We start from the raw sequence: 52,993 nt of genomic DNA on the forward strand, positions 1-52,993 counted from the left end.
GCCGGGCTCGTTCCCTTCGCCCGGCTGCTTCACGATCCGGCCTCCGAACGGGGCTTCCTCGACGCCCACCTGCTGGCCCGCCGTTCGTAGGTCCTGCCCGGCGCTACCCGCCAGACGGTCGGCGCACCTCCGGACTGCCAACTCGGCGGACACTCGCTGACACGACGGGAATTGTCAGACAGGCCTTAGGGCCTGTGTGACCTCGTGATCCGCGTAGCTCACGAAACCGCACCGACGCGCAGCACAGTCTGCGTCGAAGTCCCCCGGGCTGAGACGGCGTTGGAAGCGCACTCAGGGCTTTCCACGATGACGGGCAAAGCCCATGATGGCGACATGGCTGCGAGCGATGACCTGCTCTGGGACGCGGACGACAAGAGCTTGCAGACGGTTCCGCGGATCCGCCGCATCGGCGTCACGGCCGGCTGCCTCGGCTTCCTCGGCCTGCTGCTGTGGACGGACTCGGACGCCACATGGGTCCTCTACACAGATGCCGCCTACCTGCTGGGGGAGAGCGCGTACTGGGCGTGGGACCGACGGCGACTGGTCGAGGCGCGCATCGTCCCGGGCGAAACCGACGGCACCACCAGACTCCGCCTCCGCCGCGTCAACGGACAGATCACCGAACACGACTCCCAGCACGTAGCCCGCGTCCTCCTCATCCACGACAACGTCCACGACCTGGCAAAACTCCGCCTGAGGCTGCACGGTCGGCAGCTCCTCTTCGGACGCCCGGGCCGTCCCCCGGACCTCACCCCATGGCGCCTCGCCTGCCCGCAAGCCCAGGTCAGCGACAGAGTCGCCCAATGGGGCATGCCAGGAATCCCCGACTAGGGCCTGCGTAATGTCGTGATCAGGTGGTTGCCTTCAGCCCTGCGATCAGAAGTACGAGGTCGACCGGTTGTGGCATGCGGCATCACGGGAGCCCACAAGTCCCACTCACGGTCGGTGAGTTCAGGACGCGCACCCGGATCCTGATCCGGTAGAGACAGTCCTTAGTACGGGCACGTCTGCTACGGAGCCAGACTGGCCCGGACGACACGGAGTGCGCCCGCTGGGTCCGCAGCGCGAGTGACTGTCCGGCCGATGACGACATGCGAGGCCCCAGCAGTGATCGCCGCGTGCGGTGTTCCGGGGCGCGCATGCTCAGCCGGCGATTCTCCGGACAGCGTGACTCCCGGAGTGATGATCAAGGCATCGGGGCCGAGGGAGCTACGCAAGACCGCGACGTCCTGCGGCGAGGCGATCACACCGTGGCAGCCGGCCTTCTGCGCCAACCGGGCCAGCCGGAGCACCTGCTCGTCCACCGCATCGACGACACCGATGTCGGCGAGATCTGCGTCGGTCATGCTGGTGACCACGGTCAAAGCAAGGATGCGCATGCCGGGGAAGTCGCGGGCGGCCTCGACCGCCGCGGACATGATGCCGATGCCACCCATGCCGTGCACGGTGACCATGGACACGCCCAGCTCCCCCGCGGCGCGCACCGCGCCGGCAACCGAATTCGGGATCTCGAAGAGCTTGAGGTCCAGGAAGACCTCCTTGCCCTGGGCCACGAGACCCTTGATGACGTCCGGCCCCGCTGCGGTGAGCAGCTCCAAGCCGACCTTGTAGACACGGCACTCGTCACCCAGCTGCTCAATAAGGGCATCTGCGGCTGCACGGCTGTCGCAATCCAAGGCGACGATGATCTGGCTGGTCGGATCCACGACGACATTGTGCCGTCGCCCCCAATATGGCCAGTCGCCGGGGCCGTCGACCCGACCCGGTGATCGTTTCCGGTTGCAGCGTCAGCCCTGCCGCACGTCGCCCATCCCGCCCGCAGAAATCGCACGCCGTCTCCAACGGGGCCCCTGCGGGCGGATCCCTGTCCTCGGCAGATGCAGGGCGGTAGCGTGCCCGGTAATGGACGAAGATCAGCGCAGCGCCGCGTGGGCCATCTACCGTGCCCTGCATCACCTGGCCTCCGGAGCGATCTTGGCCATGCCCCTGGACACGATGGTCACGCGGGACCGCATGGTCGCGGGCGACCTCGACCACGCCCTGAGCATCCTGAACCAGGTCGGCCCCACGGCCGCTGAGATCGCGCCCGAGCTTGTCGAGCGAGTCCGTCGGCAGTTGGCAGGCTGGGAAACGGCCGGCCCCGATCGGCTGCCCGAGTTGCTCAATGTCCTGGAGGATCTGTCCAAACTGACGGGTGTGTCTCTGCCGTTGCCGCTTCCGCCGGGCCTGAGCTGACGGTGAGCCTCGGCCCGGCGACGACCGTCTCCCGCATTCGGTCACGGCCGTGACCAACTGGGGAGAGGTCGTCGACGGGACTCACAAGCCGAACCTCGACTGCGCGGATTTCAGTCCAGTGTGAGGACCACGATCCCTTCGGTGAGTTGCATCGTGCCGCTGAGTACCTGTGACATCAGGTTCAGGAAGGCGGCGTCGCCCTTCGTGACCGGGTCCTGGGTGGTGACGGCGACGGTGTAGCCGATGCGTCCGACGATGGACGCGATGGTGCTGAACTCGTCCGTCTCGGCGAGCAACTTGTCGTCCGAGTCGGGGAGCTCTGCGAGTTCGATGAAGTGGTAGATCGTCGGGGCCAGGGCGGCCAGGGCCGTGGCGAGGTCGAAGTAGGCGGTGAGGCCGCGCCAGTCCTTGGCCTGCAGCGGGCCGAGGGGGTAGGTCACGTTCGGCGGGAAGGGCTGTGTGGAGAGCCGCGGCATCAACGCCCCGGCGAGTTTCACGGACATGCGCGTGATCATGATCAGGTCGGAGGTGGCGACCCAACGCGGATCCTTGATCGGCTGAACCGGCACGATCTGGTTGACCACGTAGCCGGCCACGCCCTGGCCCGCACCCCCGATGATCGCCACGACGCCGGACCAGGTCCCCAATTTGCTGCCCGGATCCCGCCATGCCTCGGCGCTGCTCAGGGGGCCGCCGATGAAGCTGGAAGCCGCTGAGACGAGATGCCCGCCGACGTACGCGGCCGGGTCCAGGCCCGGGATGGCCTTCGCCGTGGCGGTGTCCTGCTCTGCGGCGGACAGTTGGGGAGGTGCCACCCCGAACAGGGCGAGCAGCGAGGGGTAGTCGGGCGCGGCGATCAGTGCGGCGGTCTCCTGGTTGTCCGGGAATGGCGCACTGCCCTTGGCGAGCTTGTAGAGCAGGGTGGCCGGGATCGCGCCGACCCAGCAGACGAGGTCGAGGATCGAGAAGTCGGGCACGCCGAAGAAGTTGAGTACGTCCGAGACGACCGGGATGTGCAGCGGTGTGTCCAGCATGCTGAGCAGCAGATCGGCGACCGTGTCGATCACGTCGAACGCGGCGTCCAGGAGCTTGCGGCAGCTGTCGAGGACGGTTTCGCCGAAGATCGCGACGAGCTCGGTCAGGATGTCGGGCAGCGGCGTGCTGGCCACCCGCCCGCCGAGGTCGATCAGTTGCTCCACCGCCCGGTAGAGCGTGTCCCCTTCTTCGCTCAGGATGGTGGCGAGGAGGTCGCCGGGGTCGGGGGTGGTGCCCGAGGGGTCGGGTCCGGAGTTCGTGGTGTTGTCGGAGTTGTTCTGGTAGTGGTACGAGAGCATCGAGGCCGGTGCGCTCTGGTCGGGCGTGGACGCCGTGACCTGTGCCCCGGTGCTCGTCGACACTCCCGCCCACGAAGGGGGTCGGCCCGCCCAGGCGGCGAGGTCTGCTTCCGCGTCGTAGAAGCACTGGTCGAGCTGTGCGCGTACCGTCGGCAACTGGCCGACGGCGTAGGTGAGATACACCTTGGTCATGGTCGTGAGGACTTCTTTGGTGCGGGTGATGTCGCGCCACTCGAAGAGGAACTCCAGGTAGGCGAGGACCTTTTTGATGTCGTCGACGATCATCGAGAGCAGGTGGTACGCGCTCTCGGCGATGGACTCGACGCTGTCAAGGACGGCCTGGAACGTCTGTCCTGCGATACGGACGATCAGTTGCCAGGTAGCGCTCGCGGCGTCCTCGAGGACCTGGATCTCGTCGAGTGTCTCGTCGACGATCGCGTTGCCGACGGCGCGGAGGAGATCACCGATGTTGACGTCGAGCAGCCCGCCCGACGTGCCTCCAGGCCCTTTCCCCTTGCCCCCGGGCCCGTGTCCCTTACCGCCGGGGCGGCGATCCTTCCCTCGGGTTGGATGAGCCGTCTCCCGACGAGAACCGGGCGCGACTCCTGGGCGGCCGGGTACGGCCACGGACGTGGGGGTCGTCTGGGTTCCGTAGGCGTTGCCCAGTGACTGGTTGGCGGTGGCGACCGTCTGCAGATCCGTCCCGCTGGTTCCGGTGGCAACCAGCGGCTGGGTGCTGCCGTCCGGTGAGGTGATTTCCGCGCGGGACAGGGAGTCCGGTGTGGTCAGGGCGGCCGCTTTGCTGAAGGCCTTGTCCATCGGGTTGATGACGACCTTGCTGGTGCCGGCCGTCACGGTGATCTGCGAACCGGCCAGGGTGCCGACCGTTTCCATGATCGTGACGCTGCCGTCGTCGTCGGTCGTCACCAGCACCGGTGTCACCGGACCGGCCGAGTAGTGCAGATAGTTGATGTGCAGGGCGGTGGAGTTGCTGGCCAGGACACCGAGTTCGATGCCCGGGACCGGCTGGCCGTCCTCGTCCGTGACCCGGACACGGGTCGTGTACGTCATGACGTCCCGGGCGGGGGTGTTGGTCTCCGGTGGGTCCAGGGTGATGTCGAGGAGCGTCCACAGGCCGGTGGCCGGCGACTTGACCACCTTGGTCAGTTTGTTCGTGCCGGTGTGGCAGAAGAACGTGTTGGCGTCCATGGCCCGGTCGAGATACGGCGACACCTGCTCGGCGCCGGTGACGATGGGCAGCGGCACACTCCACGGCCCCGCGACCGGGTTGCCGCTCTCGCAGGTGGTGTAGAACACCTGGTCACTGGCGTTGAGTCCCCACACGATCACACCCTTGCCGGTGGTCGGGGCGGCGTAGAGGGACCGTACGCCGGCGAACATCGCGTTGGTGGAGAGCTTCACCGCGACGGAGTTGTCCGCCTGGCCTGCCGAGCCGTCCGCGTTCTTGGCCGGAAGGCAGTACAGCGACTGACCGGCGGTGAGATACAGATCGGACGTGTTGTCCGCGTTGCGGCTGACGGCGATGCAGTCGGGGACGAGGCCGCTGGGCAGAGTGAACCGGCTCGGCTTCGAGGCGCCGCCGTACGGGTTGTAGAGCGGCTGGTAGCTCAGCTGCGGGCGCCCGGAGACCTGCCCCGAGGTGTACAGGCCGTCCACCTGCTGTCCGACCTTGCGGCCCAGCGCGCTGGTGTAGCCCGTGGCCGACAGGTCCATGGCCAAGTCCCCGGGCTGCCAGGCGCGCCCGCCCGGCTTGGCCGTGTCGATGTAGTACCGGTACAGCAGGTCCTGCGTGTCGGCCGGGTCGCGGAGCACGTCGACGACGATGAACTCCTTGTCGGTGGCCTCACTGAGGAACACGTTGACGATCTTCAGATGCGGTATCGGGTGGTCGACGGCGTCGAACGGGTAGGCGGTCCAGGTGGGTTGGTCCTGCCACGAGGTGTCCGCGTCGGGGTTGTTCAGGCTCAGGTAGAGATGGTCGTCGGGGCCTGTGGTCGCGACCATGGCGAGGTGGATCATCGCGGTGGTGCCGTGCGGGCACTGGGCGGTGCCGAAGGTCGCGCAGCGTGCGCCCGAGTTCGCCGCGAAGTCCTGCGCGATCTGTGCGCTGCTGATGTCGCTGCGGGTCCAGCCGCTCTTGGTGCCCGGTGCCTCGCGGGTCAGGTACATCGCGTCGTCCGTACCGATCGAGAAGAGCAGCGATGCGCCGGACTGGGTCTGCAGCGCCTCGAACTTGGCTTCAGCGGCCAGGACCTCGCTTTGGAGGAAGTTCCTCATGAGTTCCGCCGAGTACGTGATCGTGCTTGCGCTGTTGCTCATGGCGCGGCTTCCCCTCCTGGCGTGACGTCTCCTTGCCGGACTCCTTGGGGCGTGGCTCCGCCTCCAGGCGTGGCTCGGCCGACTTGAGCGTGGTGGCGGCTGCGGTCTGGTAGATGACCTCGCCCAGCGCGTTGCTCTTCGGGTCGCGCCGGCAGACGACGAAGGTGCCGTCGTCCTTCATCAGCGCGGCGAACGAGCCGAGTTGGGGCAGTCCCGTGTTGATCGCCCAGTACGGGGTGGCCGGGTTGAGGGGGCTCGGGCCGTTGTAGAGGACGAAGTTCCCGTCGGGCTGCAGCGAGGCGTAGCACGGGATGCCGGTGAACGGCCCGACGATCTTGTCGGTCGCGTTGGCGAAGATCGACCAGTACGGCCGGCTCAGATCGGGTATGCCGTCGGTCGCGTGCAGCAGCACGAAGTTGCCGTCGTCCTGCAGATACGCGGCGAACTGGCCATTCGGTGAGGCCAGATAGCCGTCGTTGGCCAGCCACTGCCCGTCGTTGAGCCGGTCGACGCCGTTCCTGACCTGGCCGGGCAGCAGGGACATGTCCGGCGGGATCCCGTCCGGGTCGGCGTACACGATGTGCGTGACCAGGTCGCCGAGGTCCGCGAAGGCGACCGAGTCGTAGCTGAAGGTCTGCCCGCCGGGGAACACCAGGTACTGGAAGAACGTGAACGGCGCGATGTTGAGCACTGTCGCGACGGTGCCGCCGACCACGGCGGCGGTCGAGGAGTAGAGGCTGTTCGAGCCGCCGATCATGTCGCCCCACCAGTTGGCGATGCTCTGCGAGGCGTTGTTCACCGCGGGGGTGGGGGTGGCCATCACGGCGACGAGCTGACCGTCGTCGGTGACGTCGATGGTGCAGGTGTCGACGCGCTTGATGCTGATGGGGGAGCCGTTCGTCGTCGCTCCCATGCGGCTGACGGCCGCATCGAACCGCTGGTTCTGCTCGACGGTGATCGTGTTGCCGCGGACGCGGACGGTGGCGGTGTAGTACGTGTCCAAGGTGGCGGTTCCGTACCAGCTCGGGTCGCCCGCGTCCTGGTCGTGGCCGTGATACGTGAACTTGAGGATCTGCGTCTCGCCGGAGTTGCCCGTTCTGATCGCCCCGAGGTCGACGGTCGGCTGCCCGCCGGGTGTGACGCTCATGGTGATGTCCGCGTTGCCGGACCACCACTCGATGGAGACGCGGACGTAGGGCTGGTAGCAGTTGGCCATGACGTTGGCGATCATCTGCTGGCGGATCTTCTCCGCCAGCGACGCGCGGTTGATGGCGACGACGCCGTCGTACTCGCGCTTCTCGGTCGCGTCGACCCAGTTCCAGTTGAACGGGTATGGGGCGTTGAGCTTGTGGTCGTCGATGGCGCACAGGTAGTCGAGCGTCGTGATGTCCTGCTGCTCGGCCGTCGGATTCTGCACCGGCGCCCCGTCCGGCCCGACGACCGCGGAGACCTCCCTGCTCATGCTGGTGATCGGCAGCTCGGTCGGCGTCACCGCCTTCGGCTGCTGAATGATCGAGCAGTTGAGAACCGGGTCGCCGATCAATGCGCGCAGCTGGGCCACGTACACGTCGACGAAGTAGTTCTGCAGCATCCAGGCGAGGGGGGTGCCTGCCCATTCCTTGACGTCAGGGATGGCGACCAACGTGGCGGTGCTCAGGTCGAGGAACAGCTGTTGGATGCTGAACGCGCCCTGCACCGTGCTGAGTCGCTGCTTGACCGGCTCGGGCAGGGTGCCGTACTTGGCGGGCGGCACCGTGTCCAGGCGCAGGTCCGCCGCGCACTGGAAGATCCAGAGGCTGTCGCCCGGATACGACTGCGACAGGCTGGACCAACTGCGCACGGAGTTCGAGCCGGTGGCCGGGACGAACCCGACGACGTCCAGCTCGGTGCTGAGCAGGTTGAACCGCACATGGGTGGCGTCGTTGCCGAGCCCGACGATGTCCGGGGTGTCCTCGGGGGCGACCGGCGGCAGCCCGATCTGCAACCGGAACCCGTACAGGAATCCCGCCTTGCTGAGATTGATCAGGTCCTGGTTCTTGTCCGGGCTCTCCCCGTCCGGCACTGCGAACGGATCGGCGCCGGTCTGCTTCTTGAGCAGCTCGTAATCGATGGGCTGTGACGACGTGCCGTCACCGACGTAGCAACAGGTCACCACCGGTGCGGATTGTTCGGACAGGTACAGCTTCATCGTGGAGTTGATGCCGAGCTGCGTGGTGGCGACGACGATGTCGTAGCCGTATCTGGAGGTGTCCAGGATGGATTGGGACGCGCTCATTGCCGTGTGACTCCCTTCCCCTAGGGACGAACCACTCAGGCAAGGAGCACACGCACCATCGCGCGAGTACGGACAGTCGCTCGTTTCCCCCACCTGAACCCGGTCACAGCACATACGTGACGGGCAGTCACGGCGGATGCTAGGTGAGACAGGCCGTACCGGACAGGGAGAAAACCGACGCCATTGGACACTCTCTCCCGTGTAAGGCCGGGTGGTCTCATGGCGTAGACGGTCTGCTGCTCAGGAGCGTGGACGTAGCGCGTCCTGCGCTGTCGCCGGCGGAGTGGGGCGGCCGTGTCAGTCGCCCCCGCATCCGCCGCAACTGCTGCAGGAATCCACGTCGACGCTGTCGGCCCATGAACCTGAACCGGACTGGCTCCGACTGCGGGTGGGGGGCCGGTAGGGAGGCGGCGGTGGCTTCGGTCGCTCCTTGGCGCGGGCTATCGCCTGCCGTGTGTCTTCGGATAATGCCGCGCGTGCCCTGTCCGTCTTGTCCCTGCAGAACGCATCAAGCGCCTTCCAACGGCGCCGCTTCTCCGACGGCCACAGACAGGCAGGCCCCCACTGAACCGCCCAGGCCCCCATGCAGACGTACAGCCACACCGTTCTGTCGGCATCGGGAAAGAACGGCACGGGCGCTTCGGCCATACCGGCGTTGATGCCCATGCCGATGCTGGTCACTATCGTGGTGGCCAGCATCAGGGTCTGGCTTTTGCCCGATGCCGTCATACGCACCTTGGGCGATCTGACCTCGACGAGTTGCCGGAACCGGGTGAAGCGGGCCTGGTCCACGATCTCGTACAGCTTGGTTGTGGTGTTGGCCGGCGTCCTGTGGATCTCCTCGACCAGGGCGCGCAGGGCAGGGTCCGTCTGCTCCCTGCCGCGGCGGGTGGGACGTAACTCGCCGCCGTAGGACGTCTTCACCACGCCGTCGTCGACGAGCATGCAGACCGCGGTCTCCGCGGCTTCGGCCATGCCGCCGAGCAGGAACGAGGCCCGCACCGGGTGAAGTTGGCCGGCGATGAGACGCTGCACGGTCCGGCGCGCATCCCTGTCGCGGAACCGGCAGTACGCCCCGCGCAGCGCGTTGCACGCAGCGAAGATCAGCAGCCAGGAGGCCACGATCCCCTCGCTGTCGGTCAGCCACCAGTCCACCGTTCGCCCCCAGCCTTCGGCGGTGCCTTGGCCGTGCCCAGCGGCGGTCAACCGCGCTGATGTGCCCAGGGTAGCGACGAGGCCCCCTTACGGGCAGGGGTGTGCTTCGGCTTCCGAACCCTCCGCGTCGATCTTCAAGCAGAACGTCCCCTCAGGGCGCGTGGGCGTGGGCTGGCGCTGTGGGGCGAGCGGCGCATCTGCAGATGGGTGGAGAGCAGGGCGGAGAACTCACGGCACGGTTGCGTGTCGAGCTCGCGACGCAAGGTCTCCGCGTAGGCGTCGTGGCAGCGCCGCGCCTCTGTCCAGTTGTTCTCGCCCAGATGTGCCTGGACCAGGGCGAGTTGAGCGCTCTCGCGCAGTGGGTCGGCGCTCACCACGAGCAACGCGGCGTCGATGGCTTCGGCGTGATCTCCGCGCCGTGTCAGACTCCGGCTCTGCGTCTCCAGGGCGTGCAGCAGTCGCTGCCTGAACCGTTCGCGTTCGAGCAGCGCCCAGTCCTCGTACCAACCGGGCAGCAGATCCAGTGCGTCCGGGGTCGACGGCAGCGCGTGCAGGTCGTCGATCGACGCCTGCTCACCTGCTACTCGGGCGGCCCAGGCCACGACCAGATGCAGGTCCACCAGAACCCGCTCGTGGAGGGTCAGGGCGTACTTGTCGACGGCAAGGAGTTCAAGTCCTACCTTGTTCAGCCGCCACAAGGCCGAGCGGAGATTACCGGCCGCCCTGGAGTCGTCGCCGCATGGCCAGAGCGTTCCGGCCGCGTACGAGCGCTGCACGCGGCCGGGATGCAGGGCAACGAAGGCCAAGAGGCGTTTGCTGCCTTCCGGTATCTCGATCCGGCACCCGTCCAGCGAGACGAAGGGCCCTCCGAAAAGATGGAGGACCGGTTGGGCGCCGTGGCATTCGCGATGCAGCAGAACGCGGATGATTTCCGGGAACATCGAGGCCCCCTTCGCGCGGAATGAGAAGACCGGCCCCGCGAACTCAAGCACCCGGTCGTCACCCGGCTGTCACCGCCTCAAGCTACTCGTGGATGCTCCGTTCCGCGGCTGCGAATTCGGTCAGGAACTCGCGGACGGCGGCCACGGCCGCGTCGATCTCGGACACGGTGAGGGTGCGTCCAGTCGACGTCCGGCTGATGTCCGGAACGAGCAGGAGTGTGAGGTGCAGCCCGCTGCGCTGGGCTTCGGCGCGCACTTGGCAGACGCCGGTACGGATAGGGACGTTCCGCGTGCCCATCAGGGGGTCACTCTTGTCTCACCGCAGCCATGGCGATATTCCTTCCGCAGTTCACGCCATGCCCGATTGCCGGGCGCCGCCTTCCCTCGGGCGCAGCTTGAGCTCCACCGCGAGGGTCTCGGCCACCATGTGAGCGCGCAGCCATGCGCACCGCCTCGCGCGTGACTCCTCCTGGCATGTCAAGTACGCCTGGTCCCCGGCTAGTTGGGCGAGCAGCTCTCGCCCGCGAAGCGAACCCGTGAGCGCGCAGCACAGGCACTCCTGGTACTCGTTCACATCGGCGAAGCGGCCCCAGATCGCGTCCGCCGCGTAGGAGACCTGCTTGGCGCGGGCGTAGAGCTTCTTGGCGCTCTCGCGGGGTTCGGCCTTGCCGGCGGTGTCCAGTTCGGCCAGCAGCGCCTGCAGCGCGGCAGCGCGCTTGCGCACCGCTTCCGGCTCCATGACGAGCACGTCGTCGAAGCACTTCTCGACCCGCTCGACCCGCAGGCGCAGCCCTTCGCTCTGGTCCACGGTCCAGGTCTCGTCCTCGAACCTGCAATCGTCGTCGACGCAGCAGCCCTCCTGGTCGGGGCAGTCTTCGAGACAGTCGAGGACTTGCTGGAACGCGCGGTCGAGACAGTCGATCTCGTCCCGGTGGAGCCGGCATCGGATCTCGGCCAGCGCCTCCTCCACCTTGCTCCTGACTTCGGCGACGATCTCGGCGGCTTCGTCGCGTGCCGTGCCGTACTCACCGCGGGCGGTCTCGAACGCGGTACGCCGCTTACCGAGGGCTTCGGACACGGTGGCGAACGCGTCGGATTCCGCCTTCACCGCCCTGGCCCGGCATTGCAGGTCGTCGATGGCGCCGGTGTCGCACTCCATGGAGGGCGGGCACGGGTGCGTCGAGGGGTGCGTCTTGTCCGGCGCCGGATGGTGCTGCGTCGTACCGCTCTGCGTCGTACCGCGCTTTGCCGTACCGGACTGTGTCGGGTCGGTCTGTGTCGTACCGCTCTTCGGCGGCTCGCTCTGCGACGGATCGCTCCGAGTGGGCTGATGAGCGGTGCCGGTGGCCTTGTCCCGTTCCGGGTCGGAGGGCGGCGGCTCCTGTGCGTACCTGGATGCCGGCCACGGGCCGCCCCGCGGCTGTCGGCCGTAACGCGCCTCCTGGTCGCTTTCATGCGGCGTGGTCATCTTCTTGATCCCTCCCGGCAGCGACAACGGACGGTCCGCGGTACCGGGCCCAGGCTTGCCGGGCGTCGTCACGGTCGCGTCGCCGCGAAGGGACGGAGCGGACTACGTGACGGGCGGGTGACGTCCGCGGCGGGACAGTCCACGGCATGAGCAGCTTCCGAGTTCTTGCCGTCGCCAGCGAAGGGCTGCGCCGACTGTTGTGGAACTCGATCGGCGCGGACCCGGTCACCCGCCCTTTGGTGGGCACCGAGGACGCGATCGTGTTTCTCAACCCGACGGCCACGGCGCAGGATTCGGCGCGGCGGCTGTCGTTGTGGCTGTACCACGTGGGCGAGGACGAGCACGTGAAGAACACCCCGGCGGTGCGCCTGAACACCGGTGCCTTCCGGATGACGCCGCTCGCCTTGGACCTCTTTTACCTGCTCACCCCGTTCGCCTCCAGCGGGGAAGCCGACCATCTGCTGCTCGGCAAAGCGATGCAGACGTTCCATGACACGGGAACGGCACGGATCGTCGACGTCACGGCCGACGTCAACGAGGAGCTGCGCATCACCCTGTTCCGCCGTTCGCTCGACGAAATCTCCCAGGTCTGGCAGGCGCTGCGCGAACCGTACCGATTGAGCGTCTGTTACCAGGTGAAGGTCACGCACCTGGATTCCGAGCGCGTCGACGCGTCGGCTCCCGTGGTCGAGGTGACCGGCGCTTGGACACCGCAGACGGAACCGGTGGGTGCCCCGTGAGCGCCGCCCTGGCCGAGGTCCGCCGATACCGCCCCTTGGGCATCTTCGATGTCCGTGACCGTTACCTCGAGCAGCAGCGCGGTGATGGTCTGGCAGCGACGGTCAGGGGGCGGGTGCGGTTCGCGGTCGTCACCGTCGTCACGCCCGAGGGAGCGTCGCGTCCGGCGGGCTGGTCCCTTGTCACGCGGCCGACCCTGTCCGGGCTCGCGGTATTCCAGCGGGACATGGTCGAGGACCGGCCGCCCCGCGTGGTGCACCGGCTCAGCCCCACGGCGACCAGCGTCGAACTGCGGGTCTCCTGCTCCTGGTTCCAGACCCGGGACTTCACGTTCCGGCCGGGCACGGGGCAACGCCACCAGATCGATCTGGAGCCGGCGATCGACTATCCGTTCGCGGGCATCCCCGCCCGGGCCGGCACCGTGGGGCCGGCAATGCTGAGAGGGGCAGTCCGCGACGACACGGGCAGGGGAGTGGCCGGCGCCGTCGTCCAGGTCACGGAGGGCGGCTACCGCTACAGCACTGGCGAGGACGGTGCCTGGGTGGTCACGCTCATGGACGATCTTCCGTGGACGGCAGGCCGGCTCGCGGTCCGGGTCCGCGTCACTCCGCCGCCCGGCTATGGCCCGCCACCGGCCGGACCGAGCGTGGCCGTCACGGCGCTGCGTGGGGCCACGGTGTCCGTTCCCGATATCCGGCTCCGGCTGTCCTGAGGAGATGACATGCCTGAATACCTCGCACCCGGTGTCTACACCGAGGAGATCAACACCGGGCCGGTACCGATCGAGGGCGTCAGCACCAGTACGGCGGGCTTCGTCGGGCTCACCGAGCGTGGACCGACCATGATCCGGATGGTGACCAGCCTGCGCGAGTTCTCCCGGTGGTACGGCGGCCCGGTCGATCCGGACACCGTGTCGTATCTGCCGTTCGCCGCCAGGGGGTTCTTCGACAATGGCGGGCAGCGGCTCTTCGTGGCCCGGGTGACCCGGCCGAACGCGGTCTCCTCGAGCGTGACGCTCGCGACCGGCACCGGCGGTCTGGTGCTCGACGCGATCGGCCCCGGCAACTTGGACGGCCGGCTGTTCGTGAAGGTCCGCGTGGCCAGCCGACGCGACCCGGACGATCCCACCTCGCCCGACCCCACCCGGTTCCGTCTCCAGGTGATCTACTACGCGACCCGGCCGCCGCTGCCGCTGGTCGACCCGTTCGTGCGGGAGGCTCTGCGTGACACCGGCCGGCGGGAGCCCGACGAGTCGGAGGACTGGGACGACCTCTCCGCGAACCCGGGATCGAGCGACTACGTGCTCACGGTCCTGCAGGCGTCGCACCTGGTGACGGCCTCGGTCTCCGGCACACCGGACAGGCCGGCCGACGTCGACTGGACGCCGTTCGCCGGGGGCGCCGATGGCGATGCCATGACGGCGGACCAGTTCCTGGGCACCGAGGTGCCGCCGACCGGTCTCAACGGGCTGCGCCAGATCGACGCGGTCTCCCTGCTCTGCGTACCCGATGAGGTGAACAGTCGCCTGCTGCCCGATGACGGGGCCCGCGACGAGATCCGCGACGCGCTCGTCACACAGTGCGAGGAGCTGGCGGACCGCTTCGCCGTCCTCCAAGTCGACCGTGGGCAGGGCAACGTAGGCAGCATCGATCCGCCGCTGACGACGTCGTACGCCGCCATCTACTACCCCTGGCTGCGGGTGCTCGACTCGCGGACCGGAGACACTCGGCTCGTGCCGCCCGGCGGCCATGTGGTCGGTGTGTACGCGGCCACCGACATCGAGCGCGGGGTGCACAAGGCACCCGCCAACGTCGATCTGCGCGGCATCGTCCGACGGGATCTGCCGGGCGACCGCAAACCGCTCGAGTTCCTGATCAACAAACGGCAGCAGGACCTCCTCAACCCCAAGGGCATCAATGTCTGCCGCGACTTCCGGGCCGATCGCCGCGGGATCCGGGTGTGGGGCGCGCGCACGCTGTCGGCCGACGCGCAGTGGAAGTACGTCAACGTGCGCCGCCTGTTCATCTTCGTCGAGGAGTCCATCGACGAGGGCGTTCAGTGGGTGGTCTTCGAACCGAACAGCAAGCAGACCTGGGACCGGGTGCGGCGCAGTATCTCGAACTTCCTCGTGAGTGTCTGGAAGAGCGGTGCGCTCATGGGCTCCCGACCCGAAGAGGCGTTCTTCGTGCGCTGCGACCGCACCACGATGACCCAGCAGGAGATCGACAACGGCCAACTGGTCTGTTACATCGGCCTCGCCGCGGTGAAGCCCGCCGAGTTCGTCATCCTGCGCTACAGCCAGATGACCGCCGACGCGGAATCGTAGGAGGAGATCCATGCCTGCCACCGGTGCGCGGAACGACCCGTACTCGGCCTTCAACTTCATCGTCGAGATCGACGGTGTGATCGTCGGCGGCTTCGCCGAGGCCGGCGGCCTCACCGCCGAGACCGACATCATCGAGTACCGCAACGGTGACGAGGACATCACCGTTCGTAAACTCCCGGGCAAGGCCAAGTACCCCAACATCACGCTGAAGCGCGGCTTCACCGATTCGCGCGAGCTGTGGGAGTGGCGCAGGCGGGTCATCGAGGGCCGCACCGAGCGCAGGTCGGGCAGCATCCAACTCCTCGACGAAGCACGCCGGCCGGCCCTGACGTGGAACTTCCGCGAGGGATGGCCTTCCAAGTGGGAAGGTCCGGCGCTCAACGCAAAGAACAACGATGTGGCGATCGAGAACCTGGAGATCGCGCACGAAGGGCTGGAGCTGGCATGAGCCCGCCCGGCCGACCCCCGGCCGCCCCGCTCACCCGGGGCAGGATGACCGGCCGTGCCCCGGCGTCTGCGGTCCGTGCCGCACCGGGTGTCGCGGTGGCGTGGCTCGACCCCCTCTTCCGCGAACTCGAGGGCCTGCGCAGCGATATCGCCGGGTTCATCGGCCTCGCCCCGCGCGGGCCCGTCGCGCACGCGCGGCGGCTGGCGAGCGCGAGCGAGTTCGACGAGGTCTACGGCCCGGCCACCGACGGCTTCTGCCTGGCCCATGCGGTGCATGGATTCTTCGACAACGGCGGGGACACCTGCTGGGTCGTACGCGCCGTCGACCAGCACAAGGCCGCGGCCGCGACGGTGGCCGTCGGAAGCGATCCGGTCCTGCACTGCGTGGCCCACAGCCCCGGACAGTGGGGCAACGGAATGTCCGTCGAGGTGCTGCCCAGCGGCCGCGACCGGGTGAGGGTCACCGTGGTGGCGCCCGACGGCCGCAGCGAGCAGTGGCGCGATCTCGATGGCCAGGGCCTGTTGGCGCGCTTCGGTGTCTCCGCGACGTCCGACCGGACCTCCGCCCTCGTCCGCATGGAGTTTCCTGAGGGGACGGCCGTCCCGAGGTCTGCTGCGCGCGGGGTGTTCAGCGGCGGCGACGACGGGCTGGCCACGCTCACCCCCGGCCATCTCGTGGGTGACGACCGCATCAGGCCGGCCGGGCGGAACGGGGCGGCGCTGCTCGACGACATCGATGAGATCACCATGATCGCCGTACCCGATCTGGTTCTGAGCCGGAGCGGTCCGGGCTTCGACCCCGAGGGCATCGCCGACGCCCAGGCGTATCTGGCAGGGGAATGTCACGCACTGCGGCGCACCGCGCTCCTGCACCATCCGGACCCCGACGCGCTCGTGGACGAGGTGGTGCCGTGGCGGGAGGGTCTCAACTCGGCCTTCGCCGCCCTGTACTGGCCGTGGCTGCGGATCGCGGACCCTGCCCGCCCCTCCAGGCTGTTAGCTGTGCCGCCGACCGGACATGTCGCAGGCGTCGTGGCCCGCTCGGACCGTTCGGCAGGACCGCACAAACCCCCGGCAGGCGAGGAGTTGACGGGTGCGCTGGGCATCACCCGGCGTGTCGACGACGAGGACCACGGTCGCGCGAACAGCGCCGGGGTCAACGCGATTCGCGCGGTGGCCGGACGCGGTCTGCGGCTGCTCGGCTGCCGGACGACGAGCGACGAGACCCAGTGGCGGTATCTCAACGTCCGGCGGCTGGTGACGCACATCGAGCGAAGCATCGCCTCGTACGCCGCCTGGGTCGTCTTCGAACCGGACGACGAGGGCCTGCGCGAAGACCTGGAGCGGGTCGTCCGGCAGTACCTCGACGACCTGTGGCGAGCCGGTGTCCTCGACGGCGACACCGCCGAGGGCGCCTACGGGGTGATGGTCGAGGACGTACGCATGGCCGAGGCCGAAGGGCGCCTAGTTGTCGAGATCGGTGTACGGCCGCCGTGGCCCGCGGAGTACGTGATGGTCCGGATCGACGTCACCGAGACCGGAACGGGCGCCGGGACGCGAGGAGGTGAGGGACGTGGCGGCAACGGCTAGCCGGGCCGACCCGTTCCTGGCGTTCCGGTTCGAGGTACGCCTTGACGACCTGCCGGTCGGCGGGTTCTCGGACTGCGGCGGGCTCGCGGTCGAAACCGAGTTCTTCGACTACCCGGCCGGCGGCGTCAACGACCACCTGCTGCGCTTCCCGGGCCGCAGCCGGCAGGTCAACCTGGTCCTCAAACGCGGCATCGTGGACCGCCTGCTGTGGGACTGGCACGCCGACCTGGTCCGTGGTGTCGTGCGCTTCCGCAACGGAACCGTCGTGGTGCGCGACCCGTCGGGAACGATCGCTCAGCTGCGGTTCGAGTTCCGCCGGGCGCTGCCGGTCAAGTGGACCGGCCCCGAACTGTCCGCCGGCGGTGGGCAGGTGGCCGTGGAGTCGCTCGAGATCGCCCATCACGGTCTGGATCGGAGGGCCTGAGGATGCCGCTGCACATCGGCTCGGTCACCGCGGACGTCACCGTCCTCGACGGTGAGCTGCCGCTCAGTGAACGCCAGCTCGGCCAGGTCGCCGAGGCGGTGCTCCGGCTGCTCGCCGCCCGCGAGCGGGACCGCCTGCGACAGCGCGAGTCCACCCTGATCTCCCGCAGCGCGCAGCCGTCTTCACCGGTGAAGGAGGGCTGAGTCATGGCGCTGGTCTCCGCACTTGTCGAGATCCTCGACCGTGACGCCGTCGACCCCGGGCGAGGGCTGACCCGCTTCATCCCGGTCCAGTTCAACCCGACCGAATACACCCTCAGCAAGGGCGCGCAGATTGCCGAGATCGCGATCCCCGGGCTCGACGCACCGGTCCTGCAGTTCATCCGGGGCCAGAGCCGAACCCTGAAAGTGGACCTGTTCTTCGACACTACGCAGAGCGGGATGGACGACGGCGGCGTCGACGTGCGGACCTTGACGAACGGGTTCGCCGAACTGGTCCGCATCCAGCCCAAGACACACGCTCCGCCACGGATCCGGATCACCTGGGGCGCCGGTCTCTCGTTCAAGGCGATCGTCGAAGCGGTCGACCAGAAGTTCACCCTGTTCACGCCGGGCGGAGTGCCGCTGCGGGCCACCTTGAGCGTGGCGATGAGGGAATACCGCACGCTCGAGGAGCAGTTGGCCGAACTCAATCTGCAGTCCACGGACCACACCAGGACCCGGGTCACCGCCGAGCGGGACACTTTGTCGTCGATCGCCTACGAGGAGTACGGCGATCCGCGCGACTGGCGGCTGCTCGCGGACGCCAACCCGGCCATCGACGATCCGACCGCGCCCCCGGTCGGCACCCGGATCGTGGTGCCGGCGGTGCAGGACAGGGCGGCGCCGCGATGACCACGACAGCGCAGCCCGTCACCACCGCCGGAGACTTCTATGTGCCCGCTTTCGAACTGCGGCTGCGTGGCCGTCCGGTGGCCCGCGACGTGGTCCGTGACGTCGTCTCGGTGACCTACAAGGACAACATCGCGGAGATCGACAGCTTCGAAGTCGTGATCAACAACTGGGACTCGGTGGGCAGGACGTTCAAGTACACCGACGACACGTCGTTCGACCCGGGCGCCGAGATCGAACTGCGCATGGGCTATCGAGGGCAGGGCGGGCCGCAGTTGATGACGAGCGGTGAGATCACCGCGCTGCGTCCGGCCTTCCCGTCGGGCGGACAGCCGACGCTGAGCATCAGCGGCCTGAACGTGCTGCATCGGTTCCGTGGCGAGCAGCGCTCGCAGGCCTTCGTCGACAAGACCGACTCTCAGATCGCCAAGGCGGTCGGCCGCACGCTCGGCGTCAAGGTTCGTACCGCACCGCAGCACGAGCCCGTGCACACCTATCTGCTGATGGACAACACGTATCCCCTTGTCTTCCTGATGGACCGCGCACGCGCCAACGGCTACGACCTGGTGGTCGACGAACTGGGCGGGCAGCGGCCGCAGTTGTACTTCGGGCCGTCCACCGAGATCCGGCGGGCCTCCTACGAACTCGTCTACGGCCGCTCGTTGATCGAGTTCCAGCCCGAACTCACCACCGCGGGACAGGTCGGCGAGGTGGTGGTCCGCGGCTGGGACCCGGTCCGCAGGGAGAAGATCGAGTACCGGGCAGGCCAGGGCGAACTCGCCACGGACGGCCTCGGCCGCGGGGTGACCCCGGGCATACGGAGGTCGTACCAGGACCGCAAGGAGATCGTCGCCACCCGGATCGTGGACAGTCCTGCCGAGGCACGGCAGGTGGCCAGGGACACCCTGCAACGGATCGCCCACGGGCTGGTCACCGCGACCGGCTCCACCGTCGGGCTGCCGAAACTGCGGGCCGGGAGCGTCATCGAGATCGCCGGACTCGGCGAGCGCTTCTCCGGGCGGTACTTCGTCACGGAGACCACCCACACGATCGGCGACGCCGGCTACACCACGCAGTTCGGCTGCCGGCGCGAAGAGGTGAAGGGGACCTGAGATGCAGCGCAGCACGCTGGTGACCGCGATCGTGGACGACCTCGACGATCCGTTGGGCCTCGGCCGGATCCGGGTGCGCTTTCCCCTGCTCGACGATCAGGTGTCCAACTGGGCGCGCCTCGTGTCGGCCGGGGCCGGGAACGAACGCGGCGCTTTCTTCCGGCCGGAGTTCGGCGACGAGGTGATCGTCGGTTTCGAGCACGACGACCCGCGTCGGCCGTACGTCCTCGGCGGTGTCTGGAGCGTGCCCGCCCCGCCGCCGCCGGACCAGAAGGCGACCGACAACAACCTGCGGCAGATCGTCACCCGCAGCGGGCACGTCTTGTGCTTCGACGACGGAAAGGGCGCCGAGCGGATACGGCTCGTCGCAGCAGGTGGCGACCAGGAGATCGTGCTCGAGACTGCCAAGGGCCGGATCGAGGTCACCGCGAAGAAGGGCGACATCGTGGTGAAAGCGTCCGCGGGCACGGTCGAGGTGACCAGTTCCGGCAATCTCACCGTCTCGGCGGGCGGAGATCTGTCGATCAAAGCCACCGGCGCCCTGAAGCTCTCCGGCTCCACCGTCGACATCAACTAGGGGGCCCGCGATGGGAATGCCCGCAGCAAAGCAGGGGGACCGGGTGACCGCCGTGGATCTGCACCTGATCCAGCCGCTCAACGGGCCGACGGTCACTGTGCCGCACGCCTTCAGCGGTGTCCTGACGCAGCAGTTGAGTCCCGACGTACGCATCATGGGCCGGGCCGCGGCCACCGTCGGGTCGGTGGCAGTGAACACCCCGCCGCACCTTCCGCAGGGCGGCCTCTTCGTCAATCCGCCGGCCAACCGCGGGACCGTCACGGCCGGGAGTGCGCGCGTACGCATCAACGGGCGCGCCGCGGCCCGCAGCGGCGACTCCGCGCAGACGTGCGCCGACCCGCCCAACCCGGGAGGCAAGGTCGTGGCCGCCGGCACGGTCCGGATCGGGGGCTGAGGCCATGAACGATTTCCTGGGCCGGGGCTGGGCCTATCCGATCGCACCGGCGGCGCGCGGTCCGCGCTATGCCGACGGCGCCGACAAGATACGGCAGAGTATCTGGCTGATCCTGAGCACGGCGCAGGGCGAGCGGCCGATGCTGCCCGACTTCGGCTGTGGCATCCACGAACTGGTCTTCGCGGCCAACACCGCGGCCCTGCGCGGCCTCGTCGCCGCCGAGGTACGCGATGCGCTGACCCGCTGGGAACCCCGCGTCGACGTGCTCGACGTCGATGTCGAGACCCCGGAGGACGCTCGCGACCGGATCGTCATCTCGATCGGCTGCCGGATCCGCGAGAACAACGCGGCCCTGAACCTCGTCTACCCGTTCTTCCTCGCCGAGGGCGTCCCACTGGGCGGTGGTCGCGATGGCGCTTGAACCGCCGAACCTGGACGACCGCACCTTCGAGCAGATCAAGCAGGAGATGCTGCTGCGCATCCCGCGCTACACCCCCGAGTGGACCGACTGGAACGAGTCCGATCCCGGCGTCACCCTCATCGAGACGTTCGCCTGGCTGGCCGAGACGATCGGCTACCGCCTCAACCGGGCCCCGGAACGCTGTCTGCTGACCTTCCTGCACGTCCTCGGGGTCACCCCGATCGCCGCGGCGCCGGCCCGTACCGATCTCACCTTCACCGTACGGCCGGGGGAGACAACACCTGTTGATGTCCCGGCGCGCACCACCGTCGCCTCGGATGTGCAAACGCCGGACGGACCGATCGTCTTCGAGACCGAGCGAGGAATCGAACTGCTGCCGTTGCGGCTGCAGAGCGTCCAAGTCGCTGGCCTCACCGGTTTCGAACTCTTCACCGTGGACGGCCCGGCGCCACCGCCCCTGCGTCCGTTCGGCGCCGCCCCGCAGCAAGGCAGCGCCTGCTACCTGGGGTTCGGACCGGCCGACGCGCCCGTGACGTTTCCCGACCAGATCACCTTCCTTGTGAGCCCTGCCGACCGGCCCGGAGCGCTGCCCGTCGATGCCCGTCTGCAGTGGGAGTACCGGGCCGCGGGCTCGGACCGGTGGAGCCCGCTCGACACCTTTGAGGACGGGACGCGGTCCTTCACCCGCCACGGATACGTGCGGATCGCCGGGCCGCGCAACAGTGTCGCGGTGGCCGGCATCGGCCGCGAACCCCGGCCACTGCACTGGCTGCGGTGCCGGCTCGCCGGCGGACGGTACGCCGCAGGGCAGGAACCGGTCATCGATCTGCTCCGGTACAACACGGTGGAGGCCGTGAGCCTGACCACCGTGACGGACGAACTCGCCGGACAGAGCGACGGCCGCACCGGCCAACTGGTGCGCCTGCGCAACCGGCCCGTACAGGCGGACACCGTGGCCGTCACCACACGCTCGCCCGAGGCCGAGGCCGAAAGCGATGAGGAGCCTTGGCAGGTCGTGCCCGACCTGGTCACGTCCGGTCCGCAGGACCGCCATGTCGTCCTCGACGCGAGCCGCGGCGAACTGCACTTCGGCGACGGCCGCAACGGCCAGGTACCGGTCGCGGGGTTCGATCTCCTGGTCTCCTACCGGTTCGGCGGGACCGCCCTGGCCAACGTTCCCGCGGGCGCCGTCACCACCCTGCAGACCGCTCCGGCCGGTGTGGAGGCGGTGACCAATCTGCGCGGGGCCGAGGCCGGACGCGACGAGGAGAGTGCCGAAGAACTCCGCGAGCACGCGGCGTCGCGACTGCGCACCCTGGGTCGCGCGGTCACCGCGGAGGACTACCGGCAACTGGCCGGGGCGGTCGGCGGTGTCGCCGATGCCGTCGCGATCGAACGGCACCATCCGCAGTACCCGGGCATCGACGTCCCCGGCGCCGTCACCGTCGCGGTCCTTCCCGCACTGCAGACCCGCATGCCCTACGCCTCCCCAGAGTTGCTCGACGCGGTCGCCACGGCACTCGACCGGGTACGCACGATCGGCACCGAACTGTTCGTACGCAGCGCCAGGTTCGTCGAGGTCGCCGTCACGGCGGTCGTGGAGGTGGAGCCGTACGCGAACTTCGGCGAGATCCGGGCGGAGGTGCTGCGCCGTATCGACGAGCGGCTGTCGCCACGGGCCGCCGACGGGACGAGCCGGTTCGGGCGGGACTTCTTCCCCACCGCGCTGTTCGGCGCTGTACAGCCGATACCGGGCGTGATCGCCGTACCGCTCCTGACAGTTGCCGTGGACGGAACGGACCGTCCCGACATCGCCGAACAGGTGGTCATCGAGGCCGACCAGCTCGCCGTGCGGGCGGCCGACCACCACATCACGGTGCGGCCGAGGAGGGACCGATGACGACGACCACGACGATCGCGCCGGGCTCCTGGTGGTTCGGGCGGTGCCGCCAGGCCTGGCCGACCGCGACTGCCGAGCAGGTAGCCGTCGGTGACCGCCTCACGCTGCCCGCGAACCCCGATGGTCCCCGCTCGCTGCGGTCCGCCGACCGCACCCTGGGCGGACTCGTCCTGCCGCCGACCCTGGCCACGGACGGCCGGACGGTCTGGCTGCTCGACCAAGTCGACGTGGTTCTCAGGTGGTTCGACCCCGCCACCGACCGGTTCCTGAAGGTGCCGGGCTGGGGCGGCGACTCCAGCGGAGCGCACAGGTTCGGCCCGCGCACGGTGCTTGCCGCGCTCGCCGGTCACCTCGCGCTCGCCGACCCGGACCGGACCGGCCTCGTGGTGGTGTCCACCGCCGCGATGACCGTACGGGCCGTGCTCGACCTGCGCGAGCGCCGCCCGGTCGCGGTCTGCGGACACGCCGACCGGTTCTACGTGCTCGACGACCGTGGCGAAGTGCGGGTGACGACCGCCCGGATGGACCGCTTCGACCTCCTGCCGCGGCCGAAGTGGCGCCCGGCCGGATCCTGGAGCCGGCTGGCCGTCGACGACGCCGGGCGTGCGCTGCTTGTCGACCCGGACGCCTCGCTGATCACCGGTCCGGACGCGACGGCGGTCCACACCGCCGACGCGGTACGCGACCGGTTCAGCGCCCCACCGTTGAGCGTGGAGCGCGCGGGCAGGTTCCGGGTGCCCGCACGCTTTCGGATCACCGGCCGCGACGCGAGCCAGTGGTTCGACGCCCGCGGCCGGCCGACGCGGACGAGCCACGCGGAACAGTACGGGGAGCCTCCGTACCGCAGGAGCGGCACCTGGAGCGCAGAGCCCCTGGACGGCGGCGCACCGGGCTGCCGGTGGCGGCGGCTGACCGTCACCGCGCACATCCCCGCGGGCTGCTCGGTGACCGTCGAGACGTACACGAGCGACGAGGCGTTCACACCGGCCGAGGTCCCGGCCGAGGCCTGGAGCCGACCGCACGAGCTCGATGCCGATGCCGCCGACACCGAAGCCGATGCCGACCGGACCTCCGACTTTGCCGTGCTCTCGCCGCGCGGCCGCTTCCTCGGCCTGCGGATCGGGTTGCGCGGAGACGGCTGGAGCACACCGTCGGCCGACGAAGTCCTGGTGGAGCCGGAGGGCCGAGGCCTGGAGAACCTGCTCCCCGCGGTCTACCGCGGCGACGATCCGGACGCCGATTTCCTACGCCGGTACCTGGCCGTCTTCGCCTTCGAACTCGACGCGGTGGAACAGTACTTGCGCACGCTGCCGGCGCGCTTCTCGCCGCGTGCGGTGCCCGAGCAATGGCTCGACGCGCTCGCGGCCGAGCTCGGCGTACCGCTGGAACGCGAGTGGGAGGTCGGCCGGCGCCGGCAGCTGCTGGAGGCCGCGCCGGGCCTGTATCGCGAGCGCGGTACTCCGGCCGCTCTGCGCGCCATGCTCCACGCCCACCTGCGTGCCGCGTCCGACCGGGTGCTCCCGCCGTATCTGCCCGCGCTCGTGGAAGGTTTCCGGGAACGCCCCGGCGCGTTGCTCGGCCGGGTGCATCTGCCGCTGCCCGCAGGCGTGCGGATGTGGAGCGACGGCGTCGTGGACCGGCCGGTGCTCGGCAGCCCCGGGCGGCGCGAGCCGATCCGGCTCGTCTCGGTCGGCGACCGGCCTACCGACCGCTTCCGTGTCCACGCACATCGTTTCAAGGTCGTCGTGCCGCGCCCGCTGCTGCCCGACGACACCGCACGGGAACGCTTCGAGCGGCTGATCGCCTCCGAGAAGCCCGCTCATGTGGCCCACGAGCTGGTCCTGGTCGAACCCCGCGCCGTGGTCGGCGCGCAGGGCCTGCTGGGTGTCGACACCATCGTCGGCGCCTGGCCCGACGCCCGGCTCGTACGGCCGGGCTGCGCCGGACCCGTGCTGGGCATCGGTCTGCGCCTGGCGACGCGAACTCCCGCCGCCCGGCCGCCCGCTGTCGGCCGCGGCGCCCGGGCCGGTCTGAGCACGGTCTTGCTCTAGTTGGTCACAGGCTTGCTCTAGTTGGTGAGGAGAAGGACGGATGGGTCGCATCGCCGAGGTCGCCGAGTCGTTCCGGCACCGGGTCCCGACGACCCGGCTGCGCTGGTTCACCGGCCGCTTCATCACTGCGCGGGACCTGACGGACGAGCAGGACTACCACGTCGCCCGTCACCGACTGCACAACCGTCTGCTGCACGGCTGGGGCACGGTCTGCGGTCTGGAGGTGCGGCCGCACGAGCGGGCGGAGTGCGGACACGAGTGGGTGCATGTCGAGCCCGGGATAGCCATCGACTGCATGGGCCGCGAGATCGTGCTGCCTCACCGGGAAGGCGTCCACTGGGCAATCGACCCCGAACGGACCCAGGACGAGGACGCGTTGGCCGTTCTCTGTATCCGCTACGGCGAGTGCCTGGCCGAGCCGTTGCCCGCCATCGTGGCCGACTGCTCGTCCGCGACCGGGACCGAACCGGGACGGGTCGTCGAACAGTGGGAGTTCGAGCTGCACCCGGTGACCGCGGACGTCGACGACGAGTGGACGCGGCTGCTGCGACAGGGCCCCGGAACAGCGCCCGGCGCACCCAAGGACTGCGCCGACGGGTGCGGTCGGCAGCCGTGCCGGGGCGGATGCATCGAGCCGGTCCGCGAGTTCGGCGAATGCGTACCCATAGCGCTGCTGAGCCGGGGCCGGGGCGAGGCCATCCGGATCGACGTGGACCGCAACGGCACCCGCCGTGATGTGCGACGCACCCTGCCCCCGCCGGTCGCCTACCTCACCCACATCGTGGCGAGCAGCTGGGAGCACGGTGGTGAGCTCGGCATCGATGAACTCATCGATGAGGGTGGCGAGTTGCGTGTGCGCTTCGACCGCGACCTTGCACCCGCCGACGGACTGCGCACGGGCGTCAACCAGTTCACGTTCCTCGTCGAGGTCGAGGATTCCACCGGCAGCCGGGAGCGGCTCGACTTCGACGCGGACAACGCCCCGCGGGTGGAGGACGGTTGCGAGGCGGTCTTCACTATCGACCCGGACGCCCTGCGTCGCTCCGGTCGCCACGGCGGTCTGCCCAAGCTGGTCGGTGACACTGTCTTCGTCACCGTGCTCGGCGATCTGATCAAGGACTGTCACGGGATCCCGGTCGACGCCGACTTCCTCGGCACCTTCCCGACCGGGGACGGTATCAAGGGCGGCGTGCTGCGCAGCTGGTTCTCCGTGACCGAAAGGGGGGCCGGGGCATGACAGAGGGCCGGGGCATGACATACGGACACGAGACGCCAACGGCGAGCGGTCCGGAGTGCGTGGAACGCCCGCTGTTCACCTGCGGCATGGTGCTGTCCGACGCGGATCTCACCGCGCTGGTCGAATGGTCGCGGGCCCGTCTCGCGCTCCAACGCTTCCGCACCGGCTGGGGTGTGGTGTGCGGGCTCGACGTGCGCTGCGATACGGCACGGTCCGGCTGGATACGGGTCATGCCGGGCGTGGCGGTCGGCCACGACGGCCAGGACATCGTGGTCGGCGAGTCGATGGCGGTCGACCTGACCGGCTGCTGTGTGGCCGAGAACTCCTGCAAAGCGCCCGCGCAGGCCAAGCAGAAGGAACCGGCGAAGCAGCAGGGCCCGGCTGAGCAGCAGACACTGGATGAATGCGGCGATGTGGTCGTCGACTTGGTGCTCTCGGCCGAGGATGTCCCGACCGGAACGGACCTGGCCGGCCGGTGCGATTGCGGCTGCGGTCCCACGACCGAGCAGACGGTCGTCACCCGGGTGTGTGAGCGGGCACGTTTCCACGCCTGCCGGGTCCCCCTGCCGGACGTCGACCCCACGGCCGCGGCGGCGCGGCGTCGGCAGGAGGCGTACTCCAAGTGCCATGCGGTGGTGACACGTTATGTCGAGGCAGGCCTGGGAAAGCGCTCGCCCGACGACGTGATCGACTGGCTGGACAAGCAGCGTCTCGACGGGCCTTGCGGTTGGTGGGAAAAGACGTGCCACGCCCTGAGGGCGTCCGACGACGCGGATCTGGACGGTGCCGTTGCGCTGGCATTGCTCGATCTGGTCGTGGACTGCCGGCACCAGCAGGTGCGGCGCGGGTGCGATTCCTGCGCGCCCTGTGAGTCCTGCGAGGGCGAAGACCGGCTACGGCTTGCACGGGTTTGGCTGCGGCGCCCGACCGCCGCCGACAAGACCTGCCGGGTCACCCACATCGACGCCTACCCGCCTCACCGTCGCGAACTCGGCCCGTGTATCGCCCCGGTGCCTCCAGGCTCCTTCGACCTCACACCGTTCGTCTGGCAGCGCTGGCAGCAGGTCTGTGCGCGCTGGCGCACGATCGCCGGGCACAAGCTCGTCCAGAAGGTGAAGGCGCCGGTCTCGACCGAGAACCTCCTGGAACTGCTCAACCGCACGGACCGGATTTCCTGGGACTGCGATGAGAACCCACCGGTTCCGGTCGTCGTGGCCACCGCGTGCCTCGGCGAACGGGTGCTCGGTTTCGCGGCGCGTACCCCCGCCACCCGTACCCGGCGCAAGGCGGGACCATGAGCGAGCACCTGGATTTCCGCGAGGGCCGCCGGCTGGCCGCTGCCGATCTGAACCGGGAGCACGCCGCCCGCGAGGCCGACCTGGAGCAGCACCGAAGGCTCGCCCACCGCGGCCGTGGCCTGGTCGGCGGCAGGATTGCGGTCCCGGGCGGTTCTCCAGCACTGGACTTCACGCCGGACGGACCGGTGGTCGCGCTCCGCTTCACGCTGGGCGACGAGGCGGAAGCGCTGAACCTGAACCCGAGTCCGAGCTCGCACAGAGGGCACCGCGCCGACGCCGTCACGGCAAACGGCACTGAAGTGCGGGTGACGGGCGCGGTCCGGCTGGTCGCCCAGACCGGCCCGTCCGTTGAGCCGCTGCCGTGGAGCGTGCGGGCGATCGAGGTCCCAGGCGACGACGGCCAAGTGCTCGCCCGGGAGCTGCGCGTGGAGTTGGCGGTGCAGCCCGGCTCACCTCCGCACGGCAGTCGGGTGGCCGTCGGCCGGGTCGAGGACAACACCTTCCTACCGGTGCTCGTCGCCGATGCGGCCGGCTCCGTGCGGATCGTCGGCCATGTGGAGGTGGCCGGTTCGGTTACACAGGGCGAGATCACCCCAGACCCGGAAGATCCCCGCTTCATGGCTCTGCTCACCGACCTGCTCGCCAGCCGGATCGTAGGAACGGCTACATCCGCCCCCACCGCGGGTTTCCAACTGACCGCACAGGTCGCCCCCGCCAGGTCGACACCGCAGAGGACCACCCTCGACGTCACGGTGACACCCGCCGTGACGCTGGCCCGTTGGGGAGCCGCGCTGGCGGTGGAGCGGTCGGGCACCACACGGTTCGTCCTCGTCGAACTGGGCCGCGACGCGGCCCCGGGCGTGGCGGTCAGGTTCCCGGCGGGCGCCGAATGGTCCCCGGACCTCACTGCCGCGGCGCCGGCGACACTGACCGTCGCCGTCGTCGCGTTCGATCTTCAGAACAGACTGCGTGCCCAGATCGTCCGGGGCACCGTTCCCTAGCAGCGGGAAGGACAACACATGCAGCGCCCTGTGTTCGCCGATGGCCATCTCCTGCGTACGTCGGACTTCGTCGCCGAGCAGAACTACCACCTCGCCGCCATCCGGCGGCACAACGGCACCCTGCACATCTGGGGCATCGCCTCCGGACTTCAGATCGCGCTGCTCGACGGTGACCTCGTGGTGAAGCCGGGCACCGCGATCGACGGCTTCGGACGGTACGTGGTCCTCGACGCGGCAGGGGGTATCGATCTGCGGAGCTTTCGGATCCGGGGCATCGATGCCGTCGACGTCTGGGCCGCGTACACGCAGGATCGGGCGGAGGCCGCCGGTGACGGCGTCGACAGCGTCACCGACGCGGCGCGCATCGAGTGCACGGAGGCCAAGGACATCGACCCACGCCGGCCGTCCGGAGTATCGGCCGCGGACCTCGTCACCGGTGCCACCCGGCAGGACGCCGACCCGGACCGACGCTGGCCGGTCTACCTGGGCCGGGTCACCATCGACCTGGCCCGGCCGCATGCCGCGCCGGTCATCGACATGGACCGGCGGGCGACGATCGGTCTGGTCGGTGCGACCGTCGAAACGCCGGAAGGCTTCGTCTGGCTCGAGCTGACTGAGGGCCCCGACCCGACCGTACAAGTGAATCTGCCGGACGGCCCCGACGGCACCCGGACACCGCTCAAGGTCAGCGCTGCCGACGGCGTCGAGCTCGACGCCCCCCTGACAGTCGACCGTGAACTCGTCCTGCGGGGCGGATCGTTGACCGTCCTGCCCGGAGCACCCGCCCTCGGACCGGCGGCCGACGCAGCGCCCCCCGAGTGGTCCGTGAGCCATGCCGTGGACGACGTCACCCACGACTTGCGTGTGGCGATGCCGGCCGCCGCCGATGAGACCGTGCCGAACCGGCTCGTGGTCGGAGCGTGGCGGAACAACCGGTTCGCGCCCAGCCTGGTGATCGACGGCGCGGGAACACTGATCGTCTTCGGCAACCTCGTGATCGAGGGCCGGCTGCAAGCGGCCTCCGTACAGGAGGCGCCGTTGAGCGAAGAGGCCCGGGCCTACTTGGCCGGTGTCCAGACGGCCGGGTTGCTGTCGTTGTTCAACAGCATCGCGTAGCCGGCGCCCAGGAGTTGGCATGGACGTCAGCATCGGTCGGCTGCACCTGCGGGCCCGTGTCCTGGGCGCCACGGGGATGAGCGGGCGCGGCGCGGTCCTCGACCAGTTCACCGGCGCCGCCGCGCGCGAGCTGATGCATACGGTCCTGTCCGCCGCGTTCGCAGGCGACGAGGTGGTGCTGATCCGCGAACTGGCCTGCCGGGCAACGGTCCGAGCGGACGCCGCGGCCGGTCCGGACATCCTGGTGCGGTCGCTGGTCGCGTCCGCCGCCCGGCTCCTTCGGGACCATCCGTACGACGACGACCGCGTGGTGCGGTTCCCGGACGAGGCGGCCTTCGTCGCCGCGTACATCCACAACTGCTTCGACGGGCAACCGTATCGCTGGTACTTCGATGCCTTCCGCCCCTTCCTGCGCCGGGACGGATCTCCCGACTGGAGTGCGCTGCTCACCGCGCATCGGGTGAGCCGCTGGCCGATCCTCGTCGCGGTGCGCGCGAGCGGCGACCTGGAGACGCTGCTCGGCGCACTCGGGGACGACTGCGTACGTGAACTCCTCGGCAGCGGCAGGGAGATGGCGGACGATGGCTGGCCCGCACTGTCGGCGACCGCGGCGGAGATCGTCCGCAAGGCCGGCGGCCCGTCGGCCGGTCGGCCTCTCCCGCCCGAGGGACCTGCTGTCGCACCGGCGACCGTGCCGCCACCGGACTGGCGTGACCCCGCGAGTCTGGGCTCCGCGGTCGCGTCCGTCGTAAGCGGCCTGTTGGCGGCCTCCGAGAGCCAAGTCGGCGATACGCCCGGGCCGGACGACGAGCGTGCGGCGGCGGTCGCCGAAGTGGCCCGCCGCTACGACTGGTTCGACCACGAAGCCTTCTGCCGGGCCCTGCCCACGGGCGAGTCGGCCGCGCCGCTCTCGCCGCGATCCCGGCAGATCCTCGCCGATCTGTCCGAGGCGATCGACGATCCGCTGCTCGCCCTCGACCCGGCCAGGCCCGCATCGGCCGCGAACCTCGTCCGCCTGCTGGCCGCCCTTGTCCACCGGGCGCCGCGATGGAGCGACGACGAGCTTGCCCGCGCGCTGACCGCGCGCGTTCTGGACGGCTGGGAGCGGGAAGAGCCCGGCGCGCCGCGTACGCTCGTAGGTCCGACGCGCACTCTTCGCGCGGCGCGGACGCACGATGCCGACACGGGTGAGGCGTACCCGCCGAACGGACAGGGAAGTTGGGGACCTCGCGCCGCGCTGCCAGGGGGACCCGCCGCCGTAGTCCAGCGGCTCGCCACGCGATTCCCCACCGTCCCTGTCCTCCACGGGCAGTCGGCATCACAGACCGCGGCCGGTCTGTTGCTGCTGCGCTCCTTGCTCGACCTCGGCTTCGGTCGGCGCCTGCTCGATCTCACCGGCCCCGGCGGCGAAGCACTCCTCGGCGCGCTGCTCCAGCGCTGGACGGGCGTGCGGCCCGCCGCCGATCCACTCCTGGAGATCCTCCAGCCGGCGTCCTGCGTGCCGGGCGTTGAGGACATCGCTCTGCTCGCGACACGACGGCTCCTCGGCCAGCGGCTTGCCATGCCGCCCTTCCGTGCGGTCACCGTGCCGTACGCGGCGGACCGGCTCGCTACCGTCGTGGTGGACGCGGCGGGACGGGTGCTGCCCCTCGCACCGGACCGGTTCGGTGAACTCGGCCATCAACTGGCGCCAGACGCCGAGGACTCCGGCCCAAGGACCGCCGTCGCCGAAGCCTTGGCGGTGATCGACTGCGGACCGCCGTACGATCTCGCGCTCGACCTGCTTGCCGTCGCGTGCGTGCACGGCTGGGCGCGATGGCTGCCGGGCTTCGCCACTGCGAGCGTGCCCTTCCTGCTGCGCACGGTGGTCCGGCGGCCGGCCCGGGTCGCGATCGACGAGGCCACCATCACCGCGCACCTGCCGACCCGGCCGCACGACATCGTCCTCGACCTGGCCGGCTATCTCGCGCCCGTCGAGCCGGTCCCCGAACTGGGCGGCCGCCGCGTGCACTTCGTGACAGGAGAAGGCCATGCCGCCTGAGCCGTACGCGACCAGCCTCGATCACCTCTACGACGAACTGAGCCGGGTCGAGCTCGCGGTGCGCGCCCAGGTCGAGCGCTGGCGTCGGGCCGTCGGAGAGCTGCGCGACGAGGCGGCCTGGGGCACCGGCATCCTCGACGACCGAGAGGTACGGCGCTACCTCGGCCACCCCTACACCGCGCCGCTCACCGAGGCGGACACCCCCGAGGCCGTACGCGAACTGCAGCGCAGGGCGATGGCGCAGACCCTGACGATCGGCACCCGGCGCGCCCTGACCACCCCTTCGACGCTGCGCCTCGAACGGCTGCGGTCCGCTCTCGGACTGACCCAGGACGACGTGGACGTCATCCTCGTCTGCCTCCTCGACGAACTGGACGGACGCTACCGCCGGCTCTTCGCCTACCTGGCCGACGAGCGCTGGCTGCGCAGCCCGACGATCGGCCTGCTGGCCGAGATCCTGCGGCCTGCTCCGCCGGAACTGCCGGATTTCCGGGCCCGGTTCGCCCCCGACGCCCCGCTGATCCGCCACCAGCTGGTGCGCCTCGACGACGACTCCCGGCTGTCCTCCCGCTCGGTGCGCCTCGACGCGCGGATCGCCGCCTATCTCACCGGCCAGGACTACCTGGACGGCCGGCTGGCTGAAGCGGTCCGGATCGCCGAACCGCTGCGGTGGGACGATCTCGTGCTCGGCGACGAGCGCCGCACGCGGCTGCAGGGGATCGGCGAGTCGTGCCGGGGCGGCCGTGACCGTATCGCCGTCGTCGCGCTGATTGGCGACGAGGGCAGCGGCCGCTCCTCGGCTGCCAGGTGCCTGGCCACCCAGCTAGGGGTGGAGTTGCTCCTCGTCGACGCGACCGCCGCCGCGGCGAGCGGCCCCGACTCCGTCAGCGAGCTCTACCGGGAGGCGCTGCTGCGCGGCGCCGCCGTCATGTGGCGCGGCTGCTCCCACCTCGCAGGCCTGCCGGCCACCGAGGACCGGACCTGGGCAACTCTGCTCACGTACGCGGCACTTCACCCGAAGCCCACCTTCGTCGACCATCTGCAGCCGTGGGATCCGGCGGAGCGCAGCCCGGGCGGCGGCGCGTTCGTGCGTCTGTCCTGCCCGTCGCCCGATCTGGACGAGCGACGCGCGATCTGGAGCGAGCTGCTCGGCGACAAGGAGGTGGCCGACCGGCTGGCCGCCACCTTCCTGCTCACGCCGGGCAGGATGCTGGACGCGATCGAGATGAGCGCCGAACTGGCCCGCCAGCGCGGCGCCGCGGTCTCGGAGGAGGAGCTGCGCGACGCCTGCCGCCGTCAGTGCTCGCGGCGGCTGATGAGCATCGCCCGCCCCATCGAGGCGCCCGCGCACATGACGCTGGACGACATCGTGCTGCCGGACGCGAATCTGCGGCAGCTGAAGGCGCTGCGCGACCGGGTCGCGAACCGGTCCCGCTTCGAGCAGTTGGTCGGTTCCGGGCGCAGCGGCCCCAAGGGGCTTGTGGCGATGTTCGCGGGCTCGTCCGGTACCGGAAAGACCCTCGCGGCGGGCTTGTTGGCCAAGGACCTGGGGCGGGATCTGCTGAAGGTCGACCTGGCACAGGTGGTCAGCAAGTGGGTGGGGGAGACCGAGAAGAACCTGGACCGCGTGCTCAACGACGCCCAGGACGCGCACGCGATCCTGTTCTTCGACGAGGCCGAGGCCATCTTCGGCAAGCGCGGGACGGTGAGCGACGCCCGTGACAGGTACGCGCTGCAGGAGACCAGCTTCCTGCTGCAGCGGATCGAGGAGTACGAGGGTGTGGTGATCCTGGCGACGAACCTGCGCCAGAACCTGGACGACGCGTTCAGCCGCAGGATCCACATGACCATCGAGTTCCCCGCCCTCGGCGAAGAAGACCGCGAGCGGATGTGGCGGCTGGCGCTGTCGGGTGTTGGGCATGAGTTGACGGACGAAGATCTCGCCCGGGTCGCGAAGGCCTCCCGGCTCTCCGCGGCCGCGATCGTGCAGGTCGTCGAGGCGGCGACCTTCGCGGCGGTGGCCCGCACTCCCGAGACGCCCCGGCTCACCGCCGACGACGTGGATGACGCGGTGCGGGCGGAGCTGCAGCGGGTGGGGCTCCCGGCTCCGCCCGGCAGTCCCGCGGGCCGGTAAGGGCGGCCATGGGGCCTACGGCGGAAACGTCACCTCGATGGCCTCGTAGAACTTTGGCCAAGTTTCCTGGAATACGGCGTCCAGCTCGACGAGTGCCGCATCCGCTTGCTTATTGGCATCTCCGTAACCGGTACGCTCCATCGCGCTGGCGACAGCGATCCTGCTGAACTTGTACGCATCGTTGACGCCACGCTCGACGACCTGCTGGGTCTCCTTCACCGCGTGGTCCTCAAGATGCTGACGCGTCTTCAGCTGGGATGCCGTGTACGTCTGGGCCAGGTAGCGAAGCGTCAAGTCTGCCGCGGACTCTGCCTGCGGCGCCATCGTGTGGTCCCTGAAGGCCGCGCCGCTCAGCACCTCGTGGACGTCCCCCAGGAACACCCGCCAGTGCGAGGTCCTCGGGTTGACCGAGACATACGTGGCGAGCGGGCCCAGGAGCAGTTTGATGCGCCGCTTGACCAGAATGATGTCCTTCGTCGCGGGGTTGGTGGAAATGTCGATAAAGTCGGCACGGGCGACCTTGGAGTGCACTCCTTGGTGTTTGCGGTGTGCCTCCTGGCTGAGCATGATGGCGCTCAGCTTCTCGCCGTTCGGGAACATTTTGGCCATGGCTTCTTTGCGGCTGGTGAGTGCGGCTGCGACCGCCTCGGCGTCCGGGTCGCCCTTCCAGCCGCTCCGCAGCCCCGCGGCGATATCACTCCACAGGTCGCCGATCGCCGTGCCCAGCGCATTCGCCGGAACGTGGTGTGACTCCTCGCCCGCGACCGGCTGGGCCCGCGTCAACTTGTGCGGGCCGGCAAAGGGGCCACTGGCGGGGATCACTTTGCTGTTCTTGGCGTTCGCGTTGTTCGGGGCGATCGTCACCGTGAAGTCGAGCTTCTGGTCCTGCGCGTCGGCGGCCGGGTCCTCGAAGGCGACCGACATCTTCACGTGTTCGGCTGCGAGGGACTCATTGCGTGCCACCACGATCGTCGCCGCCTGCTGCTCCGTCTTGGCACGGATCGCCTTGTAGTCGAGACCCTCATCCTCCGGCGAGGGCTTGGCCAACTCATCGGCGACTTCCCGCACCGCCTTCTCGTGGGGCGTGCCGGGCTGCTCCTTCTCCTTCTTCTTGCCGATGCCCAGGGCCGCGAGCAGGGCCCTGCCCTTGTCCACGAGCCAGGTGAGGGCGCGCTCGATCAGACCGAGCACCCACTCGCGCATGCTCTTGACCTTGTCGGCGACGATCGCGGGGAGGTCACCGAGTCCGAGGTAGTCGGTGAGGAACGAGACGACCGGCGCGACCAGCGTGGCCAGGCTCTTCTCGACCGCCTGCGCGAATCCGGCCGTATTGCCGGCCAGGATGTCGGTGATGCCGTTCACCACGGTCTCCACGAACGAGAAGAGCCGCGCCGCGTTCTGGAAGATCCACTTCAGTACGCGGTAGATCGCCTCGAGCGCCTGCAGGATCGCGCCGGCGGGGTTGAAGAGGGCGAGGATGCGTACGGTCGCCTGCTTGATGATTGCGGAGGTCAGGAAGTCGACCGCGAGCTGCACCACTTGGTCGACGAGCGACTGGGGGTCCAGCTTCTCCTTGATCATCTCGTAGATGCCCTCGGGTCCCTTCTCGATGAGCAGCGAGACCATCGAGTAGACCTTCTCGGCCAGCGCCACGTTCTTGGCGCCGACCAGCTTGGCGAGGATCTTGCGGATGTTGGGCCAGGTGATGCCCATCAACTGCAGGAAGAACGTGACGATACCGCGCAACGAAAGGTCCTTGGGGATCTGCACGTCCTTGACGCCACCGAGCAGCCAGCTGAGGAAACCCTTGATCATGTGGGTGCCGAAGTTCTGGAAGAACAGCCCGAAACCGTCCCCGAGCCCCCGCAGGAGGCGGGTGGCGAATGCCAGGGGATCGTCGGCGATCTTGCGGACCGCGCTCTTGATCCTCGCGACCACGGCCCAGAACGACGCCGGCGGAATACCGAGGACGTCGAGGAGACCCTCGATGAGGAACTTGACCGGGTCATCGGTGAACCGGGCGACCGCCCCGACGATCCGGCCGAGCAACCCACCGGCCCTCGTGCGCAGTTCGGAGATCTCCGCACGTACCTCGTCCACCGCCGCGCTGGAACTGCGCACCAGATCCTTGGTGAAGTCGTCCCGGACTGCGGTCACTTCATGGTGCAGCTGGTCGAGCCGGACGTCGAACTGCGCCCGCTCGTGTTCCGCCTTGGCCCGTACCGTCTCGGGCAGTGCGGCGTAGACCCCGTCGATCCGTGCGCGCGCGCCCTCGATGATCAGGTCGCATGCCGCGATGACCGCGTTCACCATCGTGGAGATGCCGCACAGCTTGCTGATCACGCCTTCGGCGAAGGCGTGCTCGGCCTCCGCGTACGCATCCTCTGCCCACTTGGGCAGGCCGGTCACCGCGTCCCACACACCGACGAAGAAGCCGCCCACGCCGGAGTGGCGTGCGTCGACCCGGTCCTGGACCGGCTTCAGCTGCGCCCGGAAGAGTCCGGCGAGCACGTCCTTCGCACTGTCCCATTCCGCCATGGCCGTCGCAGGGAGGTCCTTGAGCTGGGCGTTCACCAGAGCCCTCGCGTCAGCGAAGATCTGCTGCGCCTCGGCGGCAGCCGCGCCCCGCATCATCTCCTCGGACCCGACCAGGCCGGCCTGGCGCACAGTGAAACCCTGCGAGGTCCGCTCCCGTGACGTCTCAAGTGCCGCCAACGTGCGGGCTTGGAGTGCTGCCATGTCGCCTTCGGCCCGGGCGAGCGCCTGCTTCTGCCCGGCCAGGACTTTGACCGGGTCCTCTGCGGCCACCTGGTCGAGCTCGCCCTGAGCGGTCCGCGCCTCGGCCACCGGCCCGGTGCGCACCAGCTCGGCCACAGGCGTGCTCATCCCGGCGTCTTGGACCTTCTTCCGCGAATCCGCGGCATCCTCGTCGAGCGAGACGGCGTCGGCCGGGACCGCGTCGGGCACGGCCGCCTGCGCGTCGATGGGCACGGTCGCCACAGCCTCGGGTTGGGGCGCGAGCTCCCGCCCCTTCGCCGGCGCTTCGGCTTCCGGTGACTCGTTCATCGGACCGTAGTGGCCCCGCACCGTGTCGATCTCGTCGCCGATCGACGCGTTGAGCTGGTCACCCGCGTTGGCCGCCGCTTCCTCCGGCTCCGCTGTCATCAAAGCGTCCTCGTCGGGAGGGCGCTTGTCGCGGATGACCTGCCGGATGCGCTGGGCCAGTGCCACGATCTCCGCGCTCGGCGCGGCGTGCACGTGCGCGATCAGCGTGCGCTCGGCGCGGACCCTGCCTTCCGCGGCCGGCTCGGTCACGGCTTCCCGGGCGTCGCCTACCTGGCTGGTTCCTCCAGGGAGTCGGCGGTGCGCGGTGGCCGCCGCCCCCGCCCGGGCCTGTACGCCGCGGATGCGACGGGCCGTCGAGGATGACAGGCCGGTTGGCGTTTCGGGCAGACGTGGGGTCAGGGGGCTGTCCTGGGCGCGGGCCGCCGGAAGTTCGAGTGCCATGCCTCCGGCCGCAGCGGCCGCTTGTATCGGCTCGGGCGGCTTTCCCGCACCGCGGGCATCGTCCACGTCCGGAGCCGCCGCTTTGCCTTCGGGCACCTTGCCTCTCGGCTCCGCCGCACGCAGGCCGACCCTCTCGGTTGCGACGGCGGCCTGCGGGCCTGCCACGGAGGCCTGAAGTGTTGTGTCCGGAGCGGATGTTGACGGTGACTCGATATGTGCCGGCAGGCGTGGGACCGCGCGGGGTGGTGGCGCTTCGGGGGAGAGGGTGGTGGACCGGTCCGGCTTGGCCGCAGGGGTGGGGCTGGCGGGCGAAGCCTGCGTCAGGCGACGAGCGGCGGCCTGCATGCTGGCGCCCGGTCCCATGGCCGGTCGCACCGGGCGCCCGGTCGTACGAGTCGTACCCAAGGCCCCAGCGGCACCTGACCTCCCAGAGGCAGCCGTACGAAGATCCGTCCGGTGCTCGCCGAAATCCTTGCGGACGGTGGGCCGGACTCGGTCGCGGGCCTTCTCGGTACCCACCGCACCCCCTTCGGCTGCCTGCCGGGCCCACCCATACTTCCTGGGCCACGTCACGCCACCGTCGCCAGCGGGAGCGAGCCCACCGCTCGGTGTGATTCGCGCTGGACGAGCGCCCCGCAATGAGATCGGCGACTGTTCCCCGGTCCACTTCGAGGGTGTAGGCGCACAGCCGTGGTCACGCAGGAACCCCTGGTCAACGCAAGAGCGCTGACTTGGCTCCTCGCGCGCGCACCGAACACATGCTCGTCAGGGACAACGAAGGCCTGCGCGCGGGACCCCGCACGAGCCCGACAGTCTCGCGGCGGACAGGGCCTGCAGCCGCGTCCAGCGCGAGCCTCAGGGCGCGAGGCGTTGCATCACATCGCAGCTGAGGGTGAGTGTTTCGGCCAACTGCTGTGTGCTGGTGCCGGGCACGGCGCTCATGCTCAGCCGTACCGGCCACGCCTTCTCCAGCCAGTACTTCGCCACGGCCTTACCGTCCGCCCCGTAGGCCGTGAGCGTGCAGCCTTTGCGACCGACAGGGCTGCCGCTGATCGCCGCCTGGTGCCAAGACCACAACTCGAGCGATGCGCTCCACCCGCGCAGCAGTACCACCCGTGGCCGCGGAGAGCCGACCACCGGCTTTCCCGTGGCGTCGAGAACGGCCTCGGCCGAACTCAGCTCGCTCAGCTGCCCGAACGACGCGACCTCCACGCCGTCGATGGTGAGCGTGAACCGGCTCGCGGTCAGTGCTCCGTCGAAAGCCCCCATGCCGCCCCCTCCCACAGGCCGCCGGCCAGAAACCGGCAGCTCGCCCAGGAGGCTAGAACCGCCTGCGACGACTGTCGAGTGCCCAAGGAAGCAGAGAAGAACGAATCACGGGGTTCCGCTGCTGTCACACCGATGGCGGCGGGCCTTGTGCGCGGCCGCTTACATTTTATGTGAGCGCTGTTATATTAGCGCTATGACATCTCCTGATCCCACGGTGCTTCCCGATCCCTGGCACTCCCTGCACGAGCTGCTGGCAGCTATGGACGCCGAGATCGAGCAGGTCTACCTCCAGCGTGGAATCGAGGGCGTACGTCCTCGATTCGCCTCTCCGCTGATCCGGCTCGCCCACACCGGACCCCTGACAATCCGCGAGCTGGCGCAGTCCCTGGGCCGCACGCACTCCGCGATGAGCCAGACCATCACCGCCATGCGCAAGGAGGATCTCGTCACCTCCGAGCCGGGGCCCGACGCCCGGACCCGGCGCATCGACCTGTCCGAGCGCGGCCGCTCGCTGGTGCCGTTCCTGGAAGCCGAGTGGCGCGCCACCCACGAGACGGTCGCCGAACTGGACAGCGAGATCCCGTACGCCATGACCGCCGTCGTCGAAGAGGTGCGGCGGGCGCTGGAACGCCGGTCGATGCGGCAGCGGATCCTTCACCACCTTGTCGAGCCGCCGCGATGAGCGGGCGGATCCGGTTCCTCGACACCCGTCCCTTGCGGAGCAGCCGACCGTTTCGCGACCTCTGGATCGGCTCTTCCGCCTCCCAACTCGGCGGACAGATAGCCACCGTGGCGGTGCTGGCCCAGGTCTGGGACCTGACCGGCAGCCCGGTCGGTACCGGCGCGATCGGTCTCGCCACCGGCCTGCCCATGGTGCTGTTCGGGCTGCTCGGCGGCACGCTGGCCGACACCTTCGACCGCCGTGCGGTGGTACGGGCCACCACAGTGGGCCAACTGGTGGCCGCCGCAGGGCTATGTGCCCAGGCCATGGCGGACAACCGCAGTGTGCTCCTGCTGTTCACCCTGGTAGCCGCGGGAACAAGCTGCAGCGCGCTCGGCGCTCCTGCCCGGCGCACCCTTCCCGTCCGGTTGTTGCCGAGCGATCAAGTCGCGGCGGGTCTCGCGCTGATGAACGTCTCCTTCCAGGCAGCGATGCTGGCCGGACCCGCGCTTGCCGGCCTGATCATTGCCCGCTGGGACCTCCCCGCCGCATACGCCGCCCAGGCCATCGCCACCGTAATCGCGGCGCTCTCGTTGATTCGCCTGCCTGCCATGCAGCCCGAGGGCGCCGACACGGGCGGCATCAAGCGCCGCCCGGAGCGTGGCGGTTGGCGGATCCTGCGCCGCCCGACGCTGTGGGGCTCGATAGCCACCGACCTGTCCGCAACGCTCCTCGCCATGCCCATCGCACTCTTCCCGCTCATCAACGAGATCCGCTTCGGCGGGAACCCGCAGACCCTCGGCCTCTTCCTCTCGGCCGTCGCGGTCGGGGGAATCACGGCCGGTCTCCTCTCCGGCACGGTCACACGCTGGCGCCGCAACGGCTTGGTCCAGCTGACGGCGGCCGCCGTCTGGGGCCTGGCGCTGGCCTGCTTCGGCTTGGCGGGACCACTGTGGCTCGCGCTCGCCTGCCTGGCCGTCGCGGGCGCCGCCGACACCGTGTCCGTCATCACCCGCGGCGCCCTGATTCAGCTGGAGACCCCGGACTCCTACCGAGGACGGGTCTCCTCGGTGGAACACGTCATCGGCGTCGCAGGCCCCGAACTCGGCAACTTCCGAGGCGGCCTGCTGGCTTCGGCCACCTCCGCGTCCTTCTCGCTCGTCTTCGGCGGACTGTCCGCGGTCCTTGCCATCGCCGCCGTCGCCGTGACCAACGCCCCCTTGCGCGCCTACCGCACACCACCTCCTGCCATGAAGCCGGCCAACCCTCAAGTCGCCGAAGCGGCAGGCGTTGCTCCATGAGAGGCGCTGTGAAGTCGCGTGCTTCCGGCCGCTGACGCTGCAGGGGTGCGCTGCAGGTGCTCGGGGCTCGCTGCTTGGGCCGGCCGATCCGGGGAGGGTCGGAGAAAGAGTCAGGGCAACTATCAGGACAAATATCAGGACAGGCCCAGTTGAGGGGGTTCGCGCCACATACCTTGACATGCGTATGTCATGAAGGCTGAGGAGGCGGCATTGGAGCTGATCCACGACAGCCGGGGGATCCCCTTACCCGAGCAAGCCGACTGGTGGCGGGCGGCCACGTTGGCTTCCCCGCTGCCGACCCGGGTGCATCCGGAGCGGGCCGAGTCCTTTTCCGTACGGGTCGCGGCCCTGACGCTGGGGGACACGTTGATGAACGCCGTCTCCCGTGGGAGCGAGTCGGCGTCGCGAACCGCGGCGCTGATCAGGCGTTCCGACCCGGAGACATTCCAGCTGGAGTTGGTCACCTCCGGACGCAAGTTCCTTGCCCAGGCACAGCGGAGCAGCGAGGTCACGCCAGGTCAACTTGTCCTGTACGACAGCTCGCAGCCCTTGGAGTCCCGCTCGGCGCCGCCCGGGTCGGGCAGCGGGCCCACCACCTCGCTCATCGTGCATGTGCCCAGACGGCTGCTGCCGGTTCCCGCGCGCCACGCTGCCACGCTGATCGCCGCGCCGATCCAGGCCACACAGGGCCCCGGACTGCTGCTGGCGCAGTTCTTGCGCGGTCTTGCCGCGGGAGGCGGCGGATCCACAAGCGGCTACGGCCGTGCGCGGCTGGGCACCGTCATGATCGATCTGATGGGTGCGGTGCTGGCCCACCGCTTGGAGCGGGACGCACTGCAAGGGGACGCGGGCGAACGAGTGCTGTCGTTGCGGATCCACTCCTACATCCGGCACCACCTGACCCACCCCGAACTCACGCCCGCCTCCATCGCCGCCGCCCACCAGATCTCGGTCCGCTCCCTGCAGCGCCTCTTCCGCGCCGAGGGGACCACCACCACCGAACTGGTGCGGCTGCTGCGGCTGGGACGGGCCGCGCAGGCGCTGACCGATCCGCGGCAGATCACCGTGCCCGTGCACGCGGTGGGGGCACGGTGGGGCTTCCCGCGCGCGGCCGACTTCTCCCGTGCCTTCCGCTCGGTGTACGGGATGCCACCGGGGGAGTACCGGCTCCGGGCACAGGCTGGCGCGCCATCCCAAGAGCCGGTCGCCGAGCGCTAACGTCCGGCCCGGAGTGGGCCGTTAGGTTCCCTGCTGACCACAGAGTTCGGTTGCAATTAAGGGGAATCAGCAGTGCGTATACGTTCACGAGTTGCCCCGTTCGCCCTGGCCGCCGTCGTGCTCGGCAGCGGCTTGGGCCTGGCGGGCACCGCCTCTGCGAGCAGCGCGTCCGCACCCGCCGGCGCCGCGCCCGCCGCAGCCCTGAGCTGCTACGGCAGTGCGAGGAGCTACACCACCGACAGCATCGGCTTCTGGCCGACGGGCAGCGGCTTCGCCTACACCACCAGCAACTGCGCGGACATCAACGTCAAGCCGACCACCACCCGCCGGGTCAGGGTCTGCTGGAAGACGACCGGCAACTGCAACAGCTACCGCAACGCCCCGGCCGGCCAGTGGACCGTGGCCGCGTCGAACGTCATCGACGGCAGCGGATACTGGCTCGACTTCGAGGGCTCCGGCATCAGCCGTGGGCAGGTTGCCGCCTGACCTGAAGCTGCGGCGGCCGGCGATGCGCGCTCTGTGCGTCGCCGGTCCGCCGGGGGATCAGGTACGGAAGAGGCGCCAGGGCGTGGTGTACGTCGGGGGCCTCCCGCCGGGCGAGTTCTCCATACGGTGCTTGATCTGGAGTACGTCTCCCGACAAGTGTTCCGGGGCGCGCTTGTTGAGGGTGAGTTGCCAGAACACGTAGGCCAGGATCTCGATGCGGGTGTCCGGGGGCCATTCGTCCTCGATCATGCCCAGGCCGGAGCCGCGGGACTGCCACAGGCGGATGCCAAGGTACTCCGTGTCCTCGCTGGGCATGGAGCACAGGACCAAGGTCATCGGGCGGCCGTAGGTCTTGATCAGGCGCTCGAGGTTCCAGCGGATGTCACCGTCGCGAGCGTTGATGTGCGATTCGTACGCCTGCAGGGTGGTGTCCGCCAGGGCTGCCAGGGCGGGCACCTTGGCGGCGAGTTCCGCCGCGGTTGCCAGGGCGGTGGTGAAGGGGGCGGCCAGAGCGCGGTGTTGCTCCTGCAGTGAGGGGTTCGTGCGCTGGTCGTGGCCGGCACGGTCCAGCTGCTCCTGCAGGGCGCGGTCGGAATCCGCGGCTGCCCGGGTCCCGTCCGGCACGGTACGGCGCAGCGCGTCACGAGCGGTGAAATCGGGTGCGAGCAGCGCTTGGGCCGCGTCGGGCATCCGCATGCGGGGGAGCGTCGCCTCGATTTGGTCGATACGGGCGAGGGCCGCCTTGGTGGCGACCGTCGCGGCATCCACTTGAACGATCTTGGCGGTGCGCAGGTCGTCCAGGATCGTGGCGCGGCCCGCGAGTTCACCGACAGCGGCATCGCTTGCGGCGGCCAGCGCCAGCAGTTCGCGCCCGGCTGCGGTGGCCGGGCCCAGGCCGTCGAGCACACTTTGCAGGGCCGGGGACGGCTGATCCAGATCGCGTGTGCCCGGGCGCGGATCGTGCGCCAGGAGGAGTGTGAGGGCCTGCTCGGTCAGTGCCGCGCGTCGGTCGTTCAGCGCCCGGTGGAACCCATCGACGTGCGGGCGTGTGACGACGCGCAGCCGGTCCGCCCACCAGGTGCGGCGTTTGTCAGTAGCGACCTCGCCCACCAGCTGGCTCAGCGTCTTGGGATCGTCCCACTTGGCGCGCAGCGCCCGCTCCGTGTCGTCGGCCCATCGCTGGACGGCTCGTTCCGCGGCCATCCGCAACTGCGCTTCGGCTGCCGGTTGTTGTGGCGTCGTCATGATGCCCCCCGAGACCTCTCGCGCGGCTCCGCCCGGAGCCGACTGGGCGCAGTGTTCCACCGGGAAGAAGTGCGAGGGGTAGCGAGAACCAGCCATGTCCTGGCAGGTCGCGGAGGGACTGACCAGGGCGGATGGTGCTGGTGCTGCGCCTACGGGCATTTTCGCGTCAGCGTGCCGGGTGGGTCTGATGAGCGCGCTCAGCGGTACGTATGGGAGACGGGCGCTGCGAACGACAAGCCGCACCGCTGGTGTTGGAGGTGGTGCAGTGGCGTGTGGGACCCACGTGACACGATGTGGTGTGTGACGAATGACCTTCCGCAAGACATAGAGGCACGCGGGGAGGCGCTTGTCGCCGCCGCCGCATCGGGTGACCGGAAAATGGTGCGGCGGCACAGCGACTTCTTCGTGTGGGGCCGGCTGGTTGACGAGGGCATTCCGTACTGGCAGCGGGCGGTGGCAGCGGGTGATCCGTTCGCGCACTTCACGTTGGCCCGGTACCGGAAGATCCGGGGAGACCGAGCGGCGGCGGAAACGCTCTACCGGGCCGCGGCGGACCGTGATGTGGATTGTGCGTACGGTCTCGGGGTGCTTCTGGGGGAGCGCGGCGATCCGGAGGCCGCCGTGTGGTTCCGTCGTGGCTGGGAGGAAGGCCGGCACCTGGATTGCAAGATCGAGCTGGGCAAACTGCTGGCCGCCGAGGGCCAACCCGGTGAAGCCGCACGGTTGTTGATGAGCGAGGTGGAGATCGGCGACATCGCCGTGTTCCGCTGGGCGAAGCTGTTCGAGTCGTTCCGCGAGACGTTCGACGAGGTCGCCGCCGGCCTTGACGCGGCGGAGGCCGCCGGGGATGGGGACAGCGCCGCGGCAGCGGTGCGCGCGCTGATCGACTTGGACCGCCACTTCGCGGACTATCCCGGTCTGAAGACCGAAGCAGCGGGCCTGTACGGCAGGGCTTCGGCGCTCAGCGCGCCGGCCCGCGTGGACCATTCCCTGTTCCTGGTCGAGAGCGGCGGCGAGGCGTCCTGGCCCGAGGCGGTCGCCCTGTTGGTCAGCGCGCATGAGGAGGGTGTCGCAGAGGCCGGCTACGTGCTCGGAGCTGTGCACGGGGAGCGTGGTGACCTTGCTGAGGCCGAGCGCTGGTACGGCACCGTCGCCGGCGCGGGGGACCAGGACGCGCAGTGGAATCTCGCCGTACTTCTCAAGCGGCAGCGGCGCTACGACGAGGCCGAGGTGTGGCTGAACCGGCTGGGACCGGATGTGGAGAAGGCTGTCTCGATGCTGTCCGCGATCACCGCGCTGCGCGAGGCGGGCCAGGTCGATCCCGGTGAGGACTTGGACCGGTTGCCCGGGCTGCGCGAGCGTGCGCAGGCGGGCGATGCGGCGGCCGCGTACACCTACGGGAAGATCCTGCGTGACGGGGCGAAGACCGCCTACCGGTACTTGTTGCGCTGGATCGAGCCTGCCGCGCAGGCAGGTGATCCGGACGCCGCCTGTGATCTCGCGGACCTGTACCGCGCGCTGGGCCGGCCGGTACTGCGCGATGAGTGGTACCGCAAGGCCGCCGAGGCAGGGCATCACGGCGCGTGCCGGTATATGGGTCACCTCTTGGAGCACCACCGCGACTATCAGGAGGCCGAGCGCTGGTTTGTCCGGGCGGCCGGCGACGGCTCGAGCCTGCACGTCATGCTCGCGGGCAAGCTGAAGGTTCAGCGCGGTGCGTACGCCGAGGCGGAGCCCTTGTTGCGCAGCGTCTGGGAAGACGCCGACGAGGACACACCGCAGTGGGTGGAGGCGGCCGGCTACTACGGACTGGCCCTCGCGCGCCTGGGCCGCCCCGAAGAGGCGGAGACCCCGTTGCGGGAGGCGGCCGAACGCTGGGGCGCGGAGATCCGTCCCCACTACGATTCGGACGACCTGGAGGCCCTGACCCGGATGGTCGATCCAGCCAAGGAACTCGCCAAGGTGGAGGCTCTGTTGGCACAGCGAGACGACTGACCGCGGAGCGGCGCGCGTGTCGGCACGTTGCCGGCGCGCCGCTGCCGAGAACCCACCGGACAGGACCGCGTCCTCGGCCGCGGCCGTTCGCGTCTCTAGTCGTGGCCGGCTTCTTCGCCCGGGGCGATGAGTCGGACGAAGTTCTCGATCTCGGTGGGGTCCTCGGGCGCTCCTCCGCGTTCCATGACAACGGGCTTCATGAAGCCGCTGGCGAAGACGTGCCAGGCGAGGACGGGTTCGGTGTTGGTGGTGGCCGCGTCCCCGGTGAAGAGCGCGGTCCAGCCTCCGCCGGGCAGAGCGGCGATGACGGGCGCGTCCTCTTCCAGCTGGAGTCCCGCGAAGTTGCTGTCCTTGTTGGCTCGCACGAGCCGGCCCTTCTTGGTGTCGGCTACGAGGGCGTACCCCGCGTCGTCCCACGCCACGATGGGCCGCGTCTCGTAGTGCGTGCGCTGATCGGTCTCGACCTTGTATCGGGCGGTGTAGGCCTCGGTGGCGGGGATCACTGGCGCTCCTTCGTCTGATGCCGGCTGGGGAGCGTACTGGTGGGCCTGTGCTTGCGGCATGGGAACAGTTCCATCGGCCGGATGACGTCGTATTTGCTCGGCGAGCGTGCGTAGATCTTGCAGGTCGAGTGGCTTGTCGGGAACAGCAGGTCCTGCCGGTGCTGTTGCATCAGCCGAGGGGCCGGTGCCGCATGGGCGGGTACACGGAGACCACACGGTCGCCGCCCGCCGGGATCCGGGCCTCGGGAACGCGGTACGCCCACCGCACCCTCTGACCAAGACGTAATAGACGTAATAACTGCTGGAGGACTTGTTCCATGACTGGCCGGCCTTTGACGCTCATGGCAGTGCACGCCCACCCCGACGACGAGGCCACCGGAACCGGAGGGGTTCTCGCGCGGTACGCGGCGGAAGGCATCCGCACGGTTCTCGTCACGTGTACCGACGGGGGTTGCGGTGACGGACCAGGAGGGATCAAGCCGGGGGATCCCGGCCACGATCCGGCGGCCGTCGCCGCGATGCGTCGTAAAGAACTCGAGGCAAGCTGCGAGGTCCTGAAGGTCAGCGATCTCGAGATGCTCGACTATGCGGACTCCGGGATGGTGGGCTGGCCGAGCAACGACGCCCCCGGATCCTTCTGGCAGACCCCCGTGGAGGTAGGCGCCGCGCGACTCGCGGAACTCATGCGGCACTACCAGCCCGATGTGGTCGTCACCTACGACGAGAACGGCTTCTACGGTCACCCCGACCACATCCAGGCCCACCGGATCACGATGGCGGCGCTGGAGATGACCGAGCTGACACCGAAGGTGTACTGGACGACGATGCCCCGCTCGGGGATGCAACGGTTCGGCGAGATCATGCGTGAGCTGGACCCGGACATGCCCGCGCCGGATCCGGCCGAGGCCGCCGCGATGGCCGAGATCGGCCTGCCCGACGAGGAGATCACCACGTGGGTGGACACCACCGCCTACAGCGGCCAGAAGTTCGACGCGCTGGCCGCGCACGCCAGTCAGGGCGAGAACATCTTCTTCCTCAAGATGGGCAAGGAGAGGTTCGGCGACTTGATGGGCATGGAGACCTTCGTACGCGTCAAGGACGCCACGGGCGCGAGTGCCCCCGAGGACGATCTCTTCGCTGGGCTGCGCTGATCCGCCCCTCCGTCGGGCCGGCAAGGGCCGAGGCAACGGACCGGCTGCGGCTTCACCAGCCGTCACGCTGGTGGAAGCCTCATCCGGGGGGCCCGCTCTCCGACAGGTAGTCATGAACAGGGGTCATCGGCGCCAGGGTGAGATCGGTGCGCACGTGCATTACCTGCCGGACCTCCAGCACCGGGAGGTCGGCGAAGGGGGCCATGACGTGCGCGAAGAGCTGTAGCCGTCCCGGTCCGGTCCAGGCTTCTTTGACCGTGATGTCCACGATCTCGGTGCGGGCCAAATGGCAGGTCAGCGGCTCGCCGGTGTATCCGCGGACCAGCTTGACGGCGTAGGTGGGGACACCGATCTGTGCGCGGGCGGTGTCGTGGTCCATCGGTTGCCACTTGTAGGCCATGGTCGCCGTGGCGACGCGCTCGCCGCCATGGTCGAGCGTCCCCACCAGGGCGCCCTGGGAGATGGTCAGGCGGGGGCTGCCCATCGTCTTGGGATAGGCGCTCAGCTCACGGCCGGCGACCGTGGCGCCGAAGCTGTCGAGGTGCATGGCGTGCAGGTACTCGCCGTGCTCGTCGTGGTGGCGGACCGGGATGGCCTGCCCGCATTCGGTGTACGGGCCGTAGCCGTCGACGTCGCCCATCTTCATCACCTCGAACCGGACGAGGGGTTCGTCGAACGTGAGCGGTTCGGGGACGACCGCGCGCAGCGCGCCGGGATCGGTGCGGTAGGTGATCGTGAAGTACTCCCGGTCCACGAAGCGCGGTGAGCGGGGGACGATCACGGGTTGGGTGAGCGGTGTGGTGGGGGACTCGAGGACGCGGTGCGCCTCCATGGAGCCACTCCTTTCGGATGCGTGGCGAGTGAGCCGTTGAACCGCCGCCTGCGGCTGGGTGGTCAGGAGCCGGCGGGTCGGTAGTCGTCGTAGAAGCCGCGCCCGCTTTTGACGCCGAGCCGGCCGGCCTCCAGGTAGCTCGTCAGGAGCGTGCGGGGGGTCTCGGGGAGATCAGCGCGTTCCGCGGCGTAGGCCTTCTCGATGTCCAGGACCACGTCGAGACCGACGACGTCCATGAGGCGGAACGGGGCCGCGGCGGAGCCGGAGTTGAGGCGCCAGATGTCGTCGATCTCCTGGGGTGTTGCCACGCCGTCGGCCACGACACACAGGCACTCCCGTTTGATGGCGGCCCAGATGCGGTTGAAGATGAACCCGGTGCTCTCCGCGCGGGCTTCGAAGGGGCGCAGCCCGTACTTCGGCAGCTCGGCGAGGACGAGGTCGATGACGCTCCGGTCCGTCTGGCCCGAGGACATCACCTCGACCGCGTTCATCTCGGGCGGCAGATAGAAGTGCAGGTTGAGCACCTGGGTGGGCCGGGTGACTCCGTCGATGAGCCGGCTGGTGGGATACGAGGACGAGTTGCTGGCCAGTACCGCGTCCGGCGCGGCCAGCCGGTCGAGGTCCGCGAGGACCTCCCGCTTGAGGCCCAGATCCTCCGGGACGGCCTCCACCACCAGCCATGCGTCGGTCACCGCTTGCGCCGCGGTGTCGGTGAACTGGACCGGGCCGGGGGAGCCGTCGTCCAGCCGGTCCACCACCTCGGGCAACCGGGCGGCGACGAACGCCGCGGCCTCCCGGCGGGCCGCCGCGGACGGGTCGTACAGCCGGACGGTGCCGCCGCGCGCGGCGAACATCAAGGCGATGCGGCGGCCGAGGGTACCGGCTCCGACGACCGCGACGGGCCGTCCGGTGGGGTCCGGGGCGTGGCCGGTTTGGGTGGCGGTGGGACTGGTCATCCTCGTGACTCCCGTTCGTGAAGGGGTGGTGGGTGCGCGGAGCTTGGGTGGCTATCGGCTGTAGCGGCCTTCTCTTGCCGGGAAGGTGACGCAGGTGGCGATGTACGAGCCGCGGACGGCGAAGGTGCAGTGGGGTGTGCCGTACCGCGCGAGCCGCTCGCGATGGGGAGCGGCGAGGCGGACACGGAGGGTGCGGTCCGCCGGGTCGGGGATCAGCTCGGCGTCGCGGTGGTCGAGCCAGCTGCCTGCCAGCGGGAACCACGCCTTGTAGAGGCTCTCCTTCGCGCTGAACAGCACGGTCTCCCAAGGAATGCCGTCGTCGGTGTGGGCACGCAGCCAGGCGCGTTCGGCTGGGGTGCAGATGTCGCGTACGACCTCCGCGGGCAGGGGTTCGGCCAGTTCGGCGTCGATTCCGATGCCCGCGAAGCGGCGCCGGCGGGCGACGGCCGCGGCGCAGTAGCCGGCGCGGTGGGTGATGGACCCCACCACTCCGCGCGGCCACAGCGGTTCGCGATGGTCGCCGCGCAGCACCGGCAGGCGGCGGGCGCCGACTACACCCAGGCCGGCCATGGCGCGATGCGCGCAGCCGCGTCCGGCGATGAAGTCCTGGTAGCGGTCCGGGTAGCTCCCGGCGGCTGCGGCCTCCTCGGCGGGGAGCAGCGCGGGATGGCGAGGCATGGGTACGGGTGTCTCGGCCCAGCACACGTCCTGCGGCAGCACGTCCCGCAGTGGGACGGGGGCGAGTACCGGCGGTTCCGGTGTGGGTGGCCAGGTCTTGCCACTCATCGCTGTCCTACCTTTCCGGTCGTGGTTTCGAGCTGGTCACCCGTACCGTCCCGTTGGGGAGGTCGACGACGTCGACGGGGTGGATGTGCGGGCCGCTGCCGCGCACGGTGGCGCCGTTCAGGCCGGCGGTGATTTCGACCTGGGACGGGTGGGTGCCGGTCAGGCGGGCCACGTGGTCGGCCACTGCGATGCGCACCAGCCGTTGTCGGCCGCGGACGCCCTCGGGCAGCCGGTAGATGTGCGCGAGGGTGCCGGGAATCCAGTCGCAGACGCTGACCGTGCGCGCGGAGAGTGTGGTGGCGTCGCCCACGGCATCGGAGATGCCTCGGGCGTGCGGGGCGGGGAGGCGGTCGCGGTAGAAGGTGTTGCGGTGCTCGGGTGGTACGGCCTTGAGGAACGGCCCGACCGGGTAGAGGAGTTCGATCAGCCGCATCGCCAGGAGCATGCGGCCGTCGCAGGACACCTGGATGTCGACGACGGGTCGGCGGCACTCGGTGTCCTCGAAGCCGGCGAACCTGCTCTCCACTTGGAGGAGTCCGGACCTGGGCAGGGGGTCGAAGAAGTCCACGCGGTCGAGGCGGTGTGGGTAGGCGACCATGCCGGGCTCGACGTCGGGGGACCAGCGTCGGTAGTCGGCGTTCGGGATGGTGTGGGTGAGCGCGTCGAGCGGCCCCTGGCCCAGGAGCCCGTGCGGTACGGAACCGGCCGCCGGATCGAGCACCGCCGAGGAGCCGTTGGAGCCGATCCGCAACTCGGTGAGGTAGTGGAAGGCGGGCCCGTGCATGGTCCAGGACGGGGTGTAGATGTCCGTGACGGCTTCCGCGTCGGCCAACGGGGGGAACGGCGAAGGAGGTTGGGGAGGCGTGCCGAGAAGCACGGTCGCGCGGGCATCGTCGGTCGTCGAACGGTTCTGCCGTACACCGGTGTCCGGCAAATCGTCGTGAGCCCGGAGCGTCGCCGTCCACCGGTCGGGGTCCTCGGTCGGGGAAATCCCGGTGTCCAGGATCAAGGGGCCCGGCACGGTCACCCAACTTTTGAGCGACAGATCCCGTACGCCGGTGATTCGGCGTCCGGTACGCCGGGCGACCGCCCCGGCCAGCCGGTCCATGACCGACATCATGGGCAGGCAGGGAACCGTGTGGTTCGGGCGATGGTCGTCGAGCCAGCGGTCGAGTGCCGGGTCGAGCCGGTCGGCGGTGCCGTCATCCGGGCCGGATACGACCCGCATGCCCAGTTCCCTGGCGTGGTAGATCCGCCGTCCGTCCACCCAGAGCCATGCCTCGGCGATGGCGTAGGGGCCGCGTTCGTCCGTGCCCGCCTCGGTGATCTCCATCTCCACGGTGACCAGCGCGTCCGCGGGCACGACCTGGCCGCGGTACTTCCATGTGAACTCACGGCCGGTCAGCAGTGGTTCGAATCGCGGCCGGGGCACGTCGGCGCCGATGTTCTGCTCGATGAGGTGGAACTGCAGCAGTTGGCACATCGCTTCCAGACCGAGCGAGCCGGGCTGTACCGGGTCCTGGAAGAAGTGAGCCCGGAAGAACCACTCGCCGGGATCGACCGTCTTCTCCGCCCGCAGCCGCCCGAGCCCGGCCGCGCCGCTGTCCGGCCAGTAGCCGGTGACCCGGTCGATCATCAGAAGCATCGGGCCGGGCAGTCGCAGCTCGCCCGCGCAGTACCGGGCGGGACCGGCCGTCAGGTCCGCGGTGCGGTCGCAGGGCAGAGCGAGGCGCGAACGCTCCTCGTCGGTCGGCGACAGCCCCACCTGGTCCTGGAACGCCTCGGGCGGGAAGAACCCGAAAACCGTGGTGCAGTTGAACACTTCACGGCCGTCGGCGTGACAGCGTACGGCGAACGACTCGATGATCATGTCGCCCGTCTGGGAGACGTCGAGGAGTTCTACCTCCGTACGCAGCACTTGTGTGCCGGTCGGTACTTCGCCGGTGACCGTGCCGGTGCCGTCCAGGTTGCGGAACAGCAGGTCGCCGACGGGCTCCGGCAGTCGGCGCGTGTACGAGGCCAGCCAGCCGCAGGGCTGCAGGGCGACCTCCAAGAGCACACAGAACGGCATGGTGGGGTTGCCGTTCTCGGCCCGGAACCAGACCTCGTCCGGCACGTCGTACTCGGCCGTGACGCGGCTGCCCGGCCGCATCGCGCCGATCGGACCCTCGACCGTCGTGATGCGGCTCATGAAGTGGTACGGCGGTCCCGGCAGCCGGGGCATGCGCCGTGGCCCGTCGAGCGGGGCGTACGTCGGTCCGAACGCCTCCGTGGGGCGCCCCCAGGCGCAGGCGAGCAGCGAGGCGTACCCGAAGCGGAAGCCGTCCGCCTCGGCCACCGGACCGTTGTCGGCGTGACCGGCCAGGCCGCCCAGGGTGCTCACGGGTACCAGCTCGCCGGTGCGCTGCTGCTCGAGCGGACCGAGTGCGCGCCAGTGGGACAGCGGCCAGTCAGGCACCAGGCGCAGGGAGACCCCCTGCGCGTGGAAGGCTTTGACTCCGTCGACGGTGCACAACAGGTCTGCGGTCAGGGCGGGTTCGGGTCCGCCCGTCACTTCGGTGACGTACACCTCGTACACCAGAAGCCGGCTGTCGGGCGTCGCCTGGCCGCGGCAGCGCATCGGGATGCCCTGGCCCGGCGCCGGCTCGAAACGCCAGCCGTCGCGGTCGGCGGTGTGACCCAGGGCCGCGAGGTGGAACGCCATGGCCTGCAGGCAGCCTTCGAACATCAGCGTCCCCGGCATGCAGGGATCGTTCTTGAAGTGCCCGGAGAAGAACCAGCTGTCGGGCCTGAGCGGCAGCTCCGCGCGCAGATAGCCGCGCCCGTGCGGGCCGCCCGCGGGGTCGAAATCGGTGACTTCGTGCAGCAGCCGCATGCGGTCGTCTGGGATACGCGGCGGCCGCACCTGGGAGCGGGTCGTCTCCCAGCCGGGTCCGAAGCATTCGGCGGGCCGTCCGGCCGCGAAGGCCCGCACCAGATCGGGGCCGAAGGCTTCCCGTGAGCAGCGCAGGGGCGGCTCCTCGGCGGGGCCGGATGGGCGGGGGAGTTCGGCCGGACTCCACAACACGCCTCGACTGTCGGCGAGTTCCGCGTCGGTGAAGAAGCCGGCTTGGCCGTCCCGCATGGAAAGGCGCAGTGCGCCCGACGCGTCCCGGCAGGTGTAGTGGAAGAAGAACAGCCGGATGCCGTCCTGTTCGGCGTGCCCGTCGATGGTGATCTCGTAGTGGAGGGTCTCGCCGGGAGCGGGTGGGCTCCCGTGGTACGTGACCTCGCAGCCCAGCAGCCGGTAGACACGCTCGCCGCGGTTGATCAGGTCGATACCGAGCCAGCTGATCAGGAGCAGGTCCGCCTGCCCGGACTCGATCATGATCCCGGCGGGCATCCGGCCCGCCGGGTCGAGGTACCAGGCGTCCGGGCGGACGTCGGTCTCGGTGCGGATGGTGCCGGTGCCGAGCGAGCCGGGCTCGGCGTCGATGGCGGTCACGCGGTCGGTGAGCAGCATCGGTGGCTCGGGCATGCGGGTCTGGCGGGCGTAGCCGTCCTGGGGTGCGAAGAGCGGGCCGAAGAGGTCGGAGATGCGGCCTGAGGCGAGCTGTTCGAGCTGGCCCCGGTCGAACAGCGGCTGCGCGGGCTGCGGT

Annotated in this window: 42 protein-coding genes and 2 pseudogenes; 29 read left to right on the forward strand and 15 right to left on the reverse strand. The window is 69.6% G+C overall.

Going from position 1 to position 52,993, the window contains the following annotated elements; genetic code table 11:
- Positions 1-90, forward strand: a pseudogene (locus G6045_RS09685) (SAM-dependent methyltransferase); the annotation flags it as partial.
- Positions 91-333: 243 nt separating this feature from the next.
- The gene (locus tag G6045_RS09690; RefSeq protein ID WP_165331451.1) at positions 334-831 is read left to right on the forward strand and encodes a hypothetical protein; all 498 of its coding nucleotides are present in this window, start codon (positions 334-336) and stop codon (positions 829-831) included.
- A 179-nt stretch (positions 832-1,010) separates the two neighbouring features.
- Here G6045_RS09690 and pyrF read toward each other — a convergent pair whose 3' ends face one another.
- Positions 1,011-1,706, reverse strand: coding sequence for an orotidine-5'-phosphate decarboxylase (pyrF, locus tag G6045_RS09695; RefSeq protein ID WP_165331452.1), 696 nt, complete (start codon positions 1,704-1,706; stop codon positions 1,011-1,013).
- Positions 1,707-1,902: 196 nt separating this feature from the next.
- Between pyrF and G6045_RS09700 the strand changes: the two genes are divergently transcribed.
- Positions 1,903-2,235 (forward strand): beta/alpha barrel domain-containing protein, encoded by a 333-nt coding sequence (locus G6045_RS09700; RefSeq protein WP_165331453.1) that lies wholly within the window; start codon positions 1,903-1,905, stop codon positions 2,233-2,235.
- A 110-nt stretch (positions 2,236-2,345) separates the two neighbouring features.
- On the opposite strand, the gene G6045_RS09705 is transcribed toward G6045_RS09700, so the two are convergent.
- The 6 genes from G6045_RS09705 to G6045_RS09730 all read right to left on the reverse strand — a co-directional run bounded on the left by G6045_RS09705 (position 2,346) and on the right by G6045_RS09730 (position 11,748).
- Positions 2,346-5,909 carry an Ig-like domain-containing protein gene (locus G6045_RS09705; protein WP_165331454.1) on the reverse strand — a complete coding sequence of 1,188 codons (3,564 nt, stop codon included), beginning with the start codon at positions 5,907-5,909 and terminating at the stop codon, positions 2,346-2,348.
- The gene (locus G6045_RS09710; RefSeq protein ID WP_165331455.1) at positions 5,830-8,184 is read right to left on the reverse strand and encodes a hypothetical protein; all 2,355 of its coding nucleotides are present in this window, start codon (positions 8,182-8,184) and stop codon (positions 5,830-5,832) included. The genes G6045_RS09705 and G6045_RS09710 overlap by 80 nt, the downstream gene beginning before the upstream one ends.
- A gap of 297 nt (positions 8,185-8,481) precedes the next feature.
- A complete protein-coding gene (locus G6045_RS09715; protein ID WP_165331456.1) occupies positions 8,482-9,339 on the reverse strand; it encodes a hypothetical protein in 858 nt (285 codons plus the stop codon).
- Positions 9,340-9,473: 134 nt separating this feature from the next.
- Entirely contained in the window at positions 9,474-10,331 is an 858-nt protein-coding gene (locus G6045_RS09720; RefSeq protein ID WP_165331457.1) for an AfsR/SARP family transcriptional regulator, read from the reverse strand.
- 31 nt (positions 10,332-10,362) lie between these two features.
- Positions 10,363-10,536, reverse strand: coding sequence for a hypothetical protein (locus G6045_RS09725; RefSeq protein ID WP_165331458.1), 174 nt, complete (start codon positions 10,534-10,536; stop codon positions 10,363-10,365).
- A gap of 93 nt (positions 10,537-10,629) precedes the next feature.
- A complete protein-coding gene (locus G6045_RS09730; protein ID WP_165331459.1) occupies positions 10,630-11,748 on the reverse strand; it encodes a proline-rich domain-containing protein in 1,119 nt (372 codons plus the stop codon).
- A gap of 146 nt (positions 11,749-11,894) precedes the next feature.
- Here G6045_RS09730 and G6045_RS09735 point away from each other — a divergent pair, with 146 nt between their 5' ends.
- Genes G6045_RS09735 through G6045_RS09830 form a run of 20 tightly spaced genes read left to right on the forward strand, consistent with a single transcriptional unit; the run spans position 11,895 to position 33,445 of the window.
- Positions 11,895-12,488 carry a DUF4255 domain-containing protein gene (locus G6045_RS09735; RefSeq protein WP_165331460.1) on the forward strand — a complete coding sequence of 198 codons (594 nt, stop codon included), beginning with the start codon at positions 11,895-11,897 and terminating at the stop codon, positions 12,486-12,488.
- Positions 12,485-13,198: a peptidase associated/transthyretin-like domain-containing protein gene (locus G6045_RS09740; RefSeq protein WP_165331461.1), complete on the forward strand. Its 714-nt coding sequence runs from the start codon at positions 12,485-12,487 to the stop codon at positions 13,196-13,198. The genes G6045_RS09735 and G6045_RS09740 overlap by 4 nt, the downstream gene beginning before the upstream one ends.
- 9 nt (positions 13,199-13,207) lie before the next feature.
- Positions 13,208-14,812 (forward strand): phage tail sheath family protein, encoded by a 1,605-nt coding sequence (locus G6045_RS09745; protein WP_165331462.1) that lies wholly within the window; start codon positions 13,208-13,210, stop codon positions 14,810-14,812.
- Positions 14,813-14,822: 10 nt separating this feature from the next.
- Positions 14,823-15,260, forward strand: a complete 438-nt coding sequence (locus G6045_RS09750; RefSeq protein ID WP_165331463.1) for a phage tail protein — start codon at positions 14,823-14,825, stop codon at positions 15,258-15,260.
- A 44-nt stretch (positions 15,261-15,304) separates the two neighbouring features.
- The gene (locus G6045_RS09755) at positions 15,305-16,849 is read left to right on the forward strand and encodes a phage tail sheath family protein (RefSeq protein ID WP_165331464.1); all 1,545 of its coding nucleotides are present in this window, start codon (positions 15,305-15,307) and stop codon (positions 16,847-16,849) included.
- Positions 16,833-17,273, forward strand: a complete 441-nt coding sequence (locus G6045_RS09760) for a phage tail protein (protein ID WP_165331465.1) — start codon at positions 16,833-16,835, stop codon at positions 17,271-17,273. The genes G6045_RS09755 and G6045_RS09760 overlap by 17 nt, the downstream gene beginning before the upstream one ends.
- Positions 17,274-17,275: 2 nt before the next feature.
- On the forward strand, positions 17,276-17,476 hold the full coding sequence (locus G6045_RS09765) for a hypothetical protein (protein ID WP_165331466.1): 201 nt from the start codon (positions 17,276-17,278) through the stop codon (positions 17,474-17,476).
- 3 nt (positions 17,477-17,479) lie between these two features.
- Positions 17,480-18,166 (forward strand): CIS tube protein, encoded by a 687-nt coding sequence (locus G6045_RS09770; RefSeq protein WP_165331467.1) that lies wholly within the window; start codon positions 17,480-17,482, stop codon positions 18,164-18,166.
- On the forward strand, positions 18,163-19,275 hold the full coding sequence (locus G6045_RS09775) for a phage late control D family protein (protein WP_165331468.1): 1,113 nt from the start codon (positions 18,163-18,165) through the stop codon (positions 19,273-19,275). Before G6045_RS09770 ends, G6045_RS09775 begins: the two co-directional genes overlap by 4 nt.
- A 1-nt stretch (position 19,276) precedes the next feature.
- Positions 19,277-19,852 carry a phage baseplate assembly protein V gene (locus G6045_RS09780; RefSeq protein ID WP_165331469.1) on the forward strand — a complete coding sequence of 192 codons (576 nt, stop codon included), beginning with the start codon at positions 19,277-19,279 and terminating at the stop codon, positions 19,850-19,852.
- Positions 19,853-19,868: 16 nt separating this feature from the next.
- A complete protein-coding gene (locus G6045_RS09785; RefSeq protein ID WP_206343528.1) occupies positions 19,869-20,246 on the forward strand; it encodes a PAAR domain-containing protein in 378 nt (125 codons plus the stop codon).
- 4 nt (positions 20,247-20,250) lie between these two features.
- Entirely contained in the window at positions 20,251-20,667 is a 417-nt protein-coding gene (locus G6045_RS09790; RefSeq protein ID WP_165331471.1) for a GPW/gp25 family protein, read from the forward strand.
- A complete protein-coding gene (locus G6045_RS09795) occupies positions 20,657-22,567 on the forward strand; it encodes a putative baseplate assembly protein (RefSeq protein WP_165331472.1) in 1,911 nt (636 codons plus the stop codon). Before G6045_RS09790 ends, G6045_RS09795 begins: the two co-directional genes overlap by 11 nt.
- Positions 22,564-24,618, forward strand: coding sequence for a phage tail protein (locus G6045_RS09800; protein WP_165331473.1), 2,055 nt, complete (start codon positions 22,564-22,566; stop codon positions 24,616-24,618). The genes G6045_RS09795 and G6045_RS09800 overlap by 4 nt, the downstream gene beginning before the upstream one ends.
- 40 nt (positions 24,619-24,658) lie before the next feature.
- Positions 24,659-25,855, forward strand: a complete 1,197-nt coding sequence (locus tag G6045_RS09805; protein ID WP_165331474.1) for a hypothetical protein — start codon at positions 24,659-24,661, stop codon at positions 25,853-25,855.
- Positions 25,852-27,153 carry a hypothetical protein gene (locus tag G6045_RS09810; protein WP_165331475.1) on the forward strand — a complete coding sequence of 434 codons (1,302 nt, stop codon included), beginning with the start codon at positions 25,852-25,854 and terminating at the stop codon, positions 27,151-27,153. Before G6045_RS09805 ends, G6045_RS09810 begins: the two co-directional genes overlap by 4 nt.
- Positions 27,150-28,154, forward strand: coding sequence for a hypothetical protein (locus tag G6045_RS09815; RefSeq protein ID WP_165331476.1), 1,005 nt, complete (start codon positions 27,150-27,152; stop codon positions 28,152-28,154). The genes G6045_RS09810 and G6045_RS09815 overlap by 4 nt, the downstream gene beginning before the upstream one ends.
- A gap of 18 nt (positions 28,155-28,172) precedes the next feature.
- Entirely contained in the window at positions 28,173-29,270 is a 1,098-nt protein-coding gene (locus G6045_RS09820; RefSeq protein WP_165331477.1) for a hypothetical protein, read from the forward strand.
- A gap of 19 nt (positions 29,271-29,289) precedes the next feature.
- Positions 29,290-31,311 (forward strand): hypothetical protein, encoded by a 2,022-nt coding sequence (locus G6045_RS09825; RefSeq protein WP_165331478.1) that lies wholly within the window; start codon positions 29,290-29,292, stop codon positions 31,309-31,311.
- Positions 31,301-33,445: an AAA family ATPase gene (locus G6045_RS09830; protein WP_165331479.1), complete on the forward strand. Its 2,145-nt coding sequence runs from the start codon at positions 31,301-31,303 to the stop codon at positions 33,443-33,445. The genes G6045_RS09825 and G6045_RS09830 overlap by 11 nt, the downstream gene beginning before the upstream one ends.
- Before the next feature lie 15 nt (positions 33,446-33,460).
- Here G6045_RS09830 and G6045_RS09835 read toward each other — a convergent pair whose 3' ends face one another.
- Positions 33,461-37,117 carry a phage tail protein gene (locus G6045_RS09835; RefSeq protein WP_165331480.1) on the reverse strand — a complete coding sequence of 1,219 codons (3,657 nt, stop codon included), beginning with the start codon at positions 37,115-37,117 and terminating at the stop codon, positions 33,461-33,463.
- Between the two features lie 690 nt (positions 37,118-37,807).
- Positions 37,808-38,221 (reverse strand): phage tail protein, encoded by a 414-nt coding sequence (locus G6045_RS09840; RefSeq protein WP_165331481.1) that lies wholly within the window; start codon positions 38,219-38,221, stop codon positions 37,808-37,810.
- 193 nt (positions 38,222-38,414) lie between these two features.
- Here G6045_RS09840 and G6045_RS09845 point away from each other — a divergent pair, with 193 nt between their 5' ends.
- From G6045_RS09845 to G6045_RS09860, 4 genes are all read left to right on the forward strand, one after another.
- A complete protein-coding gene (locus G6045_RS09845) occupies positions 38,415-38,903 on the forward strand; it encodes a MarR family winged helix-turn-helix transcriptional regulator (RefSeq protein WP_165331482.1) in 489 nt (162 codons plus the stop codon).
- Positions 38,900-40,183: an MFS transporter gene (locus tag G6045_RS09850; RefSeq protein WP_165331483.1), complete on the forward strand. Its 1,284-nt coding sequence runs from the start codon at positions 38,900-38,902 to the stop codon at positions 40,181-40,183. Before G6045_RS09845 ends, G6045_RS09850 begins: the two co-directional genes overlap by 4 nt.
- Positions 40,184-40,372: 189 nt before the next feature.
- Positions 40,373-41,401 carry a helix-turn-helix domain-containing protein gene (locus tag G6045_RS09855; RefSeq protein WP_165331484.1) on the forward strand — a complete coding sequence of 343 codons (1,029 nt, stop codon included), beginning with the start codon at positions 40,373-40,375 and terminating at the stop codon, positions 41,399-41,401.
- A gap of 72 nt (positions 41,402-41,473) precedes the next feature.
- Positions 41,474-41,887, forward strand: coding sequence for a hypothetical protein (locus G6045_RS09860; RefSeq protein ID WP_206343529.1), 414 nt, complete (start codon positions 41,474-41,476; stop codon positions 41,885-41,887).
- Positions 41,888-41,944: 57 nt separating this feature from the next.
- Here G6045_RS09860 and G6045_RS09865 read toward each other — a convergent pair whose 3' ends face one another.
- The gene (locus G6045_RS09865) at positions 41,945-43,132 is read right to left on the reverse strand and encodes a hypothetical protein (RefSeq protein ID WP_165331485.1); all 1,188 of its coding nucleotides are present in this window, start codon (positions 43,130-43,132) and stop codon (positions 41,945-41,947) included.
- Between the two features lie 300 nt (positions 43,133-43,432).
- Between G6045_RS09865 and G6045_RS09870 the strand changes: the two genes are divergently transcribed.
- Positions 43,433-45,127, forward strand: coding sequence for an SEL1-like repeat protein (locus tag G6045_RS09870; RefSeq protein ID WP_235967750.1), 1,695 nt, complete (start codon positions 43,433-43,435; stop codon positions 45,125-45,127).
- A 95-nt stretch (positions 45,128-45,222) separates the two neighbouring features.
- Here the strand turns inward: G6045_RS09870 and G6045_RS09875 are convergent, their stop codons facing one another.
- Positions 45,223-45,630, reverse strand: a complete 408-nt coding sequence (locus G6045_RS09875) for a hypothetical protein (protein ID WP_165331486.1) — start codon at positions 45,628-45,630, stop codon at positions 45,223-45,225.
- Positions 45,631-45,947: 317 nt separating this feature from the next.
- Here G6045_RS09875 and G6045_RS09880 point away from each other — a divergent pair, with 317 nt between their 5' ends.
- Positions 45,948-46,781 (forward strand): PIG-L family deacetylase, encoded by an 834-nt coding sequence (locus G6045_RS09880; RefSeq protein WP_165331487.1) that lies wholly within the window; start codon positions 45,948-45,950, stop codon positions 46,779-46,781.
- A gap of 79 nt (positions 46,782-46,860) precedes the next feature.
- Here the strand turns inward: G6045_RS09880 and G6045_RS09885 are convergent, their stop codons facing one another.
- From G6045_RS09885 to G6045_RS09900, 4 genes and pseudogenes are all read right to left on the reverse strand, one after another.
- Positions 46,861-47,613, reverse strand: a complete 753-nt coding sequence (locus G6045_RS09885) for an acetoacetate decarboxylase (RefSeq protein WP_165331488.1) — start codon at positions 47,611-47,613, stop codon at positions 46,861-46,863.
- 62 nt (positions 47,614-47,675) lie between these two features.
- On the reverse strand, positions 47,676-48,569 hold the full coding sequence (locus G6045_RS09890; RefSeq protein WP_165331489.1) for a 3-hydroxyacyl-CoA dehydrogenase family protein: 894 nt from the start codon (positions 48,567-48,569) through the stop codon (positions 47,676-47,678).
- A gap of 51 nt (positions 48,570-48,620) precedes the next feature.
- The gene (locus G6045_RS09895) at positions 48,621-49,355 is read right to left on the reverse strand and encodes a 4'-phosphopantetheinyl transferase family protein (protein WP_165331490.1); all 735 of its coding nucleotides are present in this window, start codon (positions 49,353-49,355) and stop codon (positions 48,621-48,623) included.
- Between the two features lie 7 nt (positions 49,356-49,362).
- Positions 49,363-52,993, reverse strand: a pseudogene (locus G6045_RS09900) (polyketide synthase dehydratase domain-containing protein); the annotation flags it as partial.

The sequence above is a fragment of the Streptomyces mesophilus genome, assembly GCF_011044995.1.
Classification (GTDB): domain Bacteria; phylum Actinomycetota; class Actinomycetes; order Streptomycetales; family Streptomycetaceae; genus Streptomyces; species Streptomyces mesophilus.

Bases quoted from the DNA above. Each gene is read 5' to 3' on its own strand.
- G6045_RS09830 (WP_165331479.1), top strand. From the start codon at position 31,301: ATGCCGCCTGAGCCGTACGCGACCAGCCTCGATCACCTCTACGACGAA.
- G6045_RS09795 (WP_165331472.1), top strand. From the start codon at position 20,657: ATGGCGCTTGAACCGCCGAACCTGGACGACCGCACCTTCGAGCAGATC.
- G6045_RS09705 (WP_165331454.1), bottom strand. From the start codon at position 5,909: ATGAGCAACAGCGCAAGCACGATCACGTACTCGGCGGAACTCATGAGG.
- G6045_RS09745 (WP_165331462.1), top strand. From the start codon at position 13,208: ATGCCTGAATACCTCGCACCCGGTGTCTACACCGAGGAGATCAACACC.
- G6045_RS09855 (WP_165331484.1), top strand. From the start codon at position 40,373: ATGAAGGCTGAGGAGGCGGCATTGGAGCTGATCCACGACAGCCGGGGG.
- G6045_RS09840 (WP_165331481.1), bottom strand. From the start codon at position 38,221: ATGGGGGCTTTCGACGGAGCACTGACCGCGAGCCGGTTCACGCTCACC.
- G6045_RS09775 (WP_165331468.1), top strand. From the start codon at position 18,163: ATGACCACGACAGCGCAGCCCGTCACCACCGCCGGAGACTTCTATGTG.
- G6045_RS09810 (WP_165331475.1), top strand. From the start codon at position 25,852: ATGACAGAGGGCCGGGGCATGACATACGGACACGAGACGCCAACGGCG.
- G6045_RS09770 (WP_165331467.1), top strand. From the start codon at position 17,480: ATGGCGCTGGTCTCCGCACTTGTCGAGATCCTCGACCGTGACGCCGTC.
- G6045_RS09890 (WP_165331489.1), bottom strand. From the start codon at position 48,569: ATGACCAGTCCCACCGCCACCCAAACCGGCCACGCCCCGGACCCCACC.
- G6045_RS09790 (WP_165331471.1), top strand. From the start codon at position 20,251: ATGAACGATTTCCTGGGCCGGGGCTGGGCCTATCCGATCGCACCGGCG.
- G6045_RS09700 (WP_165331453.1), top strand. From the start codon at position 1,903: ATGGACGAAGATCAGCGCAGCGCCGCGTGGGCCATCTACCGTGCCCTG.
- G6045_RS09815 (WP_165331476.1), top strand. From the start codon at position 27,150: ATGAGCGAGCACCTGGATTTCCGCGAGGGCCGCCGGCTGGCCGCTGCC.
- G6045_RS09895 (WP_165331490.1), bottom strand. From the start codon at position 49,355: ATGAGTGGCAAGACCTGGCCACCCACACCGGAACCGCCGGTACTCGCC.
- G6045_RS09885 (WP_165331488.1), bottom strand. From the start codon at position 47,613: ATGGAGGCGCACCGCGTCCTCGAGTCCCCCACCACACCGCTCACCCAA.
- G6045_RS09785 (WP_206343528.1), top strand. From the start codon at position 19,869: ATGCCCGCAGCAAAGCAGGGGGACCGGGTGACCGCCGTGGATCTGCAC.
- G6045_RS09735 (WP_165331460.1), top strand. From the start codon at position 11,895: ATGAGCAGCTTCCGAGTTCTTGCCGTCGCCAGCGAAGGGCTGCGCCGA.
- G6045_RS09780 (WP_165331469.1), top strand. From the start codon at position 19,277: ATGCAGCGCAGCACGCTGGTGACCGCGATCGTGGACGACCTCGACGAT.
- G6045_RS09800 (WP_165331473.1), top strand. From the start codon at position 22,564: ATGACGACGACCACGACGATCGCGCCGGGCTCCTGGTGGTTCGGGCGG.
- G6045_RS09880 (WP_165331487.1), top strand. From the start codon at position 45,948: ATGACTGGCCGGCCTTTGACGCTCATGGCAGTGCACGCCCACCCCGAC.
- G6045_RS09845 (WP_165331482.1), top strand. From the start codon at position 38,415: ATGACATCTCCTGATCCCACGGTGCTTCCCGATCCCTGGCACTCCCTG.
- G6045_RS09825 (WP_165331478.1), top strand. From the start codon at position 29,290: ATGGACGTCAGCATCGGTCGGCTGCACCTGCGGGCCCGTGTCCTGGGC.
- G6045_RS09805 (WP_165331474.1), top strand. From the start codon at position 24,659: ATGGGTCGCATCGCCGAGGTCGCCGAGTCGTTCCGGCACCGGGTCCCG.
- G6045_RS09750 (WP_165331463.1), top strand. From the start codon at position 14,823: ATGCCTGCCACCGGTGCGCGGAACGACCCGTACTCGGCCTTCAACTTC.
- G6045_RS09865 (WP_165331485.1), bottom strand. From the start codon at position 43,132: ATGACGACGCCACAACAACCGGCAGCCGAAGCGCAGTTGCGGATGGCC.
- G6045_RS09820 (WP_165331477.1), top strand. From the start codon at position 28,173: ATGCAGCGCCCTGTGTTCGCCGATGGCCATCTCCTGCGTACGTCGGAC.
- G6045_RS09765 (WP_165331466.1), top strand. From the start codon at position 17,276: ATGCCGCTGCACATCGGCTCGGTCACCGCGGACGTCACCGTCCTCGAC.
- G6045_RS09850 (WP_165331483.1), top strand. From the start codon at position 38,900: ATGAGCGGGCGGATCCGGTTCCTCGACACCCGTCCCTTGCGGAGCAGC.
- G6045_RS09710 (WP_165331455.1), bottom strand. From the start codon at position 8,184: ATGAGCGCGTCCCAATCCATCCTGGACACCTCCAGATACGGCTACGAC.
- G6045_RS09730 (WP_165331459.1), bottom strand. From the start codon at position 11,748: ATGACCACGCCGCATGAAAGCGACCAGGAGGCGCGTTACGGCCGACAG.
- G6045_RS09755 (WP_165331464.1), top strand. From the start codon at position 15,305: ATGACCGGCCGTGCCCCGGCGTCTGCGGTCCGTGCCGCACCGGGTGTC.
- G6045_RS09690 (WP_165331451.1), top strand. From the start codon at position 334: ATGGCTGCGAGCGATGACCTGCTCTGGGACGCGGACGACAAGAGCTTG.